General features: G+C 73.4%; 37 protein-coding genes and 3 pseudogenes. 33 read left to right on the top strand and 7 right to left on the bottom strand.

Features of this window, described 5'->3' with window-relative positions:
- Positions 1–52 precede the first annotated feature (52 nt).
- The 10 genes from mraZ (at position 53) to murG (ending at position 12,940) form a co-directional block, all read left to right on the top strand.
- On the top strand, positions 53–484 hold the full coding sequence (gene mraZ, locus G6R25_RS03575) for a division/cell wall cluster transcriptional repressor MraZ (RefSeq protein ID WP_163551756.1): 432 nt from the start codon (positions 53–55) through the stop codon (positions 482–484).
- A 244-nt stretch (positions 485–728) separates the two neighbouring features.
- Complete coding sequence (gene rsmH, locus G6R25_RS03570) at positions 729–1,715, top strand: 16S rRNA (cytosine(1402)-N(4))-methyltransferase RsmH (RefSeq protein ID WP_136448054.1); 987 nt, start codon at positions 729–731, stop codon at positions 1,713–1,715.
- A complete protein-coding gene (ftsL, locus tag G6R25_RS03565; RefSeq protein WP_163551754.1) occupies positions 1,712–2,506 on the top strand; it encodes a cell division protein FtsL in 795 nt (264 codons plus the stop codon). The genes rsmH and ftsL overlap by 4 nt, the downstream gene beginning before the upstream one ends.
- On the top strand, positions 2,503–4,758 hold the full coding sequence (locus G6R25_RS03560) for a peptidoglycan D,D-transpeptidase FtsI family protein (RefSeq protein ID WP_163551752.1): 2,256 nt from the start codon (positions 2,503–2,505) through the stop codon (positions 4,756–4,758). Before ftsL ends, G6R25_RS03560 begins: the two co-directional genes overlap by 4 nt.
- A gap of 88 nt (positions 4,759–4,846) precedes the next feature.
- Positions 4,847–6,460, top strand: coding sequence for a UDP-N-acetylmuramoyl-L-alanyl-D-glutamate--2,6-diaminopimelate ligase (locus tag G6R25_RS03555; RefSeq protein ID WP_419469297.1), 1,614 nt, complete (start codon positions 4,847–4,849; stop codon positions 6,458–6,460).
- A complete protein-coding gene (locus G6R25_RS03550) occupies positions 6,457–7,860 on the top strand; it encodes a UDP-N-acetylmuramoyl-tripeptide--D-alanyl-D-alanine ligase (protein ID WP_163551749.1) in 1,404 nt (467 codons plus the stop codon). Before G6R25_RS03555 ends, G6R25_RS03550 begins: the two co-directional genes overlap by 4 nt.
- A 49-nt stretch (positions 7,861–7,909) precedes the next feature.
- Entirely contained in the window at positions 7,910–8,977 is a 1,068-nt protein-coding gene (gene mraY, locus G6R25_RS03545) for a phospho-N-acetylmuramoyl-pentapeptide-transferase (protein ID WP_163551748.1), read from the top strand.
- Positions 8,978–8,981: 4 nt separating this feature from the next.
- A complete protein-coding gene (murD, locus tag G6R25_RS03540; RefSeq protein WP_163551747.1) occupies positions 8,982–10,373 on the top strand; it encodes a UDP-N-acetylmuramoyl-L-alanine--D-glutamate ligase in 1,392 nt (463 codons plus the stop codon).
- A 53-nt stretch (positions 10,374–10,426) separates the two neighbouring features.
- Positions 10,427–11,806 (top strand): putative lipid II flippase FtsW, encoded by a 1,380-nt coding sequence (ftsW, locus tag G6R25_RS03535; protein ID WP_235947346.1) that lies wholly within the window; start codon positions 10,427–10,429, stop codon positions 11,804–11,806.
- A 3-nt stretch (positions 11,807–11,809) separates the two neighbouring features.
- Positions 11,810–12,940, top strand: coding sequence for an undecaprenyldiphospho-muramoylpentapeptide beta-N-acetylglucosaminyltransferase (gene murG, locus G6R25_RS03530; protein ID WP_163551745.1), 1,131 nt, complete (start codon positions 11,810–11,812; stop codon positions 12,938–12,940).
- A 205-nt stretch (positions 12,941–13,145) separates the two neighbouring features.
- Here murG and G6R25_RS03525 read toward each other — a convergent pair whose 3' ends face one another.
- A complete protein-coding gene (locus G6R25_RS03525) occupies positions 13,146–13,688 on the bottom strand; it encodes a nitroreductase/quinone reductase family protein (protein WP_136448736.1) in 543 nt (180 codons plus the stop codon).
- A gap of 115 nt (positions 13,689–13,803) precedes the next feature.
- Entirely contained in the window at positions 13,804–15,486 is a 1,683-nt protein-coding gene (locus G6R25_RS03520) for a UDP-N-acetylmuramate--L-alanine ligase (RefSeq protein WP_163551744.1), read from the bottom strand.
- A 470-nt stretch (positions 15,487–15,956) separates the two neighbouring features.
- Here G6R25_RS03520 and ftsZ point away from each other — a divergent pair.
- The 7 genes and pseudogenes from ftsZ to G6R25_RS03500 form a co-directional block, all read left to right on the top strand.
- A pseudogene (ftsZ, locus tag G6R25_RS29460) lies at positions 15,957–17,165 on the top strand (cell division protein FtsZ); the annotation flags it as partial.
- Positions 17,166–17,354: 189 nt separating this feature from the next.
- Positions 17,355–18,089 carry a ComEA family DNA-binding protein gene (locus G6R25_RS29455; RefSeq protein ID WP_419469298.1) on the top strand — a complete coding sequence of 245 codons (735 nt, stop codon included), beginning with the start codon at positions 17,355–17,357 and terminating at the stop codon, positions 18,087–18,089.
- Between the two features lie 7 nt (positions 18,090–18,096).
- A pseudogene (locus G6R25_RS29450) lies at positions 18,097–19,125 on the top strand (ComEC/Rec2 family competence protein); the annotation flags it as partial.
- A 94-nt stretch (positions 19,126–19,219) separates the two neighbouring features.
- Positions 19,220–19,555: pseudogene (locus tag G6R25_RS28655) on the top strand (ComEC/Rec2 family competence protein); the annotation flags it as partial.
- Positions 19,556–19,838: 283 nt separating this feature from the next.
- Entirely contained in the window at positions 19,839–20,654 is an 816-nt protein-coding gene (locus G6R25_RS26135; RefSeq protein WP_235947348.1) for a ComEC/Rec2 family competence protein, read from the top strand.
- 1 nt (position 20,655) lies between these two features.
- Positions 20,656–21,666 (top strand): DNA polymerase III subunit delta, encoded by a 1,011-nt coding sequence (gene holA / locus G6R25_RS03505; RefSeq protein ID WP_163551741.1) that lies wholly within the window; start codon positions 20,656–20,658, stop codon positions 21,664–21,666.
- Positions 21,663–22,046, top strand: coding sequence for a hypothetical protein (locus G6R25_RS03500; protein WP_163551739.1), 384 nt, complete (start codon positions 21,663–21,665; stop codon positions 22,044–22,046). Before holA ends, G6R25_RS03500 begins: the two co-directional genes overlap by 4 nt.
- Positions 22,047–22,136: 90 nt before the next feature.
- Here G6R25_RS03500 and rpsT read toward each other — a convergent pair whose 3' ends face one another.
- Positions 22,137–22,406: a 30S ribosomal protein S20 gene (gene rpsT / locus G6R25_RS03495; protein WP_163551737.1), complete on the bottom strand. Its 270-nt coding sequence runs from the start codon at positions 22,404–22,406 to the stop codon at positions 22,137–22,139.
- A gap of 325 nt (positions 22,407–22,731) precedes the next feature.
- Here rpsT and lepA point away from each other — a divergent pair, with 325 nt between their 5' ends.
- Positions 22,732–24,579 carry a translation elongation factor 4 gene (lepA, locus tag G6R25_RS03490; RefSeq protein WP_163551735.1) on the top strand — a complete coding sequence of 616 codons (1,848 nt, stop codon included), beginning with the start codon at positions 22,732–22,734 and terminating at the stop codon, positions 24,577–24,579.
- A 1-nt stretch (position 24,580) separates the two neighbouring features.
- On the opposite strand, the gene G6R25_RS03485 is transcribed toward lepA, so the two are convergent.
- Positions 24,581–24,736: a hypothetical protein gene (locus tag G6R25_RS03485; protein WP_163551715.1), complete on the bottom strand. Its 156-nt coding sequence runs from the start codon at positions 24,734–24,736 to the stop codon at positions 24,581–24,583.
- A gap of 228 nt (positions 24,737–24,964) precedes the next feature.
- Between G6R25_RS03485 and hemW the strand changes: the two genes are divergently transcribed.
- The 9 genes from hemW (at position 24,965) to era (ending at position 33,960) form a co-directional block, all read left to right on the top strand.
- Positions 24,965–26,200 carry a radical SAM family heme chaperone HemW gene (hemW, locus tag G6R25_RS03480; protein ID WP_136446722.1) on the top strand — a complete coding sequence of 412 codons (1,236 nt, stop codon included), beginning with the start codon at positions 24,965–24,967 and terminating at the stop codon, positions 26,198–26,200.
- Between the two features lie 245 nt (positions 26,201–26,445).
- Positions 26,446–27,465: a heat-inducible transcriptional repressor HrcA gene (gene hrcA / locus G6R25_RS03475; RefSeq protein WP_163551733.1), complete on the top strand. Its 1,020-nt coding sequence runs from the start codon at positions 26,446–26,448 to the stop codon at positions 27,463–27,465.
- Positions 27,465–28,610, top strand: coding sequence for a molecular chaperone DnaJ (dnaJ, locus tag G6R25_RS03470; protein ID WP_163551731.1), 1,146 nt, complete (start codon positions 27,465–27,467; stop codon positions 28,608–28,610). The genes hrcA and dnaJ overlap by 1 nt, the downstream gene beginning before the upstream one ends.
- 74 nt (positions 28,611–28,684) lie before the next feature.
- Positions 28,685–29,464 carry a 16S rRNA (uracil(1498)-N(3))-methyltransferase gene (locus G6R25_RS03465; protein WP_268904087.1) on the top strand — a complete coding sequence of 260 codons (780 nt, stop codon included), beginning with the start codon at positions 28,685–28,687 and terminating at the stop codon, positions 29,462–29,464.
- Positions 29,465–29,611: 147 nt separating this feature from the next.
- Complete coding sequence (locus G6R25_RS03460; protein ID WP_136446726.1) at positions 29,612–30,658, top strand: PhoH family protein; 1,047 nt, start codon at positions 29,612–29,614, stop codon at positions 30,656–30,658.
- Positions 30,659–30,686: 28 nt separating this feature from the next.
- Positions 30,687–31,232 (top strand): rRNA maturation RNase YbeY, encoded by a 546-nt coding sequence (gene ybeY / locus G6R25_RS03455; RefSeq protein WP_136446727.1) that lies wholly within the window; start codon positions 30,687–30,689, stop codon positions 31,230–31,232.
- A 19-nt stretch (positions 31,233–31,251) separates the two neighbouring features.
- Positions 31,252–32,613 (top strand): hemolysin family protein, encoded by a 1,362-nt coding sequence (locus G6R25_RS03450; RefSeq protein ID WP_163551758.1) that lies wholly within the window; start codon positions 31,252–31,254, stop codon positions 32,611–32,613.
- A complete protein-coding gene (locus tag G6R25_RS03445; RefSeq protein ID WP_163551727.1) occupies positions 32,610–33,014 on the top strand; it encodes a cytidine deaminase in 405 nt (134 codons plus the stop codon). Before G6R25_RS03450 ends, G6R25_RS03445 begins: the two co-directional genes overlap by 4 nt.
- 1 nt (position 33,015) lies before the next feature.
- Positions 33,016–33,960: a GTPase Era gene (era, locus tag G6R25_RS03440; protein WP_163551725.1), complete on the top strand. Its 945-nt coding sequence runs from the start codon at positions 33,016–33,018 to the stop codon at positions 33,958–33,960.
- A gap of 163 nt (positions 33,961–34,123) precedes the next feature.
- On the opposite strand, the gene G6R25_RS03435 is transcribed toward era, so the two are convergent.
- Positions 34,124–34,744 carry an NUDIX hydrolase gene (locus G6R25_RS03435; RefSeq protein WP_235947344.1) on the bottom strand — a complete coding sequence of 207 codons (621 nt, stop codon included), beginning with the start codon at positions 34,742–34,744 and terminating at the stop codon, positions 34,124–34,126.
- Positions 34,702–34,977 (bottom strand): NUDIX hydrolase, encoded by a 276-nt coding sequence (locus G6R25_RS26130; RefSeq protein WP_235947342.1) that lies wholly within the window; start codon positions 34,975–34,977, stop codon positions 34,702–34,704. The genes G6R25_RS03435 and G6R25_RS26130 overlap by 43 nt, the downstream gene beginning before the upstream one ends.
- Positions 34,978–35,162: 185 nt before the next feature.
- On the opposite strand from G6R25_RS26130, the gene recO reads away from it, so the two are divergent.
- A complete protein-coding gene (gene recO, locus G6R25_RS03430) occupies positions 35,163–35,888 on the top strand; it encodes a DNA repair protein RecO (RefSeq protein ID WP_136446740.1) in 726 nt (241 codons plus the stop codon).
- On the opposite strand, the gene G6R25_RS03425 is transcribed toward recO, so the two are convergent.
- Entirely contained in the window at positions 35,865–36,089 is a 225-nt protein-coding gene (locus G6R25_RS03425) for a hypothetical protein (RefSeq protein WP_163551723.1), read from the bottom strand. The two genes, recO and G6R25_RS03425, sit on opposite strands and share 24 nt — an antisense overlap.
- A gap of 97 nt (positions 36,090–36,186) precedes the next feature.
- Between G6R25_RS03425 and G6R25_RS03420 the strand changes: the two genes are divergently transcribed.
- The 5 genes from G6R25_RS03420 (at position 36,187) to G6R25_RS03400 (ending at position 43,823) form a co-directional block, all read left to right on the top strand.
- Positions 36,187–36,984: an isoprenyl transferase gene (locus G6R25_RS03420; RefSeq protein WP_136446733.1), complete on the top strand. Its 798-nt coding sequence runs from the start codon at positions 36,187–36,189 to the stop codon at positions 36,982–36,984.
- Positions 36,977–37,471, top strand: a complete 495-nt coding sequence (locus tag G6R25_RS03415) for an antibiotic biosynthesis monooxygenase (protein ID WP_235825633.1) — start codon at positions 36,977–36,979, stop codon at positions 37,469–37,471. Before G6R25_RS03420 ends, G6R25_RS03415 begins: the two co-directional genes overlap by 8 nt.
- 234 nt (positions 37,472–37,705) lie before the next feature.
- Complete coding sequence (locus tag G6R25_RS03410; protein ID WP_163551721.1) at positions 37,706–40,759, top strand: glycine--tRNA ligase; 3,054 nt, start codon at positions 37,706–37,708, stop codon at positions 40,757–40,759.
- Positions 40,760–40,867: 108 nt separating this feature from the next.
- Complete coding sequence (locus G6R25_RS03405) at positions 40,868–41,554, top strand: YdcF family protein (RefSeq protein WP_163551719.1); 687 nt, start codon at positions 40,868–40,870, stop codon at positions 41,552–41,554.
- Positions 41,555–41,948: 394 nt separating this feature from the next.
- Positions 41,949–43,823 (top strand): transketolase, encoded by a 1,875-nt coding sequence (locus G6R25_RS03400; protein WP_163551717.1) that lies wholly within the window; start codon positions 41,949–41,951, stop codon positions 43,821–43,823.
- Positions 43,824–43,950 lie beyond the last annotated feature (127 nt).

Here is a 43,950-nt window from a genome sequence, read left to right as displayed (position 1 = left end):
CATCGCGGGGTGACCTGGCGCTGTCTTCCTGGCAGTGGCGGGGAGGTTGCCGGTGTTTCTCGGCAGCCACGCGCCGCGGCTGGATGACAAGGGGCGGCTGACCCTGCCCGCGAAGTTCCGTGACGAGTTGGAGGGGGGGCTTGTGATCACTAAGGGGCAGGAACGATGCCTGTACGTCTTTCCGATGGCGGAGTTCACCCGGATCAGCGAGTCCCTGCGCACCGCCCCGGTCACGGCGAAGGCGCTGCGTGACTACAGCCGAGTGTTCTTCTCCTCGGCTGCCGATGACGTGCCGGACCGGCAGGGGCGGATCACCATTCCCGCCCCGCTGCGCACCTACGCAGGGTTGACGCGCGACTGCGTGGTCAACGGGGCGAACACCCGGGTCGAGATCTGGGACGCCCAACGCTGGCAGGCCTACCTGGAAGGCCAGGAGGAGAGCTTCGCCGAGCTGTCCGAGGAGGTCCTGCCCGGAGTCATCTGAGCTGCCCTGGGATCTCGCGATCCGGATGTCCGGCCCACGTGTTCCGGCCTACGCTCGCACCCGTCCCTCCGGCCGCCCCTTCCCCGGCGGCCGGCGCGGTGGGGAGCATGCAGGGCTGGCCATGCCCGGCGCTCCCGCCGCATCGGCGGTACCCGCATGCCTTTGCCGAGATGCCGCCGCACCGGACGAGCCCGTCAGCACATTCTGAAGACGAGGTCCACGAGCGGTCGAGGGAGGCTCAGCACTGAACGCCACGCACACACCCGTGCTGACCGATCGTGTGCTGGAACTGTTGGCCCCTGTCCTGAGCACGCCGGGAGCCGTGGTGGTGGACGCGACGGTGGGGCTGGGCGGGCACGCCGCCGCCCTGCTCGCCGCTTTCCCTGAAGTCCGCGTCGTCGGTCTCGACCGCGATCTTGACGCTTTAGCGCACAGCGGCGAGCGGCTGGGTGCGCTCGCGCCCGAGCGGGTCCGGCTTGTCCACGCCGTCTACGACGAGATCGGCACGGTCCTCGCCGAGCTCGGGTGGCCGCGGGTGCAGGGCGTCCTGTTCGACCTCGGCGTCTCGTCCCTGCAGCTCGACACCGATGCGCGCGGCTTCGCCTACTCCCGGGACGCGCCACTGGACATGCGGATGGACGCCACCCGCGGCCGGACGGCCGCCGAGGTCCTCAACACCTACGGCGCCGTCGAGCTGGCGCGGATCCTGCGGCACTACGGCGAGGAGCGGTTCGCCCGCCGCATCGCGGAATCGGTCGTCCGGGCCCGCGCCGACGAGCCGTTCACCACGTCGGCGCGGCTGGTCGACCTCGTCCGCGACGCCATTCCGGCGCCGGCGCGGCGCACCGGCGGCAATCCGGCCAAGCGCACCTTTCAGGCCCTGCGCATCGAGGTCAACTCCGAGCTGGACGTGCTCGCCCGCGCGATGCCCGCCGCGTTCGACGCGCTGGCCGTCGGCGGTCGGCTCGTCGTGCTGTCCTACCACTCCCTCGAGGACCGGCTGGTGAAGCGGGAGCTGCGCGGCTACGCGGAGACGCTGGTGCCCCCGGACATGCCCGTGGTGCCGGCCGGTGCCGAGCCGCGGCTGCGCTGGCTCACCCGCGGCGCGGAACCGGCGAGCGAGGTCGAGAAGACCGACAACCCGCGGGCGGCGTCCGTGCGGTTGCGGGCCGCTGAACGTACGGCTCCGAACCCGGACCGCGCCCAGCCCACCCCCGGAGGTGCATCGTGACCGCTCCCGCGCAGCCGCTTGCTCGAGCGGGGCGGGGCGGCGGTGGCCGCTCCGGTGGCCCGTCCACCGGAGCCCGGGCAGGCCGAGCGCCGGGCACCGTGGCGGCGCGTACCGCCGCGGCGACGGCTCCGGTTCTCGACCCTCCGCTGCGGCGGCCCCCTGCCCGGACGCGGCTCACGGTGGTCCGCCCGGCCCAGCCGGGGGCCCGCAAGGGACCGTTCGTCGTCTTGCTGTTGGTGCTGCTCGGCGCCGGTCTGCTGGGTCTGTTGGGGCTCAATCTTGCGCTGATGGAGAACTCGTTCCAGGAGAACACCTTGCGTAACCGGGCATCCGCCCTGGCGGACGAGGAGCAGTCGCTCGCGGTGCGGGCCGACCAGCTCTCCGACCCGGCGGCGTTGGCGAACCAGGCCAGCCACTTCGGCCTGGTGCCCGGTGGGGTGCCCGAGTACCTCGCACCGGGCTCGCCGCTGCCGCTCGGTGCCCGGGTGCTGTCCCGGGAGCCGGGCAGCGGATCGGTACTGGTGATCGTGCCTGCACCGGCCGGCCAGCAGCCCCCGCCCGGTACGGGTACGACAGCCGGTACGGGTACCGCCGCGACCGGCGGCGGAACGGCCGGCGCCTCGGCGGCCGGCGCGGCGCTGGGGTCGCAGTCGGCTCCGGAGACCGCATCGGCTCCGGAGACCGCATCGGTGGCGGGTGCCGCCGGCAGCGGGTCGGGCACCGGGGCGCCGGCCGGCACGGCGACCTCGACCGGCACCGTCGGCGCTGACCGGGGTGGGCCCGGGCGGTGAGTTCCACTCCCCCCGGCTCATCTCGCCGTGGGCGGGACCGGCTACGGCTGGTGACCCCGCCGCCGGCCTCCGTGCGCGGAGGCCGGCGGCGCCGCGACGACGACGCGGATCACGGCCAGGTGAACGACTGGGATTACGACGACCCCGGCCGCCCACGCGGCCGACCCGGCCAGCGGGCGGATCGAGCCCGAGGCGCGCAGGAGCATCCGCGGGCGCGCCGAGGTGACCCGACCCGGAGCGGCACGACCCGGAGCGGCACGGCGCAGGGACGCGGCCGAGCGCGCACCGCCCGCGGCTACGAGGGCCGCTACCAGGACCGGGACGACCTCGACGACTACGACTACGACTACGACGGGGTCGACGACGTCGACGGTGCCGTGGCGCAGGGTCGGCGCGTCTACCGGCCGGGAGGGGCGTCCCGCGGGTCCGGTGCCGGGCGGGGTCGGGCGGCCCGGGGCGGCGGGCGTGCCGGCGGCGGTCGCCGGCCACCGCGACCGCCGGTCCGGCGCAACTACCGGCTGGGCAGCCCGCGGCGGCGGCTTCGGGTGACGATCGTGTTCATGTGCGTGCTGCTCGGCGTCCTCGCGCTGCGCCTGACCCAGCTCCAGGGCTTCTCCGCGTCGACCTACGCGGCGCAGGCCGAGGCGGAACGGCTGCGCACGATCGTGCTGCCCGCGGTGCGCGGTGCGATCACCGACCGGTCCGGCCACACCCTCGCCCAGCACGTCGAGCTGCGCGCGGTCTACGCGAATCCGACGAATGTCAAGGACATCGGCGCGACCGCCCGCAAGCTCGCTCCCGTGCTCGACGACAGCATCGCCGAGCTGACGAGGCGGCTGACGGACCCGACCAGGCACATCAAGTTCGTCTACCTCGCTCGCCGCCTGACCCCCGACATCGCGAAGAAGGTCAGCGCGCTACAGCTGCGCGGCATCGGCATCACCGAGGAACGCGGCCGGACCTATCCGGCCGGCCCGCTGGCCGCCAACGTCGTCGGGTTCATGCGGTACGGCGACGGCGACGTGCTGGAGGGCGGCGGCGGGCTGGAGCTCAAGTACGACAAGGTGTTGCGGGGAACCGACGGGAAGCGCCGGCTGGAGGCCAACCCGGAGGGCATCGAGATCCCCTCCGGACAGAGCCGGCAACTCGACCCCGTCCCCGGCTCGGCGCTGCGGCTCACCCTCGACCGCGACATCCAGTGGAACGCCCAGCAGGCCATCGCCGACGCGGTGCGCTCGTCCGAGGCCGACGGCGGCACGGTCGTCGTGATGGATCCCCGGACGGGGGACATCCTCGCGATGGCGGACGCGCCCCAGTTCGACCCCAACAACATCACCCCGCGGGACCAGTCGGCGCTGGGCAACCGCTCGACCCGGGACGCCTACGAGCCCGGCAGCGTCAACAAGGTCATCACGATGGCCGCCGCGCTCGACCGCGGGCTCATCACCTCGGAGACGCCGCTGACCATCCCGCCGTCCATCGTTCGCGGGGGGGTGCGCATCGAGGACTCCGAGAAGCACGGCGTCGAGCATCTGACCACCGCCGGGGTGCTGGCCCGCTCCAGCAACATCGGCACCGTGGAGGTCTCCGAACGGGTCGGGCGGCCGGCGATGGAGCAGGCGCTGCGGGCCTTCGGCCTCGGCGCGAAGACGGGGCTGCACTTCCCCGGCGAGGGCACTGGCCTGCTGCCGACGGCGAAGGACTGGTCGGGCAGCCAGGCCGCGACCATCTCCTACGGGCAGGGCATGTCGGCGACGGCGCTGCAGATGGCGTCGGTCTACGCCACCGTCGCCAACGGCGGGGTGCGGGTCACCCCCCGGCTCGTCGACGCCGTCACCGGTCCGGACGGAACCGTCCAGGTCACCCCGCATCTTCCCGGCCAGCGGGTGATCAGCGCGCAGACCGCGTCAACGCTCAGCCGGATGCTGGAGGCGGTCGCGACGAACGAGGGCACTGCGCCGCTCGCCGAGATCTCCGGCTACCGGGTGGCCGGCAAGACCGGCACGGCGTCCCGGCCGGACCCGGTGCACGGCGGGTACCAGGGCTACGTCTCGTCGTTCATCGGCTTCGCCCCGGCCGACGATCCGAAGGTCGTCGTCGAGGTCGTCCTGGACGACCCGAAGAAGGGGTACTTCGGCGGGCAGGTCGCCGCGCCGGTGTTCCAGGGCGTGATGAGCTTCGCCCTGACCACCCTCGGCGTGCCGCAACCGACGACGAAGCCGTCGCCGCTCCTGCTCGACCTGGACAAGTAGTTCGGACCCGTCCGCCGGCGCAATGGACCACCGCCGTGCCCGGGCGCCCCTGCCGATGGCCGCGCTTGCTCCCACTAAGGTCGTCAGCGTGACCCCACCGGCACCCCGACCGGCCGCCCCGACCGCGTGCGGCCTGGCTGATCTGCGCGCGGTGCTCACGGCCGCGGCGCTCCCACCGGCGCCCGCTGTGCCTGTCGCGCCCGCTGTTCCCGCTGTGCCCATCGCGCCCGCTGTTCCCGCTGTGCGGTCCGCCGGCTCCGGTCCGGACGCGGTGGTGCGCGGCGTCACCCACGACTCCCGCCAGGTCCGGCCCGGCGACCTGTACGCGGCGCTGCCCGGCGCGCACGTGCACGGTGCCGACTTCGCCGCCGCCGCGATCGCCGGCGGCGCGGTGGCAGTGCTCACCGACGCCGAGGGCGCGCGGCGGATCGCCGCCGGAGGTGGCCCGGCGGCCGCGCTGCCGGTGCTCGTCAGCGCCGACCCGCGCCGCGCCCTCGCCCCGGTGGCGGCCCGCGTCTACGGCGATCCGTCGGCGGCGCTGCGCCTGCTCGGCGTTACGGGAACCAACGGGAAGACGACGACCGCGTTCCTCCTCGACGCCGGGCTGCGCGCGGCGGGCCACACCACCGGGCTGATCGGCACGGTGGAGACCCGCATCGCCGGGGAGCACCTCGCCAGCGCCCACACCACCCCGGAGGCCGGCGACCTGCAGGCGCTGCTGGCGGCCATGGTCGAACGGGGCGTGGACGCGGTCACCATGGAGGTCTCGAGCCACGCGCTGGCCCTGCACCGGGCGGACGCGCTGCACTACGCCGGGGCGCTGTTCACCAACCTCAGCCAGGACCATCTGGACTTCCATCCCACGATGGAGGACTACTTCGAGGCGAAGGCGTCGCTGTTCGCGCCCGGCCGGGCGGCCGCCGCGGTGATCGGGGTGGGCGACGACTGGGGCCGGCGGCTGGCCCGCCGGCGCCCGGACGCGGTCACCTTCGCCGTCGACGGCCCCGCCGACTGGACGGCCCGCGCCGTCACCGCCGGCCCCGGCGGCAGCGAGCTACTGGCCGCCGGGCCGGGTGGCGAGCGGGTGGAACTGTCCGTCCCGCTGCCCGGTATGTTCAACATCGCCAATGCGCTGGGCGCGCTGGCGCTGCTCGTCGCGGTCGGGGTCGATCCGGCCGCCGCGGCCGCCGGGATCGGCTCGCTGCCCGGCGTGCCAGGTCGGATGGAGCGGGTCGACGCCGGCCAGCCGTTCCTCGCCCTGGTCGACTTCGCGCACACCCCGGACGCGGTCTCGACGCTGCTGGCGGCCGTTCGTCCCCTGGCAAAGGGCAGGATCATCATCGTGCTCGGCTGCGGCGGCGACCGTGACCGCGGCAAGCGCCCGCTCATGGCCGCCGCCGCCGCCACGCTCGCCGACCTCGCGATCCTCACCAACGACAATCCGCGTTCGGAGGACCCGGCGGACATCCTCGCCGCGATGCTCGCCGGGGTGCCGGCCGCCGCGCGCGCGGCGGGCCGGGTGCGGGTCGAACCGGACCGGGCCACCGCGATCGCCGCGGCCGTCGCCGCCGCCGGCCCGCAGGACGCCGTCGTCGTCGCCGGCAAGGGGCACGAGTCCGGGCAGGAGCAGGCCGGGGTGGTGACCCCGTTCGACGACCGGGCGGTGCTGCGGGCGGCGCTGGACGCGGTGGCGCGCGGATGATCCCGCTGACCCTCGCCGAGGTCGCCGCGGCGACCGGTGGGCGCCTCGACGCGGTCGACGACCCGGCCGCCGTGGTCCGTGCGGTTGCCGTGGACTCCCGCCAGGTCGGCGCCGGCACGTTGTTCGCCGCCCTGGTCGGCGCCCGGTCCGACGGGCACGACTTCGCCGCCGCGGCGGTGGCCGCGGGCGCGCCGGCGGTGCTCGCCGCCCGGGGAGTCGGCGTGCCGGCGGTCGTCGTCGCCGATCCGTCGGCCGCGCTGGCCGCCCTCGCCGCGCACGTGCGCGACACCGCCCGCGCCACCGTCGTCGCCGTCACCGGCTCGGCGGGCAAGACCACGACCAAGGATCTGCTCGCGGACCTGCTGGCCGAGCTCGGCCCGACGGTGGCCGCGCCCGGGTCGTTCAACAACGAGATCGGCCTGCCGCTGACCCTGCTGCGCACCGAGGTGGACACCGCGTTCGTCGTGCTGGAGATGGGCGCGCGCGGCCTCGGGCACATCGCGACCCTGTGCGCGGTGGCCCGCCCGTCCGTCGGGGCGGTGCTCAACGTCGGCAGCGCGCATGTCGGCGAGTACGCCGACGGCCGGCGCGGGATCGCCGCGGCCAAGGGCGAGCTCGCCGAGGCCGCCCGCGACGCCGTCATCCTCAACGCCGACGATCCGCTGGTGGCGGCGATGGCCCCGCGGGCACGCGCCGAGGTCGTCACCTTCGGCGAGGGCGCCGGGGCCGACGTGCGCGGCGTCGACGTCGGCGTCGACCAGCTGGGGCATGCCTCGTTCGACCTGCTCGCCGGCGGCGAACGCCACCGGGTCACCCTCGGCCTCGTCGGCGCGCACCAGGTGCCCAACGCGCTCGCGGCGGCGGCCGTCGCCCTGCGCCTCGGACTGAGCCCCGAGCGGACCGCGGCGGCGCTCGGGGCGGCGCGGGCGCGCAGCCGCTGGCGGATGGAGGTCACCCGGACCGCCGCCGGGGTCGTCGTCGTCAACGACGCGTACAACGCCAACCCCGAGTCGATGCGGGCGGCGCTGGCGACGCTGGTCGACATGCGCGGGGCGGGCCGGGCGATCGCGGTGCTCGGCGGGATGGGGGAGCTCGGCGACGCGGCCGACGACGCGCACGACGCGCTCGGCCGGCTCGCCGTCCGGCTCGGGATCGACCAGGTGATCGCGGTGGGGCCGGCGGCCCGGCGCATCGGACTCGCGGCGTCGCTGGAGGGCTCCTGGGACGGCGAGTCGGTGTGGGTGGCGGACGCGGACGAGGCGGTGGCGACGGTGGTCGCGCTCGCCCGGCCGGACGACGTCGTGCTGGTCAAGGCCAGCCGGTCCTACGGCCTGGAAGGCGTCGCCGAGGACGTGGTGACAAGGTTCGGCGTGGTCGGCGCCGGGATCGAGGGGGCATGAGTACGGACCGCTGGGTGTACCGAGGCGAACACACGCGGGTGACACCCGCGTGAGAGGCGTTCTTATCGCGGCCATGGTCGCGTTGGTCGTGTCGTTGCTCGGCACCCCCTGGGTGATCCGGTTCTTCCGCCGGCAGGGCTATGGGCAGGAGATCCGCGAGGACGGCCCGTCGAGCCACCTGACCAAGCGCGGCACGCCCACCATGGGCGGCACCGTGATCATCGTGGCGACGCTGGTCGGCTATTTCCTCGCTCACCTGGTCACCGGGATCGGCTTCACCGCCTCGGGGCTGCTCGTGCTGCTGGTGATGACCGGGCTCGGCATCGTGGGCTTCCTCGACGACTGGATCAAGATCCGTAAGCAGCGCAGCCTCGGGCTCACCGCCCGGATGAAGTTCGCCGGCCAGGCCGCGGTCGCGCTCGCGTTCGGCCTGCTCGCGGTCCGGTTCAAAAACGACGCCGGGCTGCTGCCGGGGTCGACGTACATCTCGATCGTGCGTGACACGTCCCTGTCGGTCGGCATCATCGGCTTCCCGCTGCTGGCCTGGATCATCATCGCCGCGACGTCGAACGCGGTGAACCTCACTGACGGCCTCGACGGCCTCGCCGCGGGCACGTCGGCGATGGTGTTCGGCGCCTACGTGGTCATCTCGTTCTGGCAGTTCGGCAACTTGTGCGAGCCGGGGGACTCCCCGGCGGGCTGCTACGCGGTGCGCGACCCGTTGGACGTGGCGCTGGTCGCGGCGGCGGCGATGGGCGCCTGCTTCGGCTTCCTGTGGTGGAACGCCAGCCCGGCGAAGATCTTCATGGGGGACACCGGCTCGCTCGCGCTCGGCGGCGCCTTCGCCAGCATCGCCATCGTCAGCCGGACCGAGCTGCTGCTCGTCGTCCTCGGTGGCCTGTTCGTCATCGAGACCCTGTCTGTCCTGATCCAGGTGGCGTTCTTCAAGGCGACGAAGAAACGCGTGTTCAACATGGCGCCGATCCACCACCACTTCGAACTCGCCGAATGGCCCGAAACGACGGTGATCATCCGGTTCTGGATCGTCTCCGGCCTCGCGGTGGCCTTCGGGCTCGGCCTGTTCTACGCCGAGTTCCTCTCCCACGGAGGTAGCTAGCCCCATGGGTTCCACGCAGGCGGCCGACGCCGCGGCGCCGCGCACCTGGGCGGGGCTGCCGGTGCTGGTCGTCGGGGTCGGGGTGTCGGGGTTCGCCGCGGCCCGGGCGCTGCTCGGCCGCGGCGCCCGGGTGCGGGTCGTCGACGCCGGCGACTCCGATCGGCACCGCGCGGCCGCCGCCGACCTGCGGGCGCTCGGCGCGACGGTGGAGCTCGGCGGGCTGCCGGCAGGTCCCGGCGGGGCGGGGCTCGTCGTGACCTCGCCGGGCGTCCCGCCGACCGCGCCGCTGGTCACCGGATCGGCGGCGGTGGGGGTGCCGGTGTGGGGGGAGGTCGAGCTCGCCTGGCGCTGGCGCGGCGCCACCCGCTGGCTCGCCGTGACCGGCACGAACGGCAAGACCACGACCACCGAGATGCTCGGGGCGATGCTCGTCGCGGGGGGCCGGCGCGCGGCCACCGCCGGCAACATCGGCACGCCGATCGTCGAGGCCGTGGCCGCCGAGCCGCCCTACGACACGCTCGCCGTCGAACTGTCCAGCTTCCAGCTGCACTACACTCTCACCGCGGCACCGCTGGCTGCGGCCGTGCTCAACGTCGCCCCGGACCATCTCGACTGGCACGGCGGCGCGGACGCCTACGCCGAGGCCAAGGCGCGGATCTGGCGCGATCCCACGACGATCGTCGTCGGCAACGCCGACGACGCGGCGAGCACCCGGCTGCTCGCGGGGGCGCCAGGCCGCCGTGTGCTGTTCGGCCGGGACCCGGGGGCCCGACCCGCCCCGGGGCTGACCGTGGTCGACGGTCACCTCGTCGACCACGCCTTCGGTGGCGGCCGGCTCGTCGCCCTGCGTGACCTGCGGGTCGTGGGCCCCCACCTGATCTCCAACGCGCTCGCCGCGGCGGCGCTGGCCCGCGCCGAGGGCGTGGACCCGGCGGCGATCGGCGCCGCGCTCGCGGATTTTCGCGCCGGCGCCCACCGCAACGCCGAGGTCGCCGTGATCGACGGCGTCCGCTGGGTGGACGACAGCAAGGCGACCAACCCGCACGCCGCCGCCGCCTCTCTGGCGGGCTACCCCTCGGTCGTGTGGATCGCCGGCGGCCTGAACAAGGGTCTCGACTTCGACGACCTCGTCCGCGACGCCCGTGACGTGCTGCGCGGCGCGGTCCTCATCGGCCGCTGCGCCGAGGAGATAGGCGTCGCGCTCGCCCGACACGCCTCCGATGTCCCCGTCGAACGGGCCGCCGGCATGGACGATGCGGTGAAGGCCGCGGCGGCGCTCGCGCGCGCCGGCGACACGGTGCTGCTCGCGCCGGCCGCGGCCTCGATGGACATGTTCCGCGACTATGCGGCCCGCGGAGACTTGTTCGCCGAAGCGGTGCGCGCACGAGAGGGGTAGCCGTGGCTGGTTCGAGGCCGGTGTCGCCCTCCTCCGGATTGTTGGTGCGGCCGGTGGCCGCCCGCTCCGGTGACGACGACCTGGTGGACCGCGAGACCGCCGAGCTGCGGGTGCCGCTGCTCGACCGGCCGCTCGCCTCCTACTACCTGCTGCTGTCCTCGGCCAGCCTGCTGCTGCTGCTCGGGCTGGTCATGGTGCTCTCGGCGTCGAGCGTGCGTTCCTACGCCCTGTTCGGCTCGGCGTACACGCTGTTCATCCGGCAGGCGATCTGGGTGGGCATCGGCCTGCCGATCGTCGTCGCGGCCAGCCGGCTGCCGGTGCGGGCGTTCCGGGCGTTTGCCTACCCGTTGCTGGCGGGCACCGTGTTCCTGCTCATGGCTGTGCTCGTCCCCGGCATCGGCAGCGTGCGGGGCGGGGCCCGGCAGTGGATCGTCGTCGGCCCGATCACCATCCAGCCCAGCGAGCTGGCGAAGATCGCGCTGGTGCTGTGGTGCTCGGACCTGCTGGTGCGCAAGCGGCGGCTGCTGGCCGACCCGAAGCACCTGTTCATCCCGCTGGTCCCGATGTTCCTGTTCATCGACCTGCTGCTGCTGCTCGAACCGGACCTCGGCGGCGCGATCTGCGTGACGGTCGTCCCGCTGACCATCCTGTGGGTGATCGGTACCCCGAAGCGTTTCTACGGCGCCGTGCTCGGTTCGATGATCCTCGCGGCGTCGGTGCTCGCCGTCGTCGAGCCCTACCGGATCCGGCGGCTGCTGTCGTTCACCGACCCCTTCGCCGACGCCAGCGGCGACGGCTTCCAGGCCGTCCAGGGCATCTATGCGCTGTCCACGGGCGGCTGGTGGGGGGACGGGCTCGGCGCGTCCCGGGCGAAGTGGCCGGAGCTGCTGCCCGCGGTGCACACCGACTTCATTCTCGCGATCATCGGCGAGGAGCTGGGCCTGATCGGCAGCCTCGTGGTGGTCGGGCTGTTCGGCGTGCTCGGTTATGCGGGCCTGCGCATCGCCCACCGCTCCGACGACCTGTTCGTCCGGCTGGCCGCCGCCGGGGTCACCGCCTGGATCATCGTCCAGGCGGTGGTGAACATGGGGGCGGTCGTCGGCCTGCTGCCGATCACCGGTGTCGCCCTGCCGCTGGTGTCCTTCGGCGGGTCCGCGCTGCTGCCCACCCTCGCCGCCCTCGGGATGCTGCTCTCCTTCGCCCGCTCGGAGCCCGCGGCGGCGAAGTACCTGGCCCGACGGGCCGAGGAGCGCCGCTCGGCCCGGGCCGAGCGCGCCGGGGCGCGCCGGCGGCCGCGGCTGCCCGGCCGCCGCGCCCGGCGACCCGACCTGGAGCTCGTGCCCGCCGACGGCCCCGACACAGCATCCGGCACCGGTGGACGAGCGACCGGGACCAGGCGGTCCGCGGGCCGGCCCGATGTGACATCGTCTTGACCGATGTTGCGAAGCGTAGTGCTCGCCGGCGGCGGGACAGCCGGCCATGTCGAACCCGCGCTCGCCGTGGCGGATGCCCTGCGCGCCGCCGAGCCGCGTGCCCAGCTGACCCTGCTGGGCACGGCCACCGGCTTGGAAGCGCGCCTGGTGCCGGCCCGCGGCTACGAGCTGGCGACGGTGCCGAAGGTGCCGATGCCGCGTCGGCCCACGCCCGCGCTGCTGAAGCTGCCCGTCCGCCTGTTCGACGCGGTGCGCCAGGCGGGCGCGACCCTGGACCGGGTCCGGGCGGACGTCGTCGTCGGCTTCGGTGGCTACGTGTCGGTGCCGGCGTATCTCGCCGCCCGGCGCCGCGGCATTCCGATCGTGGTCCACGAGGCGAACCCGCTGCCCGGGATGGCCAACCGGCTCGGCGCCCGGTTCACCTCGTTCGTCGCCACCTCGTACCCGAGTACCCCGCTGCGCGGTGCGACCCTCACCGGGATCCCGCTGCGCGCGCAGATTCTCACCCTCGACCGTTCGCCGGCGGCCAGCCGCGCCGCGCGAGCCCGCTACGGGCTTGACCCGCATCGCCCGACCCTGCTCGTCTTCGGCGGCTCCCAGGGGGCCCGCAGCCTGAACGAGGTCATGATCGCGGCGGCGCACCCGCTGGCCAGCGCGGGCGTCCAGGTGCTGCACGCGGCCGGGCCGAAGAACTTCGACGGGGTCGCGGCGGCGCTGCCCCGCGGCCTGCCGGCCCCCTACGAGCTGCTCCCCTACCTGGACGACATCGGGTCCGCGTACGCCGCCGCCGACATGACGCTCTGCCGTTCCGGCGCGATGACCTGCGCCGAGCTCGCCGCGGTGGGCCTGCCGGCGGCCTACGTGCCACTCCCACACGGCAACGGTGAGCAGCGCCGCAACGCCCTGCCAACGGTGGAGGCCTGCGGCGGCCTGCTCGTCGACGACGCCGACCTCGACGCGGACTGGCTGCTGGCGAACGTGCTGCCGGTGCTCACCTCGCCGGAGCAGCTGGCGAAGATGTCGGCGGCCTGTGCGGGCACCGGCTACCCCCAGGCCGCCGCGGCGATCGTCGCCCTGGTCCGCGATGCGGCGGCGACCCGGCGCCATACCAGGCCCCGCCACGCCGCCTCCTGACACGTGATTCCGCGTCACCGGCGTGACTCTCGCTCCAGTTTCCGGCCAGATCGTCGTGCCGAGGCCTAAGCACGGTTTTCGGGCCGAAAACCGTAACTACACCTCGGCACGATTTCGCGCACAACTGACCACAGAAAGATACGAATGGTGTGAGGGCCGGTAGGCGCGCCGAACCCCGCGGTGGGCCGGCGTCGGCGGGGGAGCGTCAGCCCAGCTCGGCCAGGACGACCACCGGGATCTCGCGCTCGACCTGTTCCTGGTGGCCGCGGATACCCGGCATGGTCTCCACCAGCGCCTGGTAGAGCCGCTCCCGCTCTGCCCCGGTGGCGGTGGACGCCTGCGCGGCAAACCGGCCGGTGCCGAGCTCCACGGTGACCTTGGGGTTGGCCGTGAGGTTCCGATACCAGTCCGGATGCCCTGGGGCGGCCATGTTGGACGCGAACACGATGATGCGACCGGGCCGGCCGGCCTGCCCGTTCCCGCCGGTCTGCGCAGTCCCGCCGGCCTGGTTCTCGCCGCCGGCCTGGTCCTCGGCCGCCGCGGCGTCGGAGGTGCCGTCGGTGACGTAGCCGAGCGGCGTGGTGTGTTCCCGCCCGCTGCGCCGCCCGGTCGTCGTCAGCAGGACGAGTCGGGAGCCGGGCAGTGTCTTCTCCAGTGCTCCGCCGGTCGCCCGGTATTCGGCGATCACGGTCTGGTTGACTGCTCGGATGTCGAAGCCGGGGCTGCGGGGGTCCTGCGTGTCTGACATCCACCTGATCCTCACCGGTCGCCGCCGGCCATGCCGGCGGTGGACGTGTTGCGGCAGTCAACCATCGACGCAGCGTCACGGCCGGGAGGATCACACCGGTGGCGCCGCGTCGGCGTCAGCGCGGCGTCTCCTCGCGCAGCGCCGCCAGCAGCCGCGGCCCGACCGTCGTGATCGTACCGGCGCCCAGGGTGAGCAGCAGGACGCCGCCGGCCTGGGCGGGGACCCGGCCGCCCAGCGCGTCGCGGACGTCCACGGCGAGCCGGTCGACCAGCTCCGGCCAGGGCACGTAACCGACTGCTGCGGGCCCGGCCAGCCGCGCGACCAGGTCCATCGGGTGCCGGCCGAGGTCATCGGTCTCCCGGGCGGCGTAGATGTCGGTGACGTACACCCGGTCGGCGTCGGCGAAGGCGGTGGCGAAGCCGTCGAGTAGCGCGGCGAACCGGCTGTAGGTGTGCGGTTGGAGTACGGCCCACACCGCCCGGCCGTGCGCCCGGGCGCGGGCCGCGGCGAGCGTCAGCCGGATCTCGGTCGGGTGGTGCGCGTAGTCATCGATGATCTCCAGGCTCCACCCGCCCATCGGGTCGGCGACGGCGGTGGCCGGCAGGGCCTGCGATCGCGGAAGGGGGCTGCCGGCGTGGGCCGGCATGGCCCCCGACCGGTCGGGGGCGGCCGCGGGGGCCAGCGCCGTCGCCGTCACCGGCGCGTCGGCGGCCGGGGGCACGGTCCACGGGAGGGCGATGTCGGTCGGTGTGGGGGGGGCCGGGATGGCGGCGGGAATGGGCGTGCCGGCTCGCCAGAAGCCGACGAACTCGAAGCGGCGGGCCGCGCCGGTGTAGGTCGCGAGCGTCGCGAGGGTCTGCGCAGGCGCGACGCCCAGCTCGCTGGCGACCGCGAGGACCGCCAGCGCGTTGAGGACCGAGTGCCGGCCGGGGACCGCCAGCGTCAGGTCGCCCACCTCCTGCCCGGCATGCAGGACGACGGCGCGGGCCGTGTCGTCCCCGGCTACGGTGGCGACGTCCACCGCACGCCACCGGCGATCCGTCCCGAAGCCGTAGTCGAGCACCGACGCGGCCGCGGGCGCCGCCTGCCGGCGCAGCTCGGCGAGGACGGCGGCGACTCCCGGATCGTCCCCGCAGACCACCAGGCGGCCGCCCGGGCGCACCCGGCGGGCGAACGCGGTGAAGGCGGCCTGGACCGACGCCTCGTCCGGGAAGACGTCCGGGTGCTCCCACTCGACGTTGGTGATCACGGCGATGGCGGGTTCGAGACCGGCGAAGGCGCCGCCGTACTCGTCGGACTCCAGCACGAACACGTCGCCGGAGCCGGCGAGCGCGTTGCCGCCGAGCTGGGAGACCTCCGCGCCGATGACCGCGGTGGGGTCGAGCCCGGCCGCGCGGAGCACCAGGGTCAGCATCGCCGAGGTGGTCGACTTGCCGTGCGAGCCCGCCACGGCGACCAGCCGGTAGCCGGCGGTCAGCTCCGGCAGCCATTCGGACCGGCGGCGGACCGGCAGACCCAGCGATCGGGCGCCGACGATTTCGGGGTGATCGTCGGCGAGGGCGCTGGAGGCGACCACGACATCCACGCCGGCGAGTTCGGCGGCGATCGCGTCCGCGGCCGGCGGGGGTCCGACGCGGACGGGCACCCCGCGGGCGCGCAGGGTCGCCACGCGGGGGGAGTCCTCGGCGTCGCTGCCGCTGACTTTCCCGCCGCCGGCGAGATGGATCTGGGCCAGCGGCGACAGGCCGGCGCCGCCGATGCCGAGGAAGTGGATGTGCTGGGTGCGCTGACGGGTCACGCAGGCAGTACACCATCACACCCGCATCCCGCCGCGCTCCGCCTTGATCGCGCTCCGCCGGCCCCCGGGGACCCCTGGCCTCCTCGGCCCGCGGTCGCCGGGAATCACCGCGGACAGTGCCGCCACTCCAGGAGGATCGCCGAAGGCGATCCGACGGAATTCGGCTGCCACACCGGGGCCAGGGGCCCCCGCATCGCGCCGAAGGCGCTATGCGGGGAAGGCTTTGTGACGAAGCGGACGTGGCAGGAAGGTGCGCGCCGCGCCGACAGCTTCCTTGACCACTGCCGTAGCCGTGCCTACTGTCCGATTCACAGTCGGAAGTTGACATAACTGTAACTGTCTAGCTGACGGTGAAGGTTGAGACTCTGACTACTTCCCCCGCTCGCCGCGTGAATCCGCCATCCCGCGGCGCCGCAGGGGCGGGGTATCCCCCCGTCCGACCACCGACGCCGCTGGAGGACCGACACCGCATGGCTGCCCCACAGAACTATCTCGCGGTCATCAAGGTCGTCGGGATCGGTGGTGGTGGCGTCAACGCCGTCAACCGGATGATCGAAGTCGGTCTCAAGGGCGTCGAGTTCATCGCCATCAACACCGATGCCCAGGCCTTGCTCATGAGTGATGCCGACGTCAAGCTCGACGTCGGTCGCGAGCTGACCCGGGGCCTCGGCGCCGGGGCCGATCCCGAGGTGGGCCGGCAGGCCGCCGAGGACCATCGCGAGGAGATCGAGGAAGTCCTCAAGGGGGCCGACATGGTCTTCGTCACCGCTGGTGAGGGCGGTGGCACCGGCACGGGTGGCGCCCCCGTCGTGGCGAACGTCGCACGTTCGCTCGGCGCGCTCACCATCGGTGTCGTGACCCGGCCGTTCACCTTCGAGGGCAGGCGCCGCGCGACGCAGGCAGACACGGGTATCGACACTCTGCGCAACGAGGTCGACACGCTCATCGTCATTCCGAACGACCGCCTGCTCGCGATGACCGACCGTGACATCAGCGTGCTGGACGCCTTCCGCAGCGCCGACCAGGTACTGCTCTCCGGTGTGCAGGGCATCACCGACCTGATCACCACCCCTGGTCTGATCAACCTCGACTTCGCCGACGTGAAGACGGTCATGTCGCACGCCGGCAGCGCCTTGATGGGTATCGGGCGGGCCCGCGGTGACGACCGGGCCACGGTGGCCGCCGAACAGGCCATCGCCTCCCCGCTGCTGGAGGCGAGCATGGATGGCGCCCAGGGCGTCCTGCTCAACATCTCCGGCGGTTCGGACCTCGGCCTGTTCGAGATCAACGCGGCCGCGGAGCTCGTCGCGGACGCGGCCCACCCCGAGGCGAACATCATCTTCGGCGCGGTGATCGACGACGCGCTCGGTGACGAGGTGCGGGTGACGGTCATCGCCGCCGGGTTCGACACGGTGCAGGACCGGCGGATCAGACCGCCACACGCGCAGCAGTCGCGGCGGCCCCACGGCCAGGGTGGGGTCGCCGGCAGCGGCACCGCGAGCGCGGCCCCGGCCCCGGCCTCCTCGCCGGCGACGACGATCCTTCCGCCGCTCCCGACAATCCCGAACGGGTCGACCCGGGCGGCGCAGGCCCCGCCCCCGCCCCCGCCCGCAAGCGAGCCGCAGCCGCCCATCGGGGTGCGCGAAGGCATCTTCGCCGCCGACGACGACGAGTGGCCCGACGCCGACGCCGACGCCGACGGCGACGGCGCTGTCCTGGGATGGGCCGATCGCGACGACGCCGACGGGCGATCCACCCCGCGTGGCACCGATGGCGGCGCCACCGTCGATCGTCCCGTCCCGCCGGAGCGTGGCTGGCCTGGGATTCGCGAGCGACTGACGCACCGGTTCTCGGCCAGCCTGCACGGCGTGGTGACGGCGCCGGCCGCGAGCGCGACGCTGGTCCTTGCCCTGCTCGCGCTCGCAGCCGCGTTCCTCGCCACCTGGTTCGCCTGGCAGCACCGGCCGGTGTCAGTCGCCGCGCCGGCCCAGCGGCCCTCGGTGGTGGTCGCGGCGCCGGACGGGACCCCGGACGGCGGCTCCGTCGACGCCAGGACGGCCGTCGGCCGGACCGCCGCGGTGGGCGCGGTGGCCGCGGTCGCGTCCCCGGCGGCCAGCACCGGCGCGGCCACTGAGGTGGTGGTCGACGTCGCCGGCCGGGTGACGCGGCCCGGCGCGATCCGGCTGCCTGCCGGATCGCGGGTGGTCGACGCGATCGACCGGGTCGGGGGAGTGCTCGCCGGCACGGACACGACCGGCATCGGGCTCGCCCGGGTGCTGGTCGACGGTGAACAGATCCTCGTCGACGGCCGCCCCGGGCCCCCGCCCGCCATGGCCGTCCCGGCGCCCGGCGCGTCCACCGCAGCTGGTACGAGCGGCGGCGGTTCCGATGGCGGCGGGGGCGGGCAGGGCGGTCCGATCGACCTGAACAGCGCCAGCTCCGAGCAGCTCGACGGCCTGCCCGGAGTCGGTCCGGTGCTGGCAGGGCGCATCGTTGCGTGGCGCACCGAGCATGGTCCCTTCCGCTCGCCGGAACAGCTCGGGGAGGTCACCGGTCTCGGTTACAAGCGGCTGGCGGACCTGCTGCCGCTGGTGAAGGTGTGACGCGGCGATGGTCGCGCTGGGTATGGAGACCGGCCTCGCACTGCCTCCACCGTCGCCCGCGGCGCAGCCGGCCGACGCCCGGCTGGTCATGCCCGCGCTGGCTGCCTGGGCCGGCGCCGCGGGCGCGGTCCGCTGGTCGCTGCCGGGCGCCGCGCTCGCCGCCGCCGCCGTCGTCCTGACGGTGCCGGTGGGCCTGCTGATCCGGGTCCGCCTGGTGCGTGTTCGCCGTACCGGCAGCGGGCGCAGCGCGCCGTCGGCGCCAATCGACGGCGACGATGACGTCCTGGCCCCGGCTGCCGCGGCGGCCCTGACGGCCGTGGTGTTTCTCGCCGTCGGAGTCCTCGCCGGCGGGCTGGCGACGCGTCCCGGCGACACGGGCCCGCTCGCCGACCTGGTGCGGCGGGGGGCGGCGATGACTGCCCGGGTCGTGGTCACGGACGATCCGCGGCGGGCCGCCACGTCCGCGCCCTCGGTCGGTCCGCCGACGGGCGCCGCCACGACGTTCGTCGTGCCCGTCCGGTTGGAGCGGGTCGCCGCCGGGCCCGTCGCGGTGCGGTTGCGTGCCTCGGCGGTCCTGCTCGGGCGGGGCACCGGCTGGGGTGGTCTGCTGCCCAGCCAGCATCTGGACGTCGTCGGCCGCTTCGCCGTTCCCCGGGCCGGCGACACCGTTGCCGCGGTTGTGCTGGCCACCGGAGCGCCACGCCTGCGGGGGGAACCCACCGCGCTGCAGCGTTTCGCCGGCCGGCTGCGGGCCGGCCTGCGCGATGCGGCCGCCGGGCTGCCCGAACCGCGACGGGGCCTGCTCCCGGCGCTCGTCGTCGGGGATGTATCCGGCCTCGACGAGGGCCTGCGTGTCGACTTCCGCCAGGCCGGGATGTCACATTTGATCGCGGTCTCCGGCGGCAACGTCGCCGTCGTCACCGCATCCGCCCTGGTCGTGTCGGCCTGGGCGCGCCGCGGTCTGCGCTGGCGGGCGGCGGGCAGCGCGGCCGTGCTGCTCGGGTTCGTCGTGCTCGCCCGGCCCTCCGCCAGTGTGCTGCGTGCCGCCGTGATGGGGCTCATCGGACTGGCGGCGCTCGCCGCCGGCCGGCGCCGGGCAGTCCCTGCCTGCCCTCGCCGCGAGCGTCACCGTGCTCGTCCTGGCGCAGCCCGCCCTCGCGGTCTCCGCCGGCTTCGCGCTGTCCGTCCTGGTCACCGGCGGAATGATCGTTTTTGTGGCGGGGTGGCATGCAGCCCTCGCGCGGCGGCTGCCCGACCGGCTCGCCGAGGTGCTCGCGGTGGCGGCGGCCGCGCAGCTCGCCTGCACGCCGCTGCTGGCGTGGATCGGCGGCGGCCTGAGCCTGATCGCGATCCCCGCGAACGTCCTCGCCGTGGTGGCGGTGCCCGCGGCGACCGTGCTGGGCGTCGGAGTCCTGGTTGTCGCCGCCGTGTCGCCGCCGCTCGCGCGGTTGCTTGCCCACGTCGCGGACCTGCCCTGCTGGTGGTTGGTGACGGTCGCGCGTCGCTGCGTGGCCCCACCTCCCGGCGGCCACTGTCGGCTGGCCCGAGGGAGTCCTGGGGGCCACCGCGGCGGCGCTCGCCGTGGTCGCCGCGGTGGCGGTACTGCGCCGGCGGTGGGGGCGCCGGGTGGCCGCCGCGGCCGCCGTCGGCCTGCTCCTGGCGCGCTGCGCCGTCGTCGAGCGGTTCGCTTCGTGGCCGCCCGCCGGCTGGCGGCTGGTGGCCTGCGACGTCGGGCAGGGAGACGCGCTGGTGCTGTCGGCCGGGCCCGGCAGTGCGGTGCTGGTCGACGCGGGGCCCGATCCGGCCCTGCTCGCCCGCTGCCTCGACGAGCTCGGCGTGCGCCGCCTACCGATGATTGTCCTGAGCCACCTGCACGCGGATCACGTCGATGGGCTCCCCGGCGTGCTCGGCCGGCTGCCGGTGGGGGAGGTGCTGGTCGGCCCGTTGCGGGAGCCGGCGGGCCAGTGGCGTTCGGTCCGTCGATGGGTGGACCGGGCGGGTGTGCCGCTGCGCACCATCGGAGCCGGCGCGGGGGGCCGGGCAGGCGCGGTCTGCTGGACGGTGCTGGCGCCCCGGATCGTCCTGCACGGCACCGACAGCGATCCCAACAACGACAGCCTGGTGCTCTCCGCCCGGGTCGGCGCCGCGAGCATCCTGCTCACCGGGGATATGGAGGCAACCGCTCAACGGCTGTCGTTCGGCGACCCGCAGGCCCGGGCCGGGCTGCGGGCCGACGTCCTCAAGGTTCCGCACCACGGGTCCGCCAATCAGGATTCCGCTTTTCTTGCGGCGACCGGAGCCCGCTTCGCGCTGATCAGCGTCGGCGCGGGTAACGACTACGGCCATCCGGCGGCATCGACCCTGCGCACGCTTCGGCGGGCCGGGATGTCCGTCGCCCGAACCGACCGGGACGGGGCGCTCGCCGTGGTCGCACCGGGGACACCGCCCGGAACCGGCCAACCAGGCCAGCGATGTCCCGAGCCCGGAGCGAATCCGTCGGCCCGGCTCGCGGCGGAGCGCGACCCGGTCTCGGTGGTGCGCCGCCGGTCGGGGAACGGATCGTGACATGCTCACCCGCGTGCCAGCTTCTCCAGCGCCCCCGCTCGTCCTTGTCACCGGGGACGAGGACCTGCTCGTGGGTCGAGCCGTTCGCGAGGTGCTCGACGCGGCCCGCGCCCGCGATCCCGAGGTGGAGATCGTGGAGCGGGCGGCCGCCGAGCTCACCGAGGCGGACATGGTGGATCTCGGCGCCACGTCGATGTTCGGCGGTGGCCGGGCGGTCGTCGTCCGGGGGGTGCAGGACCTCGGGGAGGAGCTACGCGACGCGCTGCTGGCCTACCTCAGTCACCCCCTCGACGACGTCATCCTGGTGCTCGTGCACAGCGGCGCGGTGAAGAATCGCAAGCTGGCCGACGCCATGAAGGCGGCGGGCGCCCGGGTCATCCCGGCAGCGAAGATCACCAGGCCGCGGGACCGGCACGACTTCGTGGTCGCCGAGGTCCGCCGCCTCGGCGGGCGGATCAGCGATGGCGCCGTGCGGGCCCTGCTCGATGCCGTCGGCGGCGATCTGCGCGAGCTCGCCGCCGTGTGCGACCAGCTCGTTGCCGACACCGAGGGCGGCCTGCTGGACGAGGCCGCGGTGGCCCGTTTCTACCGGGGGCGTGCCGAGGCCAGCGGGTTTGCTGTCGCCGACGCGATCATTGGCGGTGACCTGCCGCAGGCGCTGACGCTGCTGCGCCAGGCGATCGAGGGGGGGACCGCTGCCGTGCTGATCTCCAGCGCCGTCGCCGGCGGCCTGCGGGATCTCGCTCGGGTGTCCTCGGCGGGGCCGGGGACGAAGTGGGACCTCGCCCGCGCGCTCGGCATGCCCGACTGGAAGGTCGAGAAGGCGCAGCGTTCGGCGCGTGCCTGGTCCGATCCGGGCCTGGGGCTCGCGTTGCGCGCGTCGGCGACGGCGGACGCCGGCGTGAAGGGGGCGTCCGTGGACGCCGGCTACGCGCTGGAGAAGCTCCTGCGCGAGGTAGCCGCGGCGCGGTCCTTCCCCCGGGATCGGGCCTACCGCGGCGGGCGTCCATGACCGGGGCACAGCCCCCGCCGGCCGGGCCGTCCCCGTCGAAGGGCGGCGCGGGTGGCTGGCCCGGGCCGGCTCGGGGGCACGACGCCGGGGAGTCCGACGATTCCGACGCGCCGCCGCCGGGAGGTTGGTTCGGGCTGCGGGTCCTGCCCGCGGGCTGGATGCGCGCGCTGCTCATGACCGTCACCGCGCTGGTCACGGTGGTCGTCGCGCTGGGGGATCTGGCGAGCGCCTGGGTGGTGGGCGTCCTGCCGCCGGCCGTCGCCGCGATGGTCGCCTACCACGAGCTGCTCGACCGGATGCTCCACCCGGCGGACCGCGATCCGGCGGACTCGGATCCCGCGACGGCGCGGAACTCGCCGGGCGACCCGGCTACCCGGTAGGCGTCGTGCTGGTCACGCTGAGGGTGGCGGGCAGCGCGGGCACGCAGAAAAGCCGGAGCACCCGTGGCGCCCCGGCTCCGCCGCGCGGTTTCAGCTGGCGGTCAGGCTAGCGTGCGCGCGGGCCAACGCCGACTTCTTGTTGGCGGCCTGGTTCGGGTGGATGACACCCTTGCTGACGGCCTTGTCCAGCTTGCGGGAGGCGGCCCGAAGGGTCTCGCTGGTGCGATCGGCGTCGCCCGCCTCGACCGCGTCGCGGAAGCGGCGCACGTGCGTCTTGAGCTCGGACTTGACAGCCTTGTTGCGCAGCCGCCGCTTCTCGTTGGTGAGGTTGCGCTTGATCTGCGACTTGATGTTGGCCACGCGGAGGAACCTCTGGTTGTCGAGTCGGGATGATGCGGACACGTCATCATACGGATGCCGGCCGCGCACGGCGGCCTGGACTACCGGCGCCTCAGCAAGCCAGCCACCTGCGCCGAACCCGGTGTCACCGGGAGGCGGAGCGGCCGGACCGCTTGGCACGGCGATACGGCCCACCAAGGCGGCACCCAGAATACCAAACCGGTGGCGGCCGGTGCACCGGCGCAACCTCCGTGCCGGCTCCTGGCACGATGAAGGACAGGTCGACCCAGATCCCGGCACGGGACACGCTCCCGTGACCACCGCGAGTGAAACGAGAACCTTCCGCGTGTCCGCAGCCCCGCACCTGGCGCCCGGCGCCGACCCCGCGATGATCCGCAACTTCTGCATCATCGCCCACATCGACCACGGCAAGTCGACCCTTGCCGACCGGATGCTCGGTGTGACCGGGGTCGTCGACGCGCGCAACATGCGCGCCCAGTACCTCGACCGGATGGACATCGAGCGCGAGCGTGGGATCACCATCAAGGCCCAGAACGTGCGGCTGCCCTGGCGGGCGCAGGACGGGCGGGACTACATCCTGCATCTCATCGACACGCCCGGCCACGTCGACTTCAGCTACGAGGTGAGCCGGTCGCTGGCCGCCTGCGAGGGCGCGGTCCTGCTGGTTGACGCCGCGCAGGGGATCGAGGCCCAGACGCTGGCGAACCTCTACCTCGCGATCGAGAACGACCTGACCATCATCCCCGTGCTGAACAAGATCGACCTGCCGGCCGCCCAGCCGGAGAAGTACGCCGAGGAGATCGCGGCGATCATCGGCTGCGACCCGGGCGACGTGCTGCGCGTGTCGGGCAAGACCGGCCAGGGCGTGCCGGAGCTGCTCAACGAGATCGTCCGGCAGGTGCCCGCGCCGGTCGGCAACCCCGCCGGACCCGCCCGTGCGATGATTTTTGACAGCGTCTACGACATCTACCGCGGCGTCATCACCTACGTCCGGGTCATCGACGGCACCCTGACCACCAGGGACCGCTGCCTGATGATGTCGACGGGCGCCAGCCACGAGACGCTCGAGGCCGGGGTGATCTCGCCGGATCCGCATCCGACGGGCTCACTGTCGGTCGGCGAGGTCGGCTACGTCATCCCCGGGGTGAAGGACGTCCGCCAGGCCCGGGTGGGCGACACCGTCACCACCGCCCGCAATCCGGCCACGGAGATGCTCGGCGGCTACCGGGATCCGCTGCCGATGGTGTATTCGGGGCTGTACCCGATCGACGGCAGCGAATACCCGGCGCTGCGGGAGGCGCTCGACAAGCTCCAGCTCAACGACGCCGCCCTGACCTACGAGCCGGAGACGTCGGCGGCGCTCGGCTTCGGCTTCCGCTGCGGCTTCCTCGGCCTGCTGCACCTGGAGATCGTCCGGGAGCGCCTCGAGCGTGAGTTCAACCTGACGCTGATCTCCACCGCGCCGAACGTCGTCTACCGGGTGGTGATGGAGGATCTCTCCGAGGTCACCGTGACCAACCCCAGCGACTGGCCCGGCGGCAAGATCGCCGAGGTGTACGAGCCGATCGTCGACGCGATGCTGCTGCTGCCCACCGACTTCGTCGGCGCGGTCATGGAGCTCTGCCAGGGCCGGCGCGGCGTGCTCAAGGGGATGGACTACCTGTCGGCCGACCGGGTCGAGCTCAAGTACACCCTGCCGCTCAGTGAGATCATCTTCGACTTCTTCGACGCGCTGAAGTCCCGCACCCGGGGATACGCCAGCCTCGACTACGACCAGGCCGGGGAGCAGCTCGCCGACCTGGTCAAGGTCGACATCCTCCTGCAGGGCGAGACCGTCGATGCCTTCTCGGCCATCGTCCACCGGGAGAAGGCGTACTCCTACGGTGTGGCGATGACGACCAAGCTGCGCGAGCTGATCCCCCGCCAGCAGTTCGAGGTGCCGATCCAGGCGGCGATCGGCAGCCGGATCATCGCCCGGGAGAACATCCGGGCGATCCGCAAGGACGTGCTGGCCAAGTGCTACGGCGGTGACATCACCCGTAAGCGCAAGCTGCTGGAGAAGCAGAAGGAGGGCAAGAAGCGGATGAAGACCATCGGGCGGGTCGAGGTCCCGCAGGAGGCGTTCATCGCCGCGCTGTCCACCGACACCGGGAAGTCCGCGACGACCAAGTGACCTACAGCGGGCTCGCCGGCAGGCGGATCGGTTCGGTCGCCGGTTCGGCGACCGGAAGATCACCGGCGGGCGCGGCGGCGCCGGAACGATACACGGTGGTTCGGGGCGGGAGCAGCTCGGAGATCTCCTCGAGAACGGTCCGTACGTCATCGTCCATGGCCTGATCTTTTCGCATCGGGCTCGACCGGGCCACGATGGCCCGCCCATATCCGATCTTCCGTACACAACGGTGACAAAACGTGCTCGACGTCTCGTCTGCGCCGCCGGGCTGGCCGTTTCCGGTACTTGTCCCGTCGTGGTCCCGGTGTGGTCGTCAGCGGCCCGCTCGTGTGCTTGACAAAGGTGGCGTTGCTACAACCCCCTGCGTTGGGGGCACACTGGGGGCATGCCACAAAAGCCTCCCGACGGGTCACCTCCGCCCGACGACGGCGCTCTCCCGCCGGCCGCGCTGGCCGAGTTGACCGAGCGCGCGTTCGGGGCGTACGTGCATGTGCCCTACTGCGCGGCGCGCTGCGGCTACTGTGACTTCAACACCTACACGGCGGCGGACCTGGGCGGCGCGCTGGTCTCCTCGGTGGGCCTGACGACCTTCGTCGACATCGCCACGCAGGAGGTCCGGCTGGCCCGGGCGGTGCTGGGCGACGTCGACGTGGCCATCTCGACCGTGTTCGTCGGCGGGGGCACGCCGACCCTGCTCTCCGCGGGCGACCTCGCCCGCCTGCTGCGTGCCCTGGACGCCGAGTTCGGGCTCGCCGCCGACGCGGAGGTCACCACCGAGGCGAACCCCGAGTCGGTCGATCCGGCCCAGCTCGAGCAGCTGCGCGCAGCGGGCTACACGCGGATCTCGTTCGGCATGCAGAGCGACCGGCCGCACGTGCTGGCGGCGTTGGATCGCCGGCACACCCCCGGGCGGGTCTCCGAGGTGATGCGCTGGGCGCGCAAGGCCGGGTTCGAACAGGTGAGCCTCGACCTGATCTACGGGGCTCCGGGCGAGTCCGAGGCCGACTGGGCGGCGAGCCTGCGGGCGGCCGTGCAGCTGGGGCCGGACCACGTCAGCGCCTACGCGCTGACCGTGGAGGAGGGCACCAAGCTGTCGCACCGGGTGCGCCGCGGCGAGCTGCTCGAGCCGGACGACGACCTGCTCGCCGACCGGTACCTGCTCGCCGACGAGATCCTCACCTCCGCCGGGCTGACCAACTACGAGGTCAGCAACTGGTCGCGAGATTCGGCCACCCGCTGCCGGCACAACCTGGGCTACTGGCGAGGCGATCACTGGTGGGGCTTCGGCCCGGGGGCCCACAGCCACGTCGGCGGCGTGCGGTGGTGGAACGTGCGCCATCCGGCGGAGTACGCCGCCCGCCTCGCCGCCCAGCGCAGTCCGGCTGCGGCGCGCGAGGAACTCGACGCGTCCACCCGCCGGGTCGAGCGAGTCATGCTGGGGGTGCGGCTGGCGGAGGGGCTCGGCGTCGCCGAGCTCGACGAAGCCGGGCTGGCGGCCTGCGCGGGCCTCGCCCGATCCGGCCTGGTCGAACCGGGCGCGCTCGAGTTCGACCGAGTGCGGTTGACCCAGCGCGGTCGCTTGCTCACCGACACGGCGGTTCGGGCGCTGCTGCCCGACTGACCGGCACCCGATCGGGCGTGACTGCGGCGGCGCGGAACCGGGGTGCCCCCCTGGTCGTTCGGTGGGAAGGATGTCGCCAGCTCCTCACCTGCCATTCGTGGAGCGGCTCATGTTCTGTGCTTCATGCAGGGCCGGCGGCTACACTTGGCACTCACTGCGGCCGAGTGCCAGGCCTGGTGTCCGTCGGTGCAGGTGCGCGCACCGTGGCCCGGCCACGTCCCGCTTGGTGAAGGGGGTGCGACCGCGTGCTAGAGGATCGGCGGCTCGAAGTCCTACGGGCGATCGTGGAGGACTTTGTCCTCAGTAACGAGCCGGTGGGTTCCAAGGCGCTGGCGGAGCGTCATAGCCTCGGCGTCTCGCCGGCTACTGTCCGTAATGACATGTCCGCGCTGGAGGAAGAGGGCTACATCACCCAGCCCCACACCAGCGCTGGGCGTATCCCGACGGACAAGGGCTATCGGTTGTTCGTCGACCGGCTGTCCGGGGTGAAGCCGCTGTCTCGGGCCGAGCGGCGGGCCATCCAGAGCTTCCTGGAGGGCGCGGTCGACCTCGATGACGTCGTGCGCCGCTCGGTTCGCCTGCTCGCCCAGCTCACCCGCCAGGTGGCGGTGGTGCAGTACCCGTCGCTGTCGAGCAGCAGCGTCCGGCACATCGAGGTCGTGACCCTCGGGCCGCGCCGGATGCTCATGGTGATGATCACCGATACCGGGCGGGTCGAGCAGCGGATCATCGATAGCCTCACGCCCGTGGACGACGAGATCGCGGGCGAGCTCCGGGCGACCCTCAACTGCGCGCTGGCCGGCCAACGGCTGGCCGACGCACCCGAGGTTGTCGCCACCCTGTCCGACCAGACTCGCCCCGAGCTGCGGCCATGCCTGGCGACGATGACCGGGGTGGTGCTGGAATCCCTGGCGGAGCGCCCGGAGGAGCGCCTCGCCATGGCCGGCACGGCGAACCTCACCAGGGCCTCGGTTGACTTCGCCGATTCGCTGCGGTCGATACTGGAGGCGCTCGAGGAGCAGGTCGTGTTGATGAAGCTTATCGGCTCGGCCCGCGAGACCGGTACTGTAACGGTACGCATCGGTCGAGAGACGGACGTGGACGCCCTGCGGACGACCGCGGTGGTGGCCACCGGCTATGGCCGCGGTCCTTTCGCCCTGGGCGGAATGGGAGTGGTCGGCCCGATGCGCATGGACTATCCGTGGACGATGGCGGCCGTCCGGGCCGTCGCCAAATACGTGGGTGAACTCTTGGGTGCCGACTGATGGCCGTGGACTACTACGCAGTGCTCGGCGTGCGCCGAGACGCGTCGAACGACGAGATCAAACGGGCCTACCGCAAACTCGCCCGGGAACTGCATCCAGACGTCAACCCCGACCCGGAAGCGCAGCAGCGTTTCCGCGGGGTGACCGCGGCCTACGAGGTGCTCTCTGACCCGGAGAAGCGCCAGATCGTCGACTTGGGCGGTGACCCGCTCGCGCCCGGTGGCGGTGGTGGGGGCGCCGGCTCGCCGTTCGGCGCCGGCTTCGGTGGGCTCGGCGACATCATGGACGCCTTCTTCGGCGGCGGGACGGCCCGCGGCCCGCGCTCCCGGGTCCGGCGCGGCAACGACGCACTGCTGCGGATCGAGCTGGATCTGGCCGAGACCGCCTTCGGCGCCACCCGCGAGATCACCGTGGACACGGCGGCCGTGTGCTCGACCTGCACCGGTACCGGGGCTACCCCCGGCACCCACCCCTCGACCTGCGGCACCTGCGGCGGTCGAGGGGAGGTTCAGCAGGTCACCCGATCCTTCCTCGGGCAGATGGTGACCTCTCGCCCCTGCCCGCGCTGCTCGGGTACCGGCACGCTGATCGAGCATCCCTGCCGCGACTGCGGCGGGGACGGCCGGGTCCGTAAGCGCCGCACCCTGACGGTGAAGATCCCCTCCGGCGTCGAGGACGGGATGCGCATCCGGCTGTCCGGGGAGGGCGAGGTCGGTCCCAGCGGTGGGCCGCCCGGCGACCTCTATGTCGAGGTCTCCGAGCGCCAGCATCAGGTGTTCACCCGCGAGGGCGACGATCTGCACTGTGAGCTGCCGCTGCCGATGACCTCGGCGGCGCTGGGCACCTCCGCCACCCTGGAGACCCTCGACGGCACTGAGACCATCGCGGTGAAGCCGGGCACCCAGCCGGGCGAGGTCATCAAGCTCGCCGGCCGTGGCGTCCCGCACCTGCGCGCCGCCGGGCGGGGGCACCTGCACATCCACATCAACGTGGAGACGCCGACGAAGCTGGACGCGGAGCAGGAGCGGCTGCTGCGGGAGCTGGCGAAGATCCGCGACGAGGAGGCGCCCGCGGTCGTGGGCGGCTCCGGCGGCGGCGGCGCGAGCGGGTTGTTCCGCCGTCGCGGCTCGCGGCGCGGGCGCTAACCCGCTGTCACGGTCGGCCTCAGGGCCGCCCGACGCTCGTTCCCCGCCGGAGAGGATCTCCACTGACCAACGCGCTGTTCCGGCTGTCCCCGCTGCCCACCGCGGACGTGTTCACCCTGGCCGGCCCCGAGGGGCGTCATGCGGCGACGGTGCGCCGGTTGCGGCCAGGCGAGTCGGTGGACGTCACCGACGGTTACGGGGCAGGGTTGGAGTGCGCCGTCGTGGCGGTCCGCCGCGACGAGATCGACTGCGCGGTGCGCCGGCGGGTCGACGCGGCGGCGCCCCGTCCGCGTCTCGTCGTCGTGCAGGCGCTGGCCAAGGGCGACCGCGGCGAGCGCGCGGTGGAGATGCTGACCGAGGTCGGCGTCGACGAGATCGTGCCGTGGTCGGCGGCGCGGTCAGTGGTCCGCTGGGAGGGTGAGCGGGGCGCGCGGGCCAGGGAACGCTGGGTCCGGGCCGCGGCGGAGGCGTCGAAGCAGTCCCACCGGCTGCACTGGCCGGTGGTCGGTGCCCTGGTCGGGGCGGCGGAGCTGACCCGGCGGGTGGCGTCGGCGGCCCTCGCCGTGGTGCTGCACGAGCAGGCCGGCGACCCGCTGGTGGGCCTGGCCCGCCTCGACGCGACGGCCCTCGACGCGACGGCGGCGGCGCAGACCGGGCCGGCGGCGGAGATTCTGCTGGTCGTGGGGCCCGAGGGCGGCATCGCCGACGCAGAGGTGGAGGCGTTGCGTCAGGCCGGCGCCGCGGTGGCGCGCCTGGGCCCGACCGTGCTGCGTACCTCCACCGCCGGCGTGGTCGCGTCCTCGGTCGTCCTTGCGGATCTCGGCCGCTGGGACGCTAGGTGTGATGATGGATAGACTGGCGGGGTAGCGCCCGTGGCTGGCTTTCGGTGAGCGGCTCCTGCCTCGGCAGGGCGCTGACCTGACGCCAAGCCGCCGCGCACCGCACCATCCACCACGGCTATCGATCCCGAGAGGTGCCGCGGCCGTAGCTGGCCGCTCTCTATGCCCGAATCCGTCACGCCACCCGTCGCGTCGCCCGCTCCGGTCACGACGCGCATCGTCGTCCCCGGCCCGCACAGCATGGTGAGCCTGCTGGGCCACCAGGACGAGCTGCTGCGCACCGTCGAGCGGGCGTTTTCCTCGGACATCCACGTGCGCGGCAACGAGATCACCATCACCGGTCCGCCGGCGGAGAACGAGCTGGCCGCGAGGCTGTTCGAGGAGCTCATCGCGCTGCTCGACGCGGGCGCCGAGCTCAGCCCGCAGCACGTCGACCATTCCCTGGCGATGCTGCGCAGCGGTTCCGAGGAACGGCCCGCCGAGGTCCTCACCCTCAACATCCTGTCGAACCGGGGCCGGACGATCCGGCCCAAGACGCTCAACCAGAAGCGTTACGTCGACGCGATCGACCACCACACGATCGTGTTCGGGATCGGGCCCGCCGGCACCGGCAAGACGTACCTGGCGATGGCGAAGGCGGTTCAGGCACTGCAGGCCAAGAAGGTCAACCGGATCATCCTGACCCGGCCGGCGGTCGAGGCGGGGGAGCGACTCGGCTTCCTGCCGGGCACCCTGTACGAGAAGATCGACCCGTACCTGCGCCCCCTCTACGACGCGCTGCACGACATGATCGACCCGGACTCGATCCCGCGGCTGATTCAGGCCGGGACGATTGAGGTCGCCCCGCTGGCCTACATGCGCGGCCGGACCCTGAACGACGCCTTCATCATCCTCGACGAGGCGCAGAACACCTCGCCCGAGCAGATGAAGATGTTCCTCACCCGGCTCGGCTTCGGGGCCAAGATCGTGGTGACGGGTGACGTCACCCAGGTCGACCTGCCCAGCGGCACTCGCAGCGGGCTGCGGGTCGTCCGGGAGATCCTCGACGGCGTCGAGGACGTCCATTTCGCGTCCCTGACCAGCTCCGACGTGGTTCGCCACCGGCTGGTTGGCGAGATCGTCGACGCGTACGCCCGCTGGGACGCCGTCGAGGACCGTGCCGGTGCCCCGGCGGCGCCCGCCCGGCCGGGCCGCCGCGAGCGCCGGTGACCGTGTCGGGGTTTGGAGAGGACAGCTGATGGCCGTGTTCGTCGCCAACGAATCGGGCGCGAACGACGTCGACGAGGTCCGGCTGACGGCGCTCGCCCGGTTCGTGCTCGACGCGATGAAGGTGAACCCGCTCGCGGAGCTGTCGGTGATGCTGGTCGAGGAGAAGGCCATGGCCGACCTGCACGTGCGGTATATGGGCGAGGAGGGCCCGACCGACGTGCTGTCCTTCGCCCAGGACGACGCGTTCGACGCATCCTGGTCGGAGTCGGCCGATGACGATCCCACGACGCTGCTCGGTGACGTGGTGCTCTGCCCCGAGGTCGCGCTCCGTCAGGCGGAGCAGGCGGGGCACTCCCGCGAACGCGAGCTGCATCTGCTGTGTACCCACGGCATCCTGCACCTGCTCGGGTACGACCATGCCGAGCCGGACGAGGAACGCGAGATGTCGAAGATCCAGAACAAGCTGCTGGCGTCCTGGGACGTAGCGGTGGAGGCCGTCGGGGGGAAACGTCCCGCCGACGGTGCGGACGGTGCGGACGGAGCTGGAGAGCCCGGCCCCACCGCCGCGCGCTGATCCCGGCACGGGGGAGCCGATGAGCTCCGGCGATCTTCTTCTTGTCTTCATCACAGCGGTCGCCTCCCTTGCCGCCGCGGGGCTCGGCTGCGTGGACGCGGCCCTGGCCAGGGTGTCGCGGGTGTCGGTGGAGAACTTCGCGCGCCAGGGGTGGGCGGGCGCGGCGAACCTCGCCACCGTGGTCGCCGACCCCGGCCGTTTTCTCGCGTTGCTGCTGCTCCTGCGGGTCGTCGGCGAGATGCTCGCCGCCGCCTGCCTGACGATCCTGTTTGCGCACGCCTACGGCACGGGCTTCGCCGCGATCGGGCTGGGCACGCTGGTGGCGACCCTGATCGCCTACATCCTCGTCGGGGTGATGTTCCGGACGCTCGGCCGCCAGCACGCGCCGGCGGTCGGGCTCGCCACCGCGGGGCTCACCGTCCGCCTCGCCCGGATCTTCGGGCCGCTGCCACGCCTGCTCATCGCGCTGGGTAACGCCGTCACCCCGGGCCCCGGGTTCCGCGACGGGCCCTTCGCCTCCGAGGCGGAGCTGCGTGACCTGGTCGACCTCGCCGAGGAGAACGAGGTCATCGAGCGCGGGGAACGCGACATGATCGCGTCGGTGTTCGAGCTGGGGGACACCCTCGTCCGGGAGGTGATGGTGCCCCGGCCGGACATGGTGTTCGTCGAGTCGACGAAGACCGTCCGCCAGGCCCTCTCGCTCGCCCTGCGCAGCGGCTTCTCCCGGATCCCGGTGATCGGCGAGAGCGTCGACGACGTCGTGGGGATCGCCTTCCTCAAGGACATGGTCCGCCGCGAGCGCGACGGCGACGAGGACGGCCCCATCGCCGAGATCATGCGTGCGCCCGTGCTCGTGCCGGAGAGCAAGCCCGCCGACGACCTGCTGCGGGAGATGCAGGCGTCGCGGACCCACATGGCGATCGTCATCGACGAGTACGGTGGGACCGCCGGGCTCGTGACCATCGAGGACATCCTCGAGGAGATCGTCGGCGAGATCATCGACGAGTACGACAGCGAGGTGGCACCGGTGGAGTGGCTCGATCCCGACACGGCCCGGGTCACCGCCCGTCTCGACGTGGACGGCCTCGCCAAACTGTTCGACTTCGACGTCGACGAGCTGCCCGGCGCGGACGACTCGGTGACCGTCGGCGGCCTGCTGGTCACCGCCCTGGGGCGGGTACCCATCCCGGGCGCGACCGCGACGATCGGCGGTCTTCGGCTGTCCGCGGAACGGGCAGCCGGCCGGCGCAACCAGATAGGCACGATCGTCGTCAGCCGCCCGCCGCGCCCGCAGGCCCGCGCCGACGACCCGGCCCCGGGTGGAGCAGACGGCGGCGGGCCGGCCGGGCGCTCACCACAGCACGGAAAGGTGATCTCGTGACCCCAGATCCGACCAGGCCGGCGACCGCGCCCGCCGGGGCGGCCCTCGACCTGGCCGCCCAGGACGCGAAGCTGCTCGTCCTGGCCCGCTCGGCGCGGCTGCGCGCTCACGTCCCCGACGGTCGGCGCGCCGAGGGTGCGGCCCTGCGCGACACCGACGGCCGCACCTACGCCGCCGCCACCGTCGGCCTGAGCCGGCCTGAGCTGACGATCTCGGCCCTGCGGGCGGCCGTGGCCGCGGCGGTCTCCAGCGGGGCGCGCCGCTTCGAGGCCGCGGCCGTCGTCACCGAGGGTGACGAGATCGCGAGTGATGATCTTGCAACCCTGGCCGAGTTCGGCGCCGGCGTCCCCGTCTTCCTCGGTGGCACCGACGGCGTGGCCCGCCGCAGGGCGACCAGCTAGCGTGTCGACCCCGAGCCCCGCCTCCGGCGGCACGACCCCGATCGAGTTCCGGTCCGGGTTCGCCTGCCTCGTCGGCCGGCCCAACGCCGGCAAATCGACGTTGACCAATGCGCTGGTCGGTACCAAGGTCGCCATCACCAGCGGCCGGCCGCAGACGACCCGGCACGCCATCCGGGGCATCGTGCACCGCGCCGACGCCCAGCTCGTCCTCGTCGACACGCCCGGCCTGCACCGGCCGCGCACCCTGCTCGGGCAGCGGCTCAACGACGTCGTGCGGGCCACCCTGTCCGAGGTCGACGTCGTCGGGTTCTGCATGCCCGCCGACGAGCCCGTGGGCCGCGGTGACCGCTTCATCGCCGAGGAGCTGTCCCGCCTGCCGAAACGGACACCGGTGGTGGCCATCCTGACCAAGACCGACAAGGTCGGCGACGCGGACCGGATCGGCGCGCGGCTGCTCGACGTCGCCGGCCTCGGCGAGTTCAGTGACATCGTCCCGGTCAGCGCCATCCGCTCCTACCAGGTGGACGTGCTCGCCGAACTGCTGGCCGCCCGGCTGCCGAAGGGGCCCGCGCTCTACCCCGGCGGCGAGCTGACCGACGAGCCCGAGCAGGTCATGGTCGCCGAGCTGGTCCGGGAGGCGGCCCTGGAAGGGGTCCGCGACGAGCTGCCCCACTCGCTGGCGGTGGTCGTCGAGGAGATGATCCCCCGGGAGGGCCGATCACCGCAGAACCCGCTGCTGGACGTGCGGGTCAACGTCTTCGTCGAGCGACCCAGCCAGAAGGCGATCGTCATCGGCGCCGGTGGCTCCCGACTCAAGGCGGTCGGCACCCGGGCCCGCGGGCAGATCGAGGCATTGCTCGGGACGCCGGTCTTCCTGGACCTGCACGTCAAGGTCGCCAAGGACTGGCAGCGAGACCCCCGCCAGCTACGCCGCCTGGGTTTCTAGCCCGCGTAACCGGGACGGTTCATCGCCGACCCGCGGTGCGGCGCGCACGGCACCGGTGTGCGTATCGCAGTGCGGTGCGCTTGGCGGGTTGCGGTGCGGTAGGCACGGTTTCGGAGGGCAGACCGCGCAAAATGCACCGCAAGGCGGTAGGTGTCGGTACCGGTCAGCGGTGGAACGGCCACCGGGGCCACCGACGCGGGCGTGGAAGCGCCCGGGTCGGGGGGTCGGACCCGTCGTTGACTACCGCACCGTCGACGATCTCCAGGATCGGTGGCATAGCCCGCCGCGGCCGCCGCTCTGCCACCTTGCCGGCGTCCATGGTCGCGGGGGCGGGGGTGGGGGCGGAGGATCCGCAATCCGGCGTCCCGGCGTCATCGGAATTGGCGTGCTGGGACATCGTGGCCTCGCCGGCCGTCCCAGCCTGGTCGGTGCTCACCGTCTCGTCGGCCGTGATGGTCTGGTCGGGTGTCGCGGCGTCGTCGGGGGCCGGTTCGGGGGCGCAGGCGCCTGTCGCCGCGGACCATGCGGGCGGAGCGGTCGCGGCGGGGCTGGCGAGGGTCAGCGGCGGCGCGTCGTCGGTGAGCGCGGCGACCAGCAGCGCCTGGCGCCTGGCGAGGATGAATTCCTTGGCCTCCGGCGGTTGCAGGGCGTAGCGGTTGAGCTTCTTGCCGCGCAGATCGATCCGTCCGACGTCGTAGCGGCCCTTGGCGGGGTTCGTGAACTCCTCGCCGGTGCGCTTGCTCAGGTCCATGGAGACCAGGCGGCAGACGAAGAAGTGCGACACCGCGATCCCGTCGCCGCGCGGCGGGCTGGTGAGGAGACGCGGTCGACCGTCGCCCCGAGTTCCTCGGCGAGCTCGCGGTGCAGCGCCGCCTCCACCGAGCCGTCCTCGCGGTCCACCCCGCCGCCGGGCGTGGACCAGTAGGGCTTGCGCTTCGGCAGCGTCCGCCGGAAGAGCACCAGGCGGCCGTTGCCGTCGATGAGGATTGCTCGCGCCGCCCGCCGCACCACCCGCACCGAACCATCATCCGCAACCGGCGGCGCGCGGTGCAGGCGAGGCCGGTATCCGTCGGCAGAGTTGTCTATTTGTGCTTCCTTGCATACGGGAGGTTGCAAAACGGGGTTGGTTCGTCGCCGTCCTCTGCCGGATGACCTCGCTTTACCGCGCCGACCCAGGGTCGTGCAACCATGGGCGGGTGCCGGTGTATCGCGACGAAGGGGTCGTCCTGCGAACGACCCCTCTCGCCGAGGCGGACCGCATCATCACCGTGCTCACCCGGCGGGGCGGCCGGGTCCGGGCCGTCGCCAAGGGTGTGCGCAAGACGTCCTCGCGGTTCGGCTCCCGGCTGGAGCCGGGCACATACGTCGATCTGATGATGCACTCCGGCCGGTCGCTGGACACCGTCACCCAGGCCGACATCATCTCCCCCTACGGGACGACGATCGCGCTCGACTACGGCCGGCACACCGCCGCGGCCGTGATGCTTGAGACCGCCGAGCGGCTGACCAGCGAGGAGCGTCAGCCCGCGCTGCGGCTGTTCCTGCTGCTCGTCGGCGGTCTGCGCACCCTGGCCGCGGGGCAGCGGCCGGCCCCGCTCGTGCTGGACGCCTTCCTGCTCCGATCGCTGGCGGTGTCCGGCTACGGCATGGCCCTGGACGACTGCGCGCGGTGCGGGGAGCCGGGGCAGCACCTGTCGTTGTCCGTTGCGGGCGGCGGCGTAGTGTGCCCGCAATGTCGTCCGCACGGCGCTGCGTCGGTCTCGGCGGGGGCGGTGCGGCTGCTCACCGACCTGTTGCGCGGCGACTGGGACGGCGCGCTGGTCAGCGACGTCCGCGCCCGGCGGGAGGCCGGTGGCATCGTCGCCGCCTATCTCCAGTGGCATCTCGAACGGGGGCTGCGCGCGCTACCGCATCTGGAACGGGCATGAGTGGCCGTGGCTGGGCCGGTTCGGGGCCGCGTCGTTCGAGTAGTCGCGCCGGGACGGCGTCGTTCCGGTCGGTCCACAGCTCGCCGGACGCAGGTCGGGGAACATGCGCAGGTCGGGGGACACGTGCTGGTCGGGGATGCGCTGGGAGGGGACGAGGACGGACATGGTGAGGTGGACAGCGGTGGTGGGCGCTCCCGGCACGATCCGGCGTTGGCAGGGGGACGGTGTGGCGATGGCAGGTACCGGTACGACGGATGACGGCTCTGCGCTGCCCCGGCCGGTTCTGGGGAGGTAGGCAGTGACTTTGCGCAATGACGTGGGGACGCGGTTCCGTGATCCGCACCCCCATCCCTCGGGGGCTCGGCCCCCGGCGCTGCCGCGCAGCCTGGTTCCACGGCATGTGGGCATCGTCATGGACGGCAACGGCCGCTGGGCCAAGCGGCGCGGGCTCGCCCGGACGAAGGGGCACGAGGCCGGGGAGGACGCGCTGTTCGACTGCGTCGAGGGCGCGATCGAGCTTGGCGTGCGATGGCTGTCGGTGTACGCCTTCTCGACGGAGAACTGGAAGCGTTCGCCGGACGAGGTGGCGTTCCTGATGCGCTTCACCGACAAGGTGTTCGGCCGGCGGATCGCGGACATGGAAGCGCTCGGGGTGCGGGTGCGGTGGGCGGGGCGCCGACCGCGGCTCTGGGGGAACGTGATCCGGCGCTTGGAGTCCTCGGAGGAGCGCACCCGCGACAACGATCGGCTCACGCTGGTGATGTGCGTGAACTACGGCGGGCGGGCCGAGATCGCAGACGCGGCGGCGGCGATCGCCCGGGACGTGCGCGAGGGTCGGCTGCGGGCCGACCGGATCGACGAGGCCACGGTGAGCCGCTACCTCGACGAGCCCGACATGCCCGACCTCGACCTGGTCATCAGGACGTCCGGCGAGCAGCGGCTGAGCAATTTCCTGCTCTGGCAGGCGGCCTACGCCGAGTTCTCGTTCGTCGAGACGCTGTGGCCCGACTTCGACCGGCGCAATCTGTGGCAGGCGTGCGAGGAGTACGCCCGCCGCGACCGGCGCTACGGCGGGATCGTCGCCCACCGTGCCTGACCTGCCGGCCGACGCTGATGCCGACGCCGGCTGGGCGGCTGCGGGTTGCGGGGCGCCGGTGGTCGCCGAGATCCGCTTCGCGGTGCCGGGGGCGGCCGCGGCCGGCTTTCCGGCGGCGGCGCGGGCGGCGCTCGGCGCGCTCGCCCGGGCCGGCGGCTTCCGGTCCGGCCGGCTGGCCCGGGCGCTCGACGAGCCGGCGTCCTGGCTGCTGACCACCGAGTGGGACGGCCCCGGCCCGTGGCGCCGGGCGCTGTCCGCGTTCGAGGTGCGTTATGCCCTCACGCCGCTGCTCGCCCACGCCGTCGATGTGCCCGGCGCCTTCGAGGTGCTCGCCGCCGTGGACCCGCCCGTGGCTCGGGGCGCCGGCGGCGGCCGGCCCGGCGTCGGTCCCACCGAGGCGGGCGATGGGGACGTCGACCACCTCGCCCGGACCTACCGCTCGGACCGCGCCGCGGACGCGGATACCGCTGCGCCCGGCTCGTCCTGACCGGCCCTGGCCGCTTGGTGTTCCGTGGTGCCCGCCGGCCGGGATGTCGTGGCGCGGGCCCGGCCTGGCACCGGATTGTCGGTGCCGACCGGTAGCCTCGGGTCAGCATCACCGACCCGTGATCATTGGAGGGTCTGTCCCCGGCAGATCGCCGCGCGCGGCCCGGGGCCGGACCGTGGGTGGGGCGCCCCGCCCCGCTCGTGACCGTGACAGCGAAAAGCCGAGGCTCACCCGATGTTGACCATGCAGGACGCGTTGCTGGCGCTGACCCGCTACTGGACCGACCGGGGCTGCATGATCATGCAGCCGTTCAACGCCGAGGTCGGCGCCGGTACGCTCAACCCGGCCACGGTGCTGCGGGTACTCGGTCCGGAGCCGTGGCACGTGGCCTACGTGGAGCCCTCGGTCCGCCCCGACGACTCGCGCTACGGCCAGAACCCCAACCGCCTGCAGACGCACACCCAGTTCCAGGTGATCCTCAAGCCCGACCCGGGCAACGCCCAGGAGCTCTACCTCGGCAGCCTGGCCGCGATCGGGGTCGACACCGCCGCCCACGACGTCCGCTTCGTCGAGGACAACTGGGCCTCACCCGCGCTCGGCGCCTGGGGCCTCGGCTGGGAGGTGTGGCTCGACGGCCTGGAGATCACCCAGTTCACCTACTTCCAGCAGGCCGGCGGCCAGACCCTCGACATCACCAGCGTCGAGATCACCTACGGCATGGAACGCATCCTCATGGCGCTGCAGGGGGTTCGCCACTTCAGCGAGCTCGCCTACGCCCCGGGCATCTCCTACGGCGAGGTGTTCGGCCAGTCCGAGTACGAGATGTCGCGGTACTACCTCGACGACGCCGACATCGACACCGTGCGCCGCCTCTACGCCGACTACGCCGCCGAGGCCCGCCGGCTCGTCGACGCCCGCCTGTCGGTCCCGGCGCACTCCTACGTGCTGAAATGCTCGCACGCGTTCAACATCCTCGACTCGCGCGGAGCCGTGTCGACCACCGAGCGGGCGACCTCCTTCGCGCAGATGCGCGGGCTGTCCCGCGAGGTCGCGGCCCTGTGGCGGGACCGCCGTGAGGAGCTCGGCCATCCGCTGGGCGTGGCCACCCCGCCGCCGCCCGCCGTGCCGGCCGCCGCGCCCACCCGGGTGCGCGAGCCGGCCACCCTGCTGTTCGAGATCGGCACGGAGGAGCTGCCCGCGGCCGAGGTGACCCGGACGGTGGTGACGGTGCGCGCCGGCCTGCTCGACCGGCTGGCCGCCACCCGCCTCACCCACGGCGACGTGCGCGTGCTGGGCACCCCCCGCCGGATCGTGGCGATCGTCGACGACGTCGCCCCGCGGGAGCCGGACGTCGAGCGCGTGGTGCGCGGTCCGCGGGTCACAGCCGCCTACGACGCCGCCGGCGCGCCGACGAAGGCCGCGGTCGGCTTCGCCCGCGGCCAGGGCGCGGACGCGGCGGATCTGCAGACCGTCACCCACCGCGACGTCGAGCACGTCGCGGTGGTCCGCACCGAGGCCGGCCGGGACGCCACCGACGTGCTGGCCGAGGTCCTCGGCGAACTCGTCGCCGGGCTGCGCGCGGAGCGCAACATGCGCTGGAACGATCCGGTGCTGTCCTTCAGCCGCCCGGTGCGCTGGCTCGTCGCCCTGCTCGGCGAGGTGGTGGTGCCGGTCGCGGTGTCCTCCCTCGCTGCCGGGCGGACCACCCTGGGCCACCGGCGGGCCGGATCACCGCCGATCGAGGTGGCCACCGCCCGTGGCTACCCGGAGCTGCTCGCCGCCCGCTCGATCCTGCTCGACCCGGCGGTGCGCCGCGACCTCATCGTCGAGGCAGCCGCCAAGCTCACCGCGGACACGGGTGGCCACATCGATCCCGTGGCCGACGCCGACACCCTCGCCGAGGTGACGAACCTCGTCGAGTTCCCGCGGCCGCTGCTGGGCTCCTTCGAAAGCCGCTTCCTGGAGCTGCCCGCGGAGATCCTCACCACCGTCATGCGCAAGCACCAGCGGTACCTGCCCGTGCGCGACGCCGCGGGTCGGCTGTTGCCGGCCTTCGTCGCCGTCGCCGACGGCAACGTCGACGACGCGCTGGTGCGCGCCGGCAACGAGGACGTCATCCGCGCCCGGTTCACCGACGCCGCGTTCTTCTACGACGCCGACGTCAAGGTGCCGTTGGAGACCTTCCGCGCCGGGCTCGCGAAGCTCACCTTCGAGCAGCGGCTCGGCTCGGTCGCCGACCGGGCGGATCGGATCGGGGCGCTGGCCTGCGCGCTCGGTGACGAGATCGGCCTCGGTGCCGACGACCGGGCGGCGTTGGACCGCGCGGCCGCGCTCGCCAAGTTCGACCTGGCCACCCAGATGGTGATCGAGCTGTCCAGCCTCGCCGGCACGATGGCCCGGGAGTACGCCCGCCGGGCCGGCGAGCCCGAGGCCGTCGCCACCGCGCTCTACGAGATGGAGCTGCCGCGGCGGGCCGGCGACGATCTGCCCGCCACCGTCGGCGGGTCGCTGCTCGCCCTCGCCGACCGGCTCGACCTGCTTGTCGGGCTGTTCGCCCTGGACGCCGCGCCGACGGGCAGCTCCGACCCGTTCGGGCTGCGCCGGGCGGCGCTTGGCGCGGCCGCGATCCTCGGCAGCCGGCCCGAGCTCGCCGGCCTCGACATCGCCGACGTCCTCGCCCGGGCGGCCCGGCTCACCCCGGTGCCGGTGTCCACGCAGGCGCTCGCCGCGGCCGAGGCGTTCGTCCGCGGTCGCTACACCCAGCAGTTACTCGACAGCGGCATCGACCACCGCCTGGTCGGCGCGGTAGCCCCGCTCACCGGCACGCCGGCACGCGCGGCGACCACCCTCGCGACGCTGCGCAGGCTGCTCGGGGAGCCCGCCGGGGCGGCGGCGGTGGGCGACCCGGCCGGGTTCGCCGCCCTGGCAGCGGCGCTGCAGCGGGTCCGCCGCATCGTTCCGGCCGACACCCCCGCCACCGCAGACGCCGAGCGGCTCGCCGAGCCGGCCGCCGCCCGGCTCCTGGCCGTGGTCACCGCGCTGGCGCGGCGCCTCGGCGCGCCGGCGGGTTCGCCCGCTCGCTCGGCAGTCGTGCCGCTCGGCGAGTTGGTCGCCGCGGCGGGGGAGTTGCCGGCCGCGATCGACGGGTTCTTCGACGCGCTGATGGTGATGGACCCGGATCCGGCGGTCCGCGCGGCCCGGCTCGGCCTGCTCGCCCGGATCCGGGATCTCACGGCGGGAACCCTGGACTGGGAGGCGCTCGGCTCGCTGCCCACCGCCGGCCACTGACGCCGCCCCCGGACCGCCGTCCGGTCACCCGCGAAAGAACCAGGACGAACGTGTACACAGGCCGCGCTGTGTCGGATAGCCCCCGACGGGGGGCTACTGTTCCATCGCGTGGGTCTGTCCCGTCCTAGCCTCGCCGTCCATCCCTTCCGTGCGACCTGGTATCAGGTTCCCTGGTGGCGGTGGGCGGTCCGGGCTGTGGTCGCGGTCGTGGCCGCCATCGCGGTCCTGACGGTGGTGACGTTCTGTCAGGTGTGGTGGGTGGGCCGGGAGGATCACCGGCCCACCTCCGACACCCTGGTCGTCCTCGGGGCTTCGCAGTACAACGGGCGCCCCTCGGCGGTCTTCGCCGCCCGCCTGGACCATGCGCTGGAGCTCTACCGGCAGGGCGTCGCACCGAACGTGATCACCATCGGCGGCAAGCAGCCCGGCGATCGCTACACCGAGGCCGAGGCCGGCGCCGCGTACCTGCGCCGCCGCGGCATCCCCGCGGATCGGGTAATCGTCATCCCGGAGGGCTCGGACACCCTCGGTTCGCTGACGGCCGTCGCCGGGGTCATGAACACCCGGCACTGGCGGTCGACGGTCCTGGTCACCGATCCCTGGCACAGCCTGCGATCCCGGACGATGGCACGCGACCTCGGGCTGGACGCGGCCACGTCGCCGGTCACCCGCGGCCCGGCGGTCCACGGCGTCGACATGAAGGTCCGCTACATCATTCGCGAGGGCATCGGCTACCGCTGGTACCAGCTCTTCCAGCGGGCATCGCCACCCTCGGCGACCACGCGGGCGGTCTGAGCCCTGCTCCCGGCACGGGCGTTTCCAGCGGCGGGCGTTTCCCGGCGCGGATGGGCCTGCCGCCGGCACCGACCGGCTCGGCACCTTCCGGCGTGGTGTGGGCGGGCCACCCGCCGGGGCTGCGTGCCGCCAGGTGGCGGTGGGCAGCGGCGGGGCGGCCGAGGGTCGCGGGACGGCCAGAGGGCGGTATCGGGTGATTTTTCGATGTGACCTACCCGCGGCGCGTTCGGCCCTCTTCGGTGGTCACCCACGCTGGTACGGTTCGGATCGCCGGGTGAAAGGGTAGTGCGACAAACGGTAGTGACGCAAGGCGGCGGAGACGGCCACCCGACGCGTGCGACAACACTTCGGAGATTACCTTCCGTGAGTGTAACGACTTCCGAAGGAGACTGGCGTGGCAACTCCCGTATCCGAGAGTGCGGTCGGGACGGCCGATCTGGAGACAGTCCGGGAATTCGCGCAGCAGCTGCGGGTCGACTCGGTGCGTAGCAGCACCTCGGCCGGTTCCGGACATCCCACCTCTTCGATGTCCGCTGCGGACGTGCTGGCCGCCCTCGTCGCCCGGCACCTGCGCTACGACTGGGACAACCCCGAGGACCCGGCGAACGACCACCTCATCTTCTCGAAGGGGCACGCCTCCCCGCTGATCTACTCGATCTTCAAGGCGGTCGGCGTCGTCAGCGACGCCGAGCTCATCAACGGCTACCGCCGCTTCGGTGAGCGGCTGCAGGGCCACCCCACCCCGATCCTGCCCTGGGTCGACGTCGCCACCGGTTCGCTCGGGCAGGGCCTGCCTGACGGCGTGGGGGTGGCGCTCGCCGGCAAGTACCTGGACAAGGTGCCCTACCGCGTCTGGGTGATCTGCGGCGACAGCGAGATGGCGGAGGGGTCGGTCTGGGAGGCGCTGGACAAGGCATCCTACTACAACCTGTCGAACCTCATTGCGATCGTCGACGTCAACCGGCTCGGCCAGCGCGGCCCGACCGAGCTCGGCTGGGATCTCGACACCTACGCCAAGCGGGTCGAGTCGTTCGGCGCTCGCGCGGTCGTCGTCGACGGCCACGACATCGCCGCGATCGACGAGGCGCTCGCCGGCGCCGAGGATGCGACCCGGCCGACCGTCATCCTCGCCCGCACCCACAAGGGCGCCGGCTTCTCGGAGACCGCCGACAAGGAGGGCTGGCACGGCAAGCCCTTCCCGCCCGACATGGCCGAGCGTGCCATCGCCGAGCTCGGCGGCGAGCGCAACCTGCGCATCCGTGGCCCGGTGCCGGGGCCGGACTTCCCGCGCCCGGAGCCCTTCAGCCGGCCGGCGATCACCCTGCCCAGCTACGAGCTCGGCGCCAAGGTCGCGACGCGGCGGGCCTACGGGCAGGCGCTGGCCGCCCTCGGGGCGCGCACCGACGTCGTCGCCCTCGATGCCGAGGTGAGCAACTCGACGTACTCCGAGGACTTCGGCAAGGCGTACCCGGACCGGTTCTTCGAGATCTTCATCGCCGAGCAGCAGCTCGTCGCGGCGGCGGTCGGCCTGTCGGTGCGCGGCTATGTGCCGTTCGCCTCCACCTTCGCCGCCTTCTTCTCCCGCGCCTACGACTTCATCCGGATGGCGGCGATCTCCCAGGCCGACATCCGGCTGTCCGGCAGCCACGCCGGGGTGGAGATCGGCGCGGACGGTCCGTCGCAGATGGCGCTGGAGGACCTGGCGATGATGCGGGCCGTCGGCGGGTCGACGGTGCTCTACCCGAGCGATGCGACGTCCGCTGCCAAGCTCGTTGAGATCATGGCCGACCTGTCCGGGGTGAGCTATCTGCGCACCACGCGTGGCGCCTACCCGGTGCTCTACGGTCCGGACGAGCCGTTCGCCCCCGGCGGCTCCAAGGTGCTGCGCCGTTCGGACGGCGACACCGTCACGCTCATCGGTGCCGGCGTCACCCTGCACCAGGCCCTGGCCGCGGCCGACACGCTCGCCGCGGAGGGGGTCGCCGCCCGGGTGATCGACCTTTACTCGGTCAAGCCGGTCGACGCCGCGACCCTGCTCGATGCCGCCCGGGCCACCGGCGGGCGCATCGTCGTCGCCGAGGATCACTACCCGGAGGGCGGCCTGGCCAGCGCCGTGCTCGGGGCGCTGGACGACAGCGGGCTGCCGCTGTCCGTTCGTCACCTCGCGGTGCGTTCCCTGCCCGGTTCCGGCACGCCCGAGGAGCTGCTCGACGCCGCCGTCATCTCGGCGAAGCACATCGTCGAGGCGGCTCGCGACCTGCTGCGCTGACCGTCCTCCCGGTCCGGCACCGCGCGCGCGGTGCCGGACCGGGAGGACGGTGCATGACGGCAGCGGGGCCGGAAGGACGTCGCCCCCCGCGGGTTGGATCGGCCTACTCGCCACTAGTGTGCTGGCC

The organism is Candidatus Frankia alpina (assembly GCF_902806485.1).
Lineage (GTDB): Bacteria > Actinomycetota > Actinomycetes > Frankiales > Frankiaceae > Frankia > Frankia alpina.
Note: the sequence above shows the minus strand (reverse complement) of the source record. Positions and strands in the feature narration are given on the sequence as shown.

Coding starts and splice junctions, on each gene's coding strand:
- dnaJ (WP_163551731.1), top strand. CDS start 27,465: ATGGCCGTGGACTACTACGCAGTGCTCGGCGTGCGCCGAGACGCGTCG.
- G6R25_RS03525 (WP_136448736.1), bottom strand. CDS start 13,688: ATGTCAGACACGCAGGACCCCCGCAGCCCCGGCTTCGACATCCGAGCA.
- G6R25_RS03450 (WP_163551758.1), top strand. CDS start 31,252: ATGAGCTCCGGCGATCTTCTTCTTGTCTTCATCACAGCGGTCGCCTCC.
- hemW (WP_136446722.1), top strand. CDS start 24,965: ATGCCACAAAAGCCTCCCGACGGGTCACCTCCGCCCGACGACGGCGCT.
- murD (WP_163551747.1), top strand. CDS start 8,982: ATGGGTTCCACGCAGGCGGCCGACGCCGCGGCGCCGCGCACCTGGGCG.
- ybeY (WP_136446727.1), top strand. CDS start 30,687: ATGGCCGTGTTCGTCGCCAACGAATCGGGCGCGAACGACGTCGACGAG.
- G6R25_RS03485 (WP_163551715.1), bottom strand. CDS start 24,736: ATGGACGATGACGTACGGACCGTTCTCGAGGAGATCTCCGAGCTGCTC.
- G6R25_RS03550 (WP_163551749.1), top strand. CDS start 6,457: ATGATCCCGCTGACCCTCGCCGAGGTCGCCGCGGCGACCGGTGGGCGC.
- G6R25_RS03500 (WP_163551739.1), top strand. CDS start 21,663: ATGACCGGGGCACAGCCCCCGCCGGCCGGGCCGTCCCCGTCGAAGGGC.
- G6R25_RS03410 (WP_163551721.1), top strand. CDS start 37,706: ATGTTGACCATGCAGGACGCGTTGCTGGCGCTGACCCGCTACTGGACC.
- holA (WP_163551741.1), top strand. CDS start 20,656: ATGCTCACCCGCGTGCCAGCTTCTCCAGCGCCCCCGCTCGTCCTTGTC.
- murG (WP_163551745.1), top strand. CDS start 11,810: ATGTTGCGAAGCGTAGTGCTCGCCGGCGGCGGGACAGCCGGCCATGTC.
- G6R25_RS03460 (WP_136446726.1), top strand. CDS start 29,612: ATGCCCGAATCCGTCACGCCACCCGTCGCGTCGCCCGCTCCGGTCACG.